Raw genomic sequence first — 55,611 nt, forward strand, 5'->3', positions numbered from 1 at the left:
CGCCGACGCCGATGATCTGTTCGCGCCCCGCACGCGACCGCGAGGCCAACCGTGATCGATGTCATGCGCGAGAGCGACGGCGACGTGCTGGGGCTGCGGGCGACGAACAAGCTGACGATGAGCGATTACCGCGACGTGCTCGTGCCCGCGGTGCAAGCCTTGCTCGATCGATTCGGCACGTTGAAGGTGCTGTTCTTGATCGACGAGCCATTCGATGGATGGACCCTGCGCGCGGCATGGGTCAACACCCTCTTCGATATCAGGCACCGCAACGACTTTGTCAAGGTGGCCATGGTCGGTGCGCCGCGGTGGGAGCGATCGTGTGTCAATGTCGCCGCGTTACTGATGAGCGGCGAGTTGCGCACCTTCGACCGCGAACGCCTAGACGCCGCATGGGGGTGGGTGCGAGCGTAGAGGCCATCATGAGAATCGCCATCAGCGGTGCCGGCGTGGCCGGGGCGGCGCTCGCCCACTGGCTGCATCGGACCGGCCACACACCGACGCTGATCGAGCAGGCGCCCCAATTCCGCACCGGCGGCTACATGATCGACTTCTGGGGCGTGGGCTACCAGGTGGCCAAGCGGATGGGCATCGAGGGGCCGATCCGCGCCGCCGGATACGGGATGGAACGGCTCCGTTCGGTCGGCTCGCGCGGCGAGATCAAGGCGGACGTGGACGTCGACGTCTTCCGCCGCCTGCTCGGCGCCGACTTCACCAGCCTGCCGCGCGGCGACCTGGCCGCGGCGATCTACGCGACCATCGAGGACAAGGTCGAAACGGTCTTCGGCGAGAGCATCGCCTCCGTCGACGAGCGCGACGACGGGGTACGCCTCGGCTTCGGGCGCGGCGCCGCGCGCGATTTCGACCTGGTGATCGGTGCCGACGGGTTGCACTCCAACGTGCGCCGCCTGGTCTTCGGGCCCGAGCGCGACTTCGAGCGCTACCTGGGCTGCAAGGTGGCGGCCTGCGTGGTCGACGGTTACCGGCCGCGCGACGAACTCGCCTACGTCACCTACGCGGCGCCCGGGCGGCAATTGGCGCGGTTCGCGCTGCGCGCCGATCGCACCACGTTCTTGTTCATCTTCCGCGCCGACCACGACGACACCAATACGCCGCCGAAAGACCAGCTGCGCAACACGTTTCGTGACTGCGGCTGGGAAGCCCACGATATGCTGGCCGCGCTCGACGACGTTGATGACCTCTATTTCGACGTCGTCAGCCAGATCCACATGAACCGCTGGTCGCGGGGGCGGGTGCTGCTCATCGGGGACGCGGCCGGGTGCATTTCGCTGCTCGGCGGTGAGGGCACCGGCCTGGCGATCACCGAGGCCTACGTCCTGGCCGGCGAACTCGCGCGCGCCGGAGGCGACCATCGCCGCGCGTTCGACGCCTACGAGACGCGCCTGCGTCCCTTCATCGAGAGCAAGCAGGCCGGCGCGGCGCGGTTCATCGGATTCTTCGCCACCCGGACCGGATTCGGGCTGTGGTTCCGCAACCTGGCCCTGCGCACCATGAATTTCGCCCCGATGACAAGGCTTCTCGCCCGCGACGTGCGCGACGACTTCGAAGTGCCCGACTACGGCATATAACTACCGCGCCGCCACAATCTTACGACCGCCTCGCGGATAAGCAGGATTGCTTCGCCGGGCGCCTAAATCACAAGGGCAGCCGGCTGGTCTCCGCATCGCGGCGATCGGTGGAGATGAAGTCCTCGATCAGCTCCACCACCTGGTTCGGCGCTTCCACCTGCGCGAAATGGCCTACGTCAGGCAGGATTTCGAGCCTGGCGTCGGTACGAGCCTTATGCGCGGCGTACGCGTGGTCGACGGGAATGATGCCGTCGCGCTCTCCCCAGATCGCCATGACCGGCAAGTCCTCCCGCAGCGAGAGCCTGTTGAGCGCACTGACCGCCTGGCCTCGGTAGTCGACTACCGACCTCAGCGTTCGCAGGAAAGACTGCCGCGTCTCACCATCGGACAACGACGAGTAGGCGCTCCACAGCTCCGCCCCGCGCGGCGACTGGATGCCGGCGCTTCTCAACCAGGACCTGAGCTTGTTGCCGGCGGACAGCACGGGCGTCGGCGCGATAATCGGCAGCACCAGCTCCGCTCCGGGGGCCGAAAGCAGCCGCAGCACCCATCCCACATCGGGACCAAGCCCCCCGCTGCTGATCAAGATCAACCGCTTGGCGTAGTCGGGGTGTTGATAGACGAACTGCATCGCGACCCCACCGCCGAGCGAGTGACCGACCACGGTGGCCTGGCTGACACCGAATTGGTCGAGCAAATCCCGCAGCCACACGGCGAACGCGCCCAGCGAGTAGTCCGTGCGTGGCTTCGCCGACTCGCCGTGACCGAGCAGGTCGGGCGCGATGACCCGGAATTTCTTCGACAACGCCGGTATGACCGACCGCCAGGTATCCGAACTGCCCGCCATGCCGTGGATGAGCAGCAGCACCTCGCCGTCACCCTCGTCGCGGTAGGCGATGCGATCGCCATGTAGCTCGAGAAACTTCACGTCACCCATGGGGGCTGTGTACCCGCTTTGGTGCTGCTCACGACGCGGGGTCGGGGCAAATGCCCGCCGGTTGAGCAATGATCTAGTGCATGACCGAACCGGTTGCCGCCCGCGTGGCCGTCTACCTCGACTTCGACAACATCGTGATCTCCCGCTACGACCAGATCCACGGGCGGAATTCGTTTCAGAAGGACAAGGCCAAGGGCCTCGAACAGTATTCCGAGCGGCTGGACCGGGCGACGGTCGACGTGGGCGCCATCCTCGACTTCGCGTCGTCGTTCGGGACCCTGGTCCTCACCCGCGCCTACGCGGACTGGTCGGCGGATATCAACGCCGGGTACCGCGGGCAGCTGGTGGCCCGCGCGGTCGACCTGGTGCAGTTGTTCCCCGCGGCGGCTTACGGCAAGAACGGCGCCGACATCCGGCTGGCCGTCGACGCCGTCGAGGACATGTTCCGGCTGCCCGACCTGACCCACGTGGTGATCGTCGCCGGCGACTCCGACTACATCCCGCTGGCCCAGCGCTGTAAGAGGCTGGGCCGGTACGTGGTGGGCATCGGGGTGGCCGGCGCGTCGAGCCGGGCGCTGGCGGCCGCGTGCGAGGAGTTCGTCGTGTACGACGCGCTGCCGGGGGTTCCTCCGCTCGACCGCGAGCCCGCGCCGGCCGGCACCGACCCACCGAAGCGGCGCGGCGGGCGCACCAAGGCGGCGCAGGCCGAGGAGCCGGAGCCGCCCGACGCGCAGGCCGCTGCCACCGCGCTGCTGACGCGCGCGCTGCAGATCGGCCTGGAGAAAGACGATGTCGACTGGCTGCACAACTCCGCGGTGAAGGCCCAGATGCGGCGCATGGATCCGTCGTTCAGCGAAAGGTCTTTGGGTTTCCGGTCATTCAGTGATTTCCTGCGGTCACGCTCCGACGTCGTCGAGCTGGACGAGACGTCCACGACGCGGATGGTGCGGCTGCGCGCGCAGGATTGAGCGGCGCGGCCGCGTCGCGGCAATGCATTTTCTCTTTGGCGTATGGCGTTTGCCCGGTGCACCGGGAGATATCGTTGACAGCCACCTGTGGTGGCCATACATTGTCTGAAAGTCGTCCGCAGCTGGTGGGGGATCGATGAGGAGACCGTCATGACCGTCGGTGCCGCTCCCCCAAGCGTTTTCGATGCCGACCTGCCCACCCTGACCTACCGCGACGACGAAACACCCGCGGAGATCTACCCGCGCCTGCGCGAGGCGCAACGGCACGCGCCCGTCGCGCTGGGACCGCACGGCCCCGAGGTGCTCGGGTACCACATGGTCCGGTCCGTGCTGCGGGATACGCGGTTCCAGATCCCGCCCGGCCTGAATCTCCTTGTGCAGGGCATCACTTCGGGCCCGCTGTGGGACAAGGTGGTCAACAGCCTGTTGTGCCTCGAGGGCGACGAGCACCACCGGCTGCGGAGTCTGACCGCCAAGGCGTTCACGCCGAAGGCCACCCTGCGCCTGCACCACACCATGGTCGATGTGTTGAACGACCTGGTCGATCAGATCGCCGACGCCGGTCGCTGTGACGTGGTCACCGACATCGCGCGCCCGTACCCCGTCCCGATCATCTGCGCGCTGCTCGGCGCGCCCCGCGAGGACTGGCAACAGTTCTCCCGATGGGCGGACGACGTTTTCAAGGCCTTCAGTTTCACCGTCGACCTGACCGAGGTCGAGCCCGTCGTGATGCGCGCGTGGCGCCAGCTCGACGCCTACGTCGACGAGATGGTCGCCCGGCGCCGGCACAGCCTCACCGATGATCTGCTGTCCGACCTGATTCGCGCCGAGGACGAGGGCGACCGGCTCAACGCGGCCGAACTGCGCATGCTCGCCGGGGGGCTGCTGCTGGCGGGGACGGACACGACCCGCAACCAGGTCGCCGCGTCGGTGCACCTGCTGTGCGAGCACCGGGAGCAGTGGGAGCTGCTGCGCGGGCGGCCCGAGTTGGCGATGCGTGCCGTCGAGGAGACCATGCGCCACTCGCCGATCGTGTGCGGGACGCTGCGACTGGTGGCCGAGGACGCCGAGGTCGACGGTTACGTGTTCCCCGCCGGCACGATGGTCCTGCTCAACACCGGGGCGGCAAACCGCGATCCCACCGTCTACGACGACCCCGACCGCGTCGACATCACCCGCGAGGGCGCCCCGCCCATCCTGACGTTCGGCGGCGGCGCGCATTACTGCCTCGGCGCCAACCTGGCCAGGCGCGAGATCGCCGAGGCGCTGACCGTCTTGACCGGCCGCCTGCGCAACCCGCGCATCATCGGCCCGGCGCCGTGGAAGCCGATGGGAACCCTCAGCGGACCGCTGAGCCTGCCCCTGGAGTTCGACCGCTAGGCATCCGCTGGGCTGAGGGATCGCTGAGGGGATTCGAGTGTGAATCCACGGCTTTCACGGTGCACCCAGGGCGGCGACACGCCGAGCACGACCGCCGTAGCCGCACACCGAACGCCAAGGCTTCACACCGTCCGCCACGGCGGTTGGCAATCCGCCGAGTCGCGGGCGACCCGGGGCGGCTTTACGCTCCTTTGGTTACACAAAATTCACGGGGGTTTTCAATGCGTACAGCCTGGCGCGCGGCGCTGGCCTGCCTCGCGCTGTCGTCCTGTTCGGAAACCGTGTCGGCGCCCCCGCTGACCGCCACGACGTCGGCGTCGGCGTCGGCGTCGAAAACGACCACCCACGCGGCCGCGGGCCCCGCCCCGATCACGGGCCCGCTCGAGAAGGACTGGAAAAGCTACGGCGGCACGGCGTATTTCGGGTGCCCGCAGACCTTTTCGGCCGGCAAATCCGCGCTCGAGGACATCCGGCCGAAAATCTTCGACCCGAAGACGGGGCAATACGTCGCGCCGGCCATCCCCACCCTCGGCGCCGGCGAGAACCTCACCGGCGCCGTATGCGCGCTGACCGGCGCCGCCGCCGACTTGAAGGTCGTCTACGTGGTCACCACCGTCAAGCCGGCCCAGGCCCCGGCGCCCGAAATCTCAAGGACCACCGCGTATTCCTACGACTGGGCATCCGGCCACCAGGTCGCCGCGAAAGAACTGCAGCCGCCGGCTCCCGGCCTGACGTTGACCGCGCCGAAGGAATGGGGACTGGCGCCGACCGCGGCGGGCGTGGCGTGGGTGAACGCATTCACCGACGGGCACGCCACCGCGTCGCCGCCCCGCACCGTGCTCCTGTCCGGCGCCGACCTGACGACCATGTGGGACGACCCCCAGCCCGCCCGGGCATGGCAGGACGTGCTCGCGTTTCAGCGCAACACCGGCCCCGGCACTGCCCCGGGAGCCGAGCTGCGCCGCCCGACCGGGGAGGCGATCTATCAGGACAACGACGCGCAGTCGGTGGACGCCGAATTGGCCGACGGCCCAGACAAATTGGTGCAGCTCACCCACCGCGAGCCGCACAACCCCCCGGCGGTGTCAACGATGTTCTATGACCTCAACGCGAAGACGATCATCCGGCTCGGCGATGCGGATCGGATTCCCGGCGGCGGGCTGACCGCGGCTTTGTCCGACGGAAAACTGTTTGTCGACGGGCATAATTCGGCCGACTCCTCATTCGGCTTCGGAGTGTGGAACCTGCGCAGCCAACAGTGGGACTTCCTCAAGAGCCGCGACGATGCCAAGAAGCTGTCGATCTCCAAGCTGGCGTTCTTCGAAGACCACCTCTACCTCACCGGCACCGGCGGCACGTTCTCGGTAATCGCGCTGCCCAAAACGGATCCCGTCGCGCCCGGCTGGTCGACGCGCCCGTTCGAGCGGATATCCGGATGGACGCTGGTGTGCCGCGGCGAGACCGCGCCGTCGTCCAACGGCGAATGCAAGGAGATCGTCATGGTGCAAGACCAGGACGGCCACTACCCCGGGCCCTGGTTCTGAGTTTCGGCCGCGCGCTCAGATCCAGCCGAGCGCCTGCGGAACCATGTACGCAACCCCCGCATGCGCCACTGCTCGGGCAGCGCCCTGGCTTCCAGCGCCAGCAGCAGGCCCAGCACGATGGGCAGCAACAACTCGTTCATGACTTCGACGTCCACGGCCAGATTGACCAAGTCGACGCTGGCCAGCACCAGCACCGCGCCCACGATGTGCGCCAGCGAATAGGTGCTGTAGAACTTCGCGCTGGCGCGGTTGGGCCGCTCGTTGACCGTGTGCTTCCAGCCGAAACCTCCGCGAGTCTCCACGCGCCCGCGAGGGAGGGTGTTTTGGCGGGAGAGTGGCATTGGCGAGAAATGTGCTGCCATTCTCGAAAATGCGATAGGCCTTCTCGAATTGCGAGAGTACGTTGCCCAAGTATGCAAACGGTGCGTAGCTTCTGCCGCGTCTGCACCTCCGTCTGCGGCATCCTCGTCGACGTCGACGGCGACGAGGTGGTCCGCGTTCGCGGCGATCAGGACCATCCCTTCTCGCGCGGCTACACCTGCCCAAAGGGCCGCGCCCTGCCGCTGCTGCACCACCACCCGGACCGGCTCGAACGCCCGAGGATGCGGGTGGACGGCCGGCTGCGGGACACTACGTGGGACGCGTGCCTGGACGACCTGGGCACGCGACTGAAGGACATCATCGACCGGCATGGGCCCGAATCGGTCGCGTTCTACTTCTCCACCATGGAAAGCGCGGGCTTCCGCATGGCCGAGGCCCTGCACGCCGCGATCGGCACGCCGGCCAAGTTCAGCCCGCTGACCATCGACGGCACCGCCAAGCCCCTGGTCTCGGATCTGGTCGGCGGATTCATGGGGCTGTCCGGGCGGACCGACCTGGACAACGCCGACTTCCTGATGCTCGTCGGCGTCAATCCCGTTGTGTCGCACGGGCACGCGATCTCGATGCCCAACCCGACCGGCACCGTGCGTGAGATCGCGCGGCGCGGGCAGGTGTGGGTGATCGATCCGCGCCGCACCGAGACCGCCCGGCTGGCCACCGGCCATCTGGCGCCGCGTCCCAGCACCGACCACGCGGTGCTCGCCTATCTGGTACGCGAAATCCTGCGCGACGGAATGAAATCCGACGTGCCCATGCAGGGCATCGAAGAGTTGACGCGTGCGGTCGAGCCGTTCACGCTCGAACACACCGCGCAGCTGGCCGATGTCTCCGAGGCCGACCTGACGCGGTTGTGTGCCGGGGTGCGCGCCGCCCGGTGCGTGGCTGTCGAAACCGGCACCGGCGTCACGATGACCGCCGAGCGTGCCAACGTCACGCAGTGGCTCGCGTGGGTGCTGATGATCCTCACCGGCGCGATGAACCGGCCCGGCGGGACGTGGTTTCACCCCGGATTCGCCTACCAGCTCGAAACTTTCGGTGAGTTCTTGCCCGTCACGCCGATCGAGGGATCGTTCGGTCCGGGACCCCGCAGCCGCCCCGAGGCGCAGGCGTTCATCAACGAGTGGCCCTGCGCGGTGTTGCCCGACGAAATCGCCGCGGGCAACATCCGCGCCCTGATCAACGTCGGCGGCAGCCTGGTCACCAGCTTCCCCGAAACCGGCAAGCTGGTGCCGGCCCTGCAGAGCCTCGAGCTGTTCGCCACCACCGAGATCATCAACAACGAGACCACGGAGCTGGCCACCCACGTCCTGCCCACCAAGGACCCGCTGGAACGGCCCGACATCACCATCCACGACATCCTGAGTTCCCATGTATCGGTGCAATACAGCCCGGCCGTCGTCGATCCGGTCGGCGAACGGCGCTCGATGTGGTGGGTGTTCGCCGAACTCGGCCGCCGGCTGGGCTATGAGCTCGGCAGTCTCGGCGACCCCGACAGCAGCACCGACGACGACGTGCTGGCCGTCCTATTAGCCGGCGCCCGAACGAGATTCGACGAGGTGGCGGCCGTGGGGTGGGCCGAAGCCCCGCGCGAGCTGCCGGCGCCGTGGGTGGACGAGCACGTCGCGCGGATGGGCGGCTGGCGACTGGCGCCGCCGCTGCTGGTGGACCAACTCGCGGACCTGGAACCGCCCGCGCCGCTGGTGATGGTGCCGCGCCGGCAGCGCCGAAAGCTCAACGGGCAGCTCGATTTCCTCGGGGAAGCCCCCGAGATCCTCATCCATCCGCAGGACGGTGCGGATGCGGGCGTCGCCGACGGACAGAAGGTGACGGTCCGCAGCGCGAACGGCGAACTGACCGGCATCGCCAAAGTCGACGACTCCATTCGCCGCGGGGCGGTATCGATCCCGCACGGCCACCACGTGGCCAACGTCAACCACCTGACCAACAAGGACGACATCGACGTGGTCACCGGCATGGTGCGCTACTCGGGGATACCCGTCAGCCTGCACCCGGCCTGAAACATGCTGTCGCGGTAGGCAAAAGACACCCTCCCGGCCGATGGGTTGGAGGAGTCGAACCGAGAGGGTGCCTGGATTGGCGTTGATGGCCGAACGTCACTGTCCGGCGCGTTCGTCGCATTGGACGACGAAGCACAGCCGGTCGGCGAAAGCGATGGCATCGGCGATCTTCTCGGCCAGCTCGGCGGCGCGGGCCTTGCGGACACCGGCCAGGCCGGTCTGCGCGGAGAGGGCCGATTCGCGCGCTCTGGTCAGTGCGGTGCGGCACTCGCGGAGTACTGAGATGGTGGCGGGACTGGACATGTCACCCCCTAGAAATCGCGCTTCCCCAGCAGTACCCGCCGGCGCGCCCGCCACACCGGTGCGGTGCAAATTTTTACAACTAGTTTGTAGAAATTGCGCACGTGTCTCACAACAAGCGTCGGCGGCGCTGGTCGGCGGGCCGTTCGGTCGGGAACGTCGCTCGGCGTCGCGACGAGGCAGCGCGCCATGGCGCGGCGCCCAGCAAACAAATGATCAGGAGTTGCGGACGGCTTGTGGGCCTGCAACCGTGGGGCGGGACGACGCGGCCAGCCGCGCGGGATCCTGCACCGAAACAACGACGCGCATTGACCTGCAAAAACTGTTGGTGGCAGGTACAGGATTCGAACCTGTGAAGCTTTCGCGACGGATTTACAGTCCGCTCCCATTGGCCGCTCGGGCAACCTGCCGCCAGACAGGTTACAACGAGCGAGTAGACAAAGCACAAACGCCTATCACCGGATGAAGGGACGGAATGCATGGCGGACTCATCGTTCGACATCGTCAGCAAAGTGGATCGCCAGGAGGTCGACAACGCGCTCAACCAGGCCGCTAAGGAGCTGGCCACCCGCTTCGACTTCCGCGGTACCGACACCACCATCGCCTGGAAGGGCGATGAGGCTATCGAGCTGACGTCGTCCACCGAGGAACGCGTCAAGGCGGCCGTCGACGTCTTCAAGGAGAAGCTGATCCGCCGCGACATCTCCATGAAGGCCTTCGACGCCGGCGAGCCCCAGGCCTCCGGCAAGTCCTACAAGGTCAGCGGGACCCTCAAGCAGGGCATCAGCAGCGAGAACGCCAAGAAGATCACCAAGCTGATCCGCGACGACGGCCCCAAGTCCGTCAAGTCCCAGATCCAGGGCGACGAAATCCGGGTCACCAGCAAAAAGCGCGACGATCTGCAGGCCGTCCAAGCGATGCTGAAGCAGGCCGACCTGGATGTGGCGTTGCAGTTCGTCAACTACCGGTGATCGGCGGGGCCCGCGAGCGTAACGACACTGCGACTTTTGACGCGTTATCTCGCCATGGGGTTACGCTCACGGTCCTCAACGAGCGCCGCGGTGCGACGCGGTTTCGCGAGTTCCTAGCCCGACCAACCGGTGGGTCTCTACGCTAGTGACGAGTCCCACAATTTGAGCGAGGTTCACGATGACCGTGACTCCCCAGGAGGCCGCCGGCCACGGCGCGACCGAGGCCGACTACTTCGACGTCCTCATCGTCGGCGCCGGCATCTCCGGCATCGACGCCGCCTACCGGATCACCGAACGCAACCCGCAGCTGACGTACACCATGCTGGAGCGGCGCGAGCAGATCGGCGGGACGTGGGACCTGTTCCGCTACCCCGGGGTGCGCTCCGACAGCAGCATCTTCACGCTGTCCTTCCCGTTCGAGCCGTGGACCCGCGAAGAGGGCGTGGCCGACGGCGTGCACATCCGCGAGTACCTGGCCGCCACCGCGCGCAAGTACGGCATCGACCGCCACATCCGGTTCAGCAGCCACGTGCGCTCGGCGGACTGGGACTCCGCGACCGACACCTGGACGGTCACCGTCGAGCAGGACGGGGCGCGCAAGCTCTACCGCGCCCGCTTCCTGTTCTTCGGCAGCGGCTACTACAACTACGACGAGGGCTACACCCCCGACTTCCCGGGCATCGAGGAGTTCACGGGCACGGTGGTGCACCCCCAGCACTGGCCGGAGGACCTGGACTACGACGGCAAGAAGGTCGTGGTGATCGGCAGCGGGGCGACCGCGGTGACGCTGCTTCCGTCGCTCTCGGACCGCGCCGCCCGGGTGACCATGCTGCAGCGCTCACCCACCTATCTCATCTCGGCGTCGAAGTACGGCACGGTCGCCGCCGTCTCTCGAAAGATGCTGCCCCGCAAGCCCGCTCATCTCGTCGTCCGCATGTACAGCGCGCTGACCGAGGCGGTGTTCTTCGCGTTGTCCCGCAAGGCCCCGGGGTTCGTGCGGTGGCTGTTGCGGCGCAAGGCGATCAACAGCCTGCCGGCCGGCTATGACGTCGACACCCACTTCAAACCGCGGTACAACCCGTGGGACCAGCGGATGTGCCTGATCCCCGACGCCGACCTGTACGAGGCCATCAGCTCCGGGCGCGCCGACGTGGTCACCGACCACATCGACCATTTCGACGCGACCGGTATCGCTCTCAAATCCGGCGGGCACCTCGACGCCGACGTCATCGTCACCGCCACCGGCCTGCAACTGCAGGCACTCGGTGGGGCCACGATCAGCCTGGACGGCAACGAGATCAAGACCAGCGACCGCTTCGTCTACAAGGCGCACATGCTCGAAGACGTGCCGAACCTGTTCTGGTGTGTGGGCTATACCAACGCGTCGTGGACGCTGCGGGCCGACATCACCGCCCGCGCGACGGCAAAACTCATGGAGCACATGACTTCTCACGGCTACACGCGCGCCGCCCCGCACCGCGGCAACGAGCCGATGACCGAGAAGCCGTCATGGGACATCAACGCCGGCTACGTGCTGCGGTCGGTGCACGCGCTGCCCAAGTCGGGCACCAAGCGGCCGTGGAACGTGCGGCAGAACTATCTCGCCGACGCCATCGACTACCGCTTCGACCGCATCGAAGAGGCGATGGTGTTCGGGCGGACCGCCGACCGCGCCGCGCTCGCCGGATAGGTGCGCACGGGAGTTCGTGAACTGCTCCCAAATCTCAGATGTCGGCAATACGCTGATCGCCATGGCATCTGAGAAGCGCGAACCCAAAGTCGTTGTCCTCGGTGGGGGTTCCTGGGGCACCACCGTGGCCTCAATCTGCGCGCGCCGCGGACCGACACTGCAGTGGGTGCGCTCCGAGGAGACCGCCGCCGACATCAACGACAACCACCGCAACAGCCGCTACCTCGGCAACGACGTCGTGCTGAGCGACACCCTGCGCGCCACCACGGACTTCGCCGAGGCGGCGAACTCGGCCGACGTGGTCGTCATGGGCGTGCCCTCGCACGGCTTCCGCGGGGTGCTCACCGAGCTGGCCAGGGAACTGCGGCCGTGGGTGCCGGTGGTGTCACTGGTCAAAGGGCTCGAGCAGGGCACCAACATGCGGATGTCCCAGATCGTCGAGGAGGTGCTGCCCGGGCACCCCGCGGGCATCCTGGCCGGGCCGAACATCGCGCGCGAGGTGGCCGAGGGTTACGCCGCCGCCGCGGTGCTGGCCATGCCCGACCAGCATCTGGCGACCCGGCTGTCCGGGCTGTTCCGCACCCGGCGCTTCCGCGTGTACACCACCGACGACGTCATCGGCGCGGAAATGGCCGGGGCTCTGAAGAACGTGTTCGCCATCGCCGTGGGCATGGGGTACTCGCTGGGCATCGGCGAAAACACCCGCGCTCTGGTGATCGCCCGCGCGCTGCGGGAAATGACGAAGCTGGGCGTCGCGGTCGGCGGGGACCCCGACACCTTCCCGGGACTGGCCGGGCTGGGCGACCTGATCGTCACGTGCACCAGCCAGCGCAGCCGCAACCGGCACGTCGGTGAACAACTAGGGGCGGGCAAGCCGATCGATGAGATCATCGCCTCGATGAACCAGGTCGCCGAGGGCGTCAAGGCGGCCAGCGTGATCATGGAGTTTGCCAACGAGTTCGGCCTCACCATGCCGATCGCCCGCGAGGTCGACGCCGTGATCAACCACGGCTCCTCCGTCGAGGAGGCCTACCGGGGCCTGATCGCCGAGGTGCCGGGTCACGAGGTGCACGGCGCGGGCTTCTGACCTGGGCGCCTTTCGCTGGCCAAATTCAAATCTTTGCGTTCTCTATGGGCCGCGCACGTCCGCTTGACCCCCGTTTGCCAGCAAAATACCGTCAGACCAGGTAGTCAGCGATTTTCCGGCTGCGCTCCTGCGGGCCACCCGGGTGTAATCCGCTGCACGCCAACCCGTTACGAAGATGTAACTGGCCGCAAGAAGGGCGGATATCGGAACATCCCCCGCAAACTCCCAACGAGGGACGGGACCGATGCAAGACATTGAACGGGCGGGCGATCGGCTTCCCACCGCGTCGCGCGCCGACCGGTTGCGCGGCATCATCCGGCACGACCTGCCCTCCTCGCTGGTGGTTTTTCTGGTCGCGCTCCCGCTGTCGCTGGGAATCGCGATCGCCTCGGGCGCCCCGGTGCTCGCCGGCCTGATCGCCGCGGTCGTCGGGGGCATCGTCGTCGGCGCTCTGGGTGGCTCCCCGCTGCAAGTCAGCGGCCCGGCGGCCGGGCTGACCGTCGTCGTCGCCGGCCTGGTTTCCGAGTTCGGTTGGGGCATCACGTGTTTGATCACCGTCGCCGCCGGAACCCTGCAAGTGCTGCTGGGGCTCAGCCGCGTGGCGCGCGCCGCCCTGGCAATTTCGCCGGTCGTCGTGCACGCCATGCTGGCCGGCATCGGCATCACGATCGCCCTGCAGCAGGCGCACGTGTTGCTGGGCGGAAAATCCAAGAGCACCGCCTGGCACAACCTGATCGGCCTGCCCGGGCAGATCATCGGCGCGCACCGGCCGGGAGTGATCCTGGGCGTACTGGTGATCGTCATCCTGGTCGCCTGGCGGTGGATGCCCGCCAAGGCCCGCCGCATTCCGGGTCCCCTGGTCGCCATCATGGCGGTCACGGTGATCTCGGTCGTCTTCGGATTCCACGTGCGCCGGATCGACCTCGAGGGGTCACCGCTGGACGCGCTGCGGCTACCCGACCTTCCCCACGGCAACTGGGGCGCGTTCACCGTCGGGGTGATCACCGTCGCGCTCATTGCCAGCGTCGAGAGCCTGCTGTCAGCGGTGTCGGTCGACAGGATGCACAACGGGCCACGCACCGACTTCAACCGCGAGCTCGTGGGACAGGGCGCCGCCAACATCATCTCCGGGACCGTCGGCGGGCTGCCGATCACCGGGGTCATCGTCCGCAGCTCCACGAATGTCATCGCGGGCGCCAGATCCCGGGCGTCCTCGATCATGCACGGCGTCTGGATCCTGCTGTTCACGATTCCGTTCGCCGGCCTGGTCGAAGAGATCCCCACCGCCGCCCTTGCCGGACTGCTGATCGTCATCGGCGTCCAGCTGCTCAAGCCGGCCCACATCGAAACCGCAATGAAGAACGGCGATCTCGCCGTGTACGTGGTGACGGCCGTCAGCGTCATCTTCCTCAACCTGTTGCACGGCGTGTTGATCGGGCTGGCGCTGGCCATCGCACTGACCGGGTGGCGGGTGATCCGGGCCAAGATCGAGGCGGAGCCGGTTGACGACGAATGGCGGGTATCCATCGAGGGTGCGGCCTGCACCTTCCTGGCGCTACCGCGGCTGACGCGGATCCTGACAGCGCTTCCGCAGGGCGCGACCGTGACGGTCGCCATTGCGGTGCACTACCTCGATCACGCTGCGCACCAAACGATTACCGACTGGCAGCGACAGCACGAGGCGACGGGCGGGACGGTCCACATCCGGGGCGTAGTCGAGACGGGTCACCGGGGCGCGGACGAACAGTTGGTCGAGGCGCAAAGACCCGGGGCCGCCGCGTAATTGCGCCGGACGGTCAGTCGACGTCGATCCTGATGTGCAGCCGCTTGCCGCAGACTTCCGCCAGGCGCTGCAGCACGTCGACGCGCGGCACCTCGTCCCCGCTCTCCCACGCGGCCACGGCCTCCCGGGTGGTGCCGAGGGCCTGGGCCAGTTGGTCCTGGTTCATCCCGGCACCGGCGCGGGTCTCGAAGATCAGATCGGGCAGATTCAGCGCCAGCCCGGCTTCGTGAATATCGATCGAGTTAGAGTCCGACATCGCAATCACCGCTTCCATCAACGGAAAGCCCAAGGACTACAGCTAACTCCGATGTTACGTGCGGTTCGGCCGGTGTGCACGTGCCGTTTTGGCGCCGTTTCCTACCGCCCGGCCATCTGCTCGAGTCGGCGGATGCGATCCTCGATCGGCGGGTGCGTGGAAAACAGCGACCCGATCCGCTCGCCGGCCCGGAACGGGCTGGCGATCATCAGGTGTGCCTGACTGGCCAGCTGGGGCTCGGGCGGAAGCGGGGCCGCCTGCACCCCACCGGAGATCTTGCGCAGCGCCGACGCCAGGGCCAGCGGGTCACCGGTCAACACCGCGCCCGATTCGTCCGCCTGATATTCCCGCGACCGCGATACCGCCAGGCGCACGACCGTCGCCGCGATCGGACCGAGCAACGAAACCAGCAGCAGCGCAAAGGGATTCTCGCCGTCGCGGTTGTTACCACCGAACATGCCGGCGAACATCGCCATGTTGGCCAGCGCGGTGATCACCGACGCCATCGCCCCGGCGATGCACGAGATCAGGATGTCGCGGTTGTAGACATGCGACAGCTCATGACCCAGCACAGCGCGCAGCTCGCGCTCGGTCAGGATGCCCAAAATGCCCGTGGTGCAACACACCGCGGCGTTGCGCGGATTGCGGCCGGTCGCGAACGCGTTGGGCGCGTTGGTGTCGCTGATGTAGAGCCGGGGCATCGGCTGGTGCGCGGCGGTGGCCAGCTCACGAACGATCCGGTACATCGCGGGCGCCTGGAGCTCGGAGACCGGCTGCGCGTGCATCGCCCGCAGTGCCAACTTGTCGCTGTTGTAGTACGTGTAGACGTTCATGCCGATGGCGAACAGCACCGCCAAAAACATCGCGGTCTTGCCGAACAGCGAGCCCACGAACACGATCAACGCGGACATGCCGACCAACAGGGCGAAGGTCTTGAGCCTGTTGGTATGCGGATGCCAGGTCATCGCTGTCCTCCTCGCAACACTGTCGAACGCTCGTTCATTGTCGACTATTGAACGCCCGAGACGGCCGAAGGAGTTCCGTGACCGGCTAGCCGTGCCGGCTGATGGTGTAGTCGACCAGCGTCTGCAGCGCGTGCCGGCCGGGGACGTCGGGCAGCAGGGCCAGCTCCGCATGCGCCTGCGCCGCGTACTCGCGCAGCGACTGCTTGGCCTTGGCCATGCCCGCCGACGCCCGCAGCAGCGTCAGCGCCTCGGCCACCGCCGCGTCGTCGTCGATCGGCCCGACCAGCAGCTCGCGCAGCCGCGCCGCTTCGGGACCGGGTTCGCGCATTGCGTAGACCATCGGCAAGGTGTGCACACCCTCGCGCACGTCGGTGCCGGGCAGTTTGCCGGACTCGTGGGAGTCGCTGTCGATGTCGATGATGTCGTCGGAAATCTGGAAAGCGGTGCCCACGATGCCGCCGAGGCGGCTCAGCCGCTCCACCTGCTCGGGGTCGGCGCCCGAGAACATCGCGCCGAAGCGGCCCGCCGCGGCGATCAGGCACGCGGTCTTCTCGTACACCACCTTCAGGTAGTGCTCGATCGGATCCGCCCCTTCGGCCGCCCCCGTCAGGCCGCGGGTCTCGCGCATCTGGCCGGTCACCAGCTGGGCGAACGTCTCGGCGATGAGCCGAACCGCCTCGGGCCCCAGCCTCGACACCAGCCGCGAGGCGGTGGCGAACAGATAGTCCCCGGCCAGGATCGCGACGTTGTTGCCCCAGCGCACGTTGGCGGTGGGCGTCCCGCGACGCACCTCGGCCTCGTCCATCACGTCGTCGTGATACAGCGTCGCCAGGTGCACCAGCTCGATCACGGCGCCGGCGATCGTCACGTCCGCGGCGTCGGGGTCCGGCCCCAGCTGCGCCGACAGCACCGTGAACAGCGGCCGGAACCGCTTGCCGCCGGCCTTGAACAGGTGGGTCAGCGACTCGGTCATGATCTCGTCGGCGCTGCGCAGTTCGGTGTCCATGAGCTGCTCGATCCGCCCGACACCGTCGCGCACCGTCGCCGCGAAGGCCGCGTCGCCGAGATCAACGCCCGCCACCACCGTCGCCGGAGTATTCACGGCACCAAACATACTGGTGTGCATGAAGACGGGAGCGACCCGAGCCCACGTGGTGGTCATCGGCGCCGGACCTGCCGGTTCGGCGGCGGCGGCCTGGGCCGCGCGCGCGGGCCACGACGTCGTGATCATCGATTCGGCGAGCTTTCCCCGCGACAAGGCCTGCGGCGACGGCCTGACCCCGCGGGCGGTCGCCGAGTGCGAACGCCTGGGCCTCGGGGACTGGCTGGACACCCGCATCCGGCACCGGGGGCTGCGGATGAGTGGGTTCGGCGGCGAGGTGGAGGTGGACTGGCCCGGCCCGTCCTTCCCGTCCACCGGCAGCGCGGTAGCCCGCGTCGAGCTGGACGACCGGATCCGCAAAGTCGCCGAGGATTCCGGGGCGGAGATGCTTCTGGGAACGAAAGCCGTTGGTGTGCAACATGACTCGATGGGACGGGTGACGTCGGTGACACTGGCCGACGGCACTGACGTCGGGTGCCGCCACCTGATCGTGGCCGACGGCGCCCGTTCATCGCTGGGGCGCAAGCTGGGCCGCCGGTGGCATCAGGAGACCGTGTACGGCGTCGCCGCCCGCGGCTATCTGAGCACCCCGCGCGCCGACGACCCGTGGCTGACCTCGCACCTGGAACTGCGCGGCCCCGACGGCGCGGTGTTGCCCGGCTACGGCTGGATTTTCCCGCTCGGCAACGGCGAGGTGAACATCGGCGTCGGGGCGTTGTCGACGTCGAAACGGTCCGCGGATCTGGCGCTGCGGCCGCTGATCGACCACTACGCCGACCTGCGCCGCGACGAGTGGGGCTTCACCGGCCCACCCCGGGCGGTGTCGTCGGCGCTGCTGCCGATGGGCGGCGCGGTGTCCGGCGTGGCCGGGGCCAACTGGATGCTGATCGGCGACGCCGCGGCGTGCGTGAACCCGCTCAACGGCGAAGGCATCGACTACGGGCTGGAGACGGGCCGGCTGGCCGCTGAAATGCTCGCGTTATTGGACGGCCGCGACCTGTCGCAAGTCTGGCCGTCGCTGCTGCGGCAGCACTACGGTCGCGGCTTCTCGGTGGCGCGTCGGCTGGCGCTGCTGCTGACCTTTCAGCGGTTCCTGCCCGCGACCGGGCCGATCGCGATGCGCTCGACGACGCTGATGACCATCGCGGTGCGGGTGATGGCCAACCTGGTCACCGACGAGGACGCGGACTGGGTGGCGCGCGCCTGGCGGGGCGGGGGCCGGCTGTCGCGACTGATCGACCGCCGCACACCGTTCAGCTGAGCGGCGGCCGCATCGCCGCTGGTCGGGGGGTACGGCGGCCCTGCCGGGGCGCTCCATCGGCGCTCCCCGTTTGTCGGCGCGCTTCCTACCGGGCGTGTATAGTCCAGCTAATGAAGGGAACGATGCTGGCTACTATCGGTGCCGCTGCCGCTGCCGTTGCTGCTTTCGCGCTGGGCGCGCCGGCGCAGCTCTCCGCGCCCGCGCAGGCGGATCCGCCGCCGACGGCGCCGTACCCGACCCCACGGACGCCGTCGCCCCCGAGCGACTACGACGCGCCGTTCAAGAACACCGTCAACGGCTTCGGCATCTACCAGCCGCAGGACCAACTGGCGTGGCTGGGCAAGATCACCTGCGACCGGATTGACCACGGCGTCGACCACGACGCCCACCAGTCCGCGACGTTCATCCAGCGCAACCTGCCGCGCGGCACCTCCGAGGGCCAGTCGCTGCAGTTCCTCGGCGCGGCGGTCGACCACTACTGCCCGGAGCACATCGACGTCGTCCAAGCGGCCGGCAATCACTAAAACCGCCTCAGCGCGGGGGCAGGTACCCCGCGTGTAGGGCGACGATGCCGCCCGTCAGGTTGCGCCACCGCACCCCCACCCAGCCGGCCTGGGTCAGCTGCTGCGCCAACCCCTCCTGATCGGGCCACGCCCTGATCGACTCCGCCAGGTACACGTAGGCCTCGGGGTTGCTCGACACCGCCCGCGCCACCCGCGGCAGCGCCCGCATCAGGTACTCCTTGTAGACGGTGGCGAACAGGCCGTTGGTGGGCGTGGAGAACTCGCACACCACCAGTCGGCCGCCCGGGCGGGTGACGCGCGCCATCTCACGCAGCGCGGCTTGGGTGTCGACGACGTTGCGCAACCCGAAACTGATTGTGACAGCATCGAATACGTCGTCGGCGAACGGCAGCCTGGTGGCGTCGCCGGCGACCTTCGGCACGTCGCGCGCCGCCCCCGCGGCCAGCATGCCGACCGAGAAATCGGCGGCCACACACCACGCCCCGGACTTCTTCAGCTCGGCGGTCGAGACCGCGGTGCCCGCGGCGAGGTCCAGCACCTGCTGGCCGGGCCCGATCTCCAGCGCCGCCCGGGTGGCCTTGCGCCAGGAGCGGTCCTGGCCCATCGACAGCACGGTGTTGGTCAGGTCGTAGCGCCGGGCGACGCCGTCGAACATCGACGCGACGTCGCGGGGGTCCTTGTCCAACTCGGCGCGGCTCACCACACGGACGCTACCCTTCGGGAATTCCGCGGCGGCAGCAGCGTTGCAACTCGGCGTGACTGACAAAGTGTGGTTTATCACCGGTACATCGCGCGGTTTCGGACGGGCCTGGGCGATCGCGGCGCTGGAGCGCGGCGACAGGGTCGCCGCCACCGCGCGCGATACGGCGTCGCTGGACGACTTGGCGCACAAGTACGGCGACGCGCTGTTGCCAATTCAATTGGACGTCACCGACCGCGACGCGGACTTCGCGGCGGTCACGCGGGCGCACGACCACTTCGGTCGGCTCGACATCGTGGTGAACAACGCCGGCTACGGGCAGTTCGGGTTCGTCGAGGAACTCTCCGAGCGAGACGCACGCGACCAGATCGAGACCAATGTCTTTGGGGCGCTGTGGATCACCCAGGCCGCGCTGCCGTACCTGCGCGAGCAGGGCAGCGGCCACATCATCCAGGTGTCCTCGATCGGGGGCATCACCGCGTTCCCGTTGGTCGGCATGTACCACGCGTCGAAGTGGGCGCTGGAAGGCTTTTCGCAGGCGCTGGCCCAGGAGGTCGCCCCGTTCGGTGTCCACGTCACGCTGATCGAGCCGGGCGGCTTCGACACCGACTGGGCCGGTCCGTCGGCCAGGCACGCCGAGCCATTGCCCGCCTACGACGACCTTCGCGCCGCCGTTGCGGCCGAACGCAGCCGGCGGTGGGCCAGCCCGGGTGACCCGACCGCCTCGGCGGCCGCACTCCTCAAGGTGGTCGACGCCGAAAAGCCGCCGCTGCGAGCGTTCTTCGGGTCGTCACCGTTGGAGACGGCCAAGGCCGACTACGAGAGCCGGATCCGCAACTGGGAGGAATGGCAGCCCGTCGCGGAGCTGGCGCAGGGCTGAGGGTGGGCCGTCACTGGCCCTGCGCGTACCGCCTGGCGAACAGGCGCCGCCGCTCGAACGGCGACAGCACCGCCTCGTAGTGGCCGAGCAGCTCGTCGCAGATGACCGGCCAGCTGCGGCCGACCACGCTGCGCCGCGCGGCCGGCGCGTAGCGCGCCCGTTCGGCGATCAGGTGCGCGACGGCCTCGGGCAGCCGGGCCTCGAACTCGTTGACCCCCAACAGCAGGCCGGTGCGCCACGGGGTGACGAGGTCGCGTGGGCCGCCGGCGTCGGGGGCGATCACCGGCAACCCCGACGCCAGCGCTTCCTGCACGACCTGACAGAACGTCTCGTGCTCACCGGGATGCACGAAAACGTCCATGCTGGCGTACGCCGCGGCGAGCTCGTCGCCGTAGAGCGCACCCGTGAAAACCGCTGTCGGCATTGCCGATTGCAGTTTGTCGCGGTCGACGCCGTCGCCCACGATGACGAGCTGGACCTCGCCGCCGGCGGCCAGCCCGGCGAGCCGCTCGACGTGTTTCTCGGGCGCGAGCCGGCCCACGAACCCGACGATGGGCTTGCCATCCGGCGACCATCGTCGCCGCAGCGCCTCGTCGCGCGCCGACGGCGCGAACCGCAGCACATCGACGCCGCGCGCCCACCGGTGTACCCGCGGGAAGCGCTGGGCGACAAGGGCTTCCATCGTCACACTCGACGGCGCCAGGGTACGGTCGGCGAGCCCGTGCAGGTGGCGGAACCAGGCCCACGCGGCCCGGGCCGTCATCGGGATGCCGTAGCTGGCCGCGAACCCCGGGACGTCGGTTTGATACACCGCGACCGTCGGCACCCCCAGCCACCGCGCCGCGCGCACCCCGCCATAGCCCAGCAGCGCCGGCGACGCCAGATGCACGACGTGCGGGTCGAATCCGCGCAACACGCTCACCAGCCGGGGCGTCGGCACCCCGAGCGGCAGTGTGGTCACCTTCGGGAACATGCGTGAGGGCACCCGGTGCACCCGGATGCCGTCGTGAATGCGCTCCGCCGGCGGTGCACCGGGCGGCGTGTCGGGGGCGATGACGAGGGCCTCGTGGCCGGTGCGGCGCAGGTGCTCGAGCACCCGGATCACCGAGTGGCTGACACCGTTGACTTCCGGCAGGAAAGATTCCGCGACGATGGCAACGCGCACCCCATCACCGTCTCAGCGCCGCCTGTCGACAAGGTTGCCTCCGGGCGTCCGTCACGCGAAATTTGCAGGTTCGGCGCTTGGGGCGCGGCGGTCCAGCCATTTGTCTCCCAGTGCCAGCGCTATCAGCAGGGCCGCGGCCCCCAGCCAGGCCACCACCGCGATGGATCCCGCCGGGATGATCGCCAGGCCGGCGTTGCGGTGCTGCACGCGGACCAGGTTCGGGTCGTTCTTGTTGTACTCCACGTAGATCCGCATCCCGGTCGCCAGATGCGACGGGTAGAGCACACCGAGTTCGGGGCGGTAGGTGGTCCGCTCGGGGGTGACGAATTCGATGGTGGAGCGGCGCGGCCCGGCGCTGAGCACCTCCGCCTGCGCGACGCCCATGTTGTGCGTGATCGCAAGGTCGTTGCGCCAGGCGCCGGCCACCAACAGCACCGACTGCAGCGTGACCAGGCCGGCGACGATCAACACCGCGATCCGGGCCCACCGCAACGCGATCCTGGCACGTGTTTTCGGAGGTTCGTCACTGCGTCCGTGAATCAGTATGTGCAGCAGAACCTTTGGAGATCTCGTCATCTATTCGCGCCTCACAGCGCCGCCTTGATGGCGGCGTGCAGCTGCCGCAGCGAGGAGCGGTCCGCCTTGACTTCCAGCACCCGCATCCCGGGGCCGGGTTCGTCGAGGGCGGCGTGCAATTCGCCGACCTCGATCTGGCGGCTTTCCACGTGATACGCGCGGCACAGTGCCCCCACGTCGACGTCGTGCGGGGTCCCGAAAATCCGCGACGACACGTCGGAGAAGCGCGGGTCGCCCTGCTCGAGCAGCTCGAAGATGCCGCCGCCGTTGTCGTTGGAGACCACGATGGTCAGGCCGCGGGGGGTGGGTTCGGTGGGGCCGATCAGCAGCCCGGAGCTGTCATGCACGAAGGTCAGATCGCCGATCAGCGCGACGGTGCGCGCCGGACCGCCCGCGTTCCCGTCCCGCTCGTGGGCAAGGGCCGCCCCGATCGCGGTGGACACCGTGCCGTCGATGCCGGCGACCCCGCGATTGGAGCGCACCCGGATGCCGTGGGTGTCCAGGCCGACCAGCGCCGCGTCGCGGACGGGGTTGGATGCCCCGAGCACCAGCTGGTCACCGGGCCGCAGCGCGTCGGCCACGGCCGCGGCGACGTGCAGGCCGGTGGTCAGCGGGTGCGCCGCGAGCTGGCCGCGCACCGCGTCGTTGGCGTGCCGGTTGGTCTCCGCGCAGCGGTGCAGCCACGCCGGGTTGGGCGCCCCGGTGGTGACCGCCCGCGTGCCGGTGGCCTGCGAGTTTCCCGAGACGTCGGGCCAGCGGGGGCCGGTGGTCAGTGCGAACACCGGCACGTGGGGGTCGGCCAGCAGCGTCGACACCGGACGGTGCAGCGTGGGGCGGCCGAGCATGATCACCTGCTTGGGCCGCAGCAGCGGCAGCGCCAGGGGGTGTAGCGGGTTCTCCGGGGCCGGAGCGGTCGGTTCGGCCACGGTGGGCAGCTGGGCGAGGGCGGGGTGGGTGCCGGCGCCGTGGCCCGCGATGACGACCGTGTCGGGCGTGAGGTCGATGTCCAGCGGCTGGTCGAAGGTCACCGGCGGGGTGTAGGTCCAGGGTCGGCCGCCCGGGCGGCCCTGCGGGATCACCGTGCCGTGGGGCTCGGGATCCGGCACCAGCGGCTCGCGCAGCGGGATGTCGAACTGGACGGGGCCGGCGTTGGCGGTGCGTGACCCGGTGGCGGCCACCAGGACCCGGCAGGTGGCCGAGCGCCAGGTGGCGTTGAGTGCGTCCAACCGCTCGGGGGCGTCCTCGGCGAGGCCCAGGCTGATGGTGGCGCGGACCTGGGTGCCGAAGTAGCCCAGCTGTTCCATGGTCTGGTTGGCCCCCGTGCCCAGCAGCTCGTAGGGGCGGTTGGCCGAGAGCACGATCAGCGGCACCCGGGCGTAGTTGGCCTCCACCACGGCGGGGCCCAGGTTGGCGACGGCGGTGCCCGACGTCATGGCGACGCACACCGGCGAGCCGGCGGCGATCGCCAGGCCGATGGCCAGATAGCCGGCCGTGCGCTCGTCGATGCGGACGTGCAGCCGGATCCGGCCAGAGCGGTCGGCGTCCTGCAGCGCGAAGGCGAGCGGGGCGTTCCGCGAACCCGGACACAGCACCACGTCGCGGACACCGCCGCGAATCAGCTCGTCGACGACGACGCGAGCCTGTGTCGTCGAGGGGTTCACTCCTACAGGGTGTCACAGCCCGCAGACGACGCCCGCCGCACAGCGACGGCAGGAGAAGGCGGGCAGTTCAACCCAGCCCCCCGGAACGCGCGCCGAACGTGGAGTTGCTGCGGCCTTCTCGGGGGATTTCGCCCCACAAGTCGACGTTGGGCGCCTAGCGCGGCTCGGCGAAGAACTTGAGCATGGCGGCGTTGACGGCGTCGGGCCGTTCGAAGAAGCCGAGGTGCCCGGTGTCGGGGATCTGCATGTAGCGGCCGTTGGGCAGCGCGTCGGCGACCTCCCGGCCCAGATACGGCGGCGTCAGGACGTCGTCGGAGAAGCCGAGCACCAGCACCGGCGTCGCGATGCTGCGGTAGGCCGACAGCCGGCTGGTGTAGGGCGCGACATCCAGCTGGGCGCGCATGCCCGGGGTGGGCTTGACAGGCCAGGTGGAAAACATGGCGATCCAGTCGGCGACCGCGGTGTCGTCGTTGAGGGTCTTGCGGGAAAAGTTCTCGAGCAGGCGGATTTTCGCCTCATAGGAGGCCGGCAGAGTGACGCCGGCGTCGGACAGTTCGGCCTCGGCGTCGCGGAAGAACTGCCGCGCGCGGTCCATGCGGCCGCGGGTGCCCATCAGGACCGCCGCGCTGACCAGATCGGGCCGGGCGAGCATGAGTTCCTGGGTGATGAAGGCGCCCATCGACATTCCGACGATGCGGGCGGGGGCGGCGTTCAGCCCTTCGATCAGCGCGACGGTGTCGGCGACCATGGTTTGCGTCGAGAAGCCCTCGGCGTTCTCCGTGGCGCCGATCCCGCGATTGTCGAAGGTGATGACGCGGTATCCGGCCGCCAGGAACGCGGGAACTTGATAGGGGTGCCAGGTCCGTCCGGCGCCGCCGTGGCCGGCGATAAAGACCACGGGCTCACCGGAGCCGCGGTCGTCGTAAGCCAGGTTGATCACCCGGACGACGGTACAAGCAACCGATGGCACGCCTTGACCCGGTCGATCCACCACTGCCGACGCTGCTGCGCTGCCGCGAGTGTGCGCAGCCGCGCCGGATCCGGCGTCACCGGCCCGACGGCCAGGCTCCCGCCGACGGGCGGTGCCGCCTCGGCGACGTCGTCCACGAACAGCCCGCCGGTGCCCAGCCCGCAGGCGTGCCGAAGCTGCGGCAGGGCGGCCGCGGCGGTCAGCCCGGCGCCGATCCCGACCGCCGAGTCCAGCGCGCTGGAGACCACGATGGGAACGTCGATTTGGTCGGCGATGGCGAGCATGGCCGAAATCCCGCCCAGCGGAGCGACTTTGAGTACCGCGACGTCGGCGGCGCCGGCGCGGACCACGGCCAGCGGGTCCTCGGCCTTGCGGATGCTCTCGTCGGCGGCGATCGGCACGTCGACCCGGAGACGCAACTCGGCTAGTTCACCGACCGTCGCGCAGGGTTGTTCGAGGTACTCCAGCGGGCCGTCGGCCGTCAACGCCGCGGCCGCATCGACCGCCTGCTCGACGCTCCAGCCGCCGTTGGCGTCCACCCGCACGGTCGGCACCAGCTCGCGCACGGCGTTGACCCGGGCGACGTCGTCGGCCAGCGTCTGGCCGGGCTCGGCGACCTTCACCTTGGCCGTCCCGGCGCCGGGAAAGCGGGCCAGCACCTCGCCCACCTGGGCGGCGGGCACGGCCGGCACCGTGGCGTTGATCGGGATGCGGTCCCGGCGCGCCGCCGGCGGCTGCCGGTAGGCGGCCTCGATGCCCGAGGCCAGCCAATGCGCGGCCTCGGGCGGCTCGTATTCGAGGAAAGCCCCGAACTCCCCCCAGCCGACCGGGCCCTCGATGAGCGCGACTTCGCGGGTGGTGATGCCGCGGAACCGCACCCGCATGGGCAGCGAGACCACGTGCAGGCGGTCCAGCAGGTCTTCCAGCCGGGGTGGGCGCGTCGGGGTCACGCGCCGTAGACCTGGTGGCCCGCCAGATACGTCGCCCGCACGTCGAGGTCGGCGATCTGCTCGGGCGGCACGGTGCGCGGGTCGGCCGAGAGCACGACCAGGTCGGCGTACTTGCCGACCTCCAGCGAGCCGATCACGTCGTCGGCGAACAGCTGCCAGGCGGCGTCGATGGTCTGCGCGCGGATGGCCTGCTCGACCGTGAGTCGCTCCTCGGGTCCGAGCACCCGGCCGCTGGGCGCCGTACGGGTCACCGCCACGCTGATGTTGCGCAGCGGCTCCTCGGGCGTGACCGGCGGGTCGTTGTGCAGCGAGATCCGCATGCCGGTGGCCACCGCGGATCCCGCTGGCATCCAACGGGTTCCGCGCTCCTCGCCGAACAACCCGTCGACAATGACGTCGCCCCAGTAGTGGATCTGGTCGACGAAGATGCTGCAGGTGACCCCGAGGTCGTGCGCGCGCCGCAGCTGTTCGGGACGGATGGCGCCGACATGCTCGAGCCGCAGTCGGTGGTCGTCGCGCGGATGGCGCCTGAGCACCTCCTCGTAGACGTCGAGGATGGTGTCGACGCCGGCGTCGCCCTGCACGTGGCAGGCCATCGGCCAGCCGAGCGGGAAGTAGGCACCGACGATCTCGTGCAGCTGCTCGGCGGTGTAGTTGGCGCAGCCGCACGACCCCGGCACGACGCCGATGGTGCGGGTGGCCTCGGTGTCCAGGTACGGGAACGAGAGGTCGATGTTGCCGATCCAGGGCGAGCCGTCGACCCAGATCTTGATGCCGACCTGGCGCAGGATGTCGTCGCCCTGCCCGGGCGTGGCGTCGGTGGACATCTGCGGGTTGGAGATCTCATAGGTGCGCAGCCGGACCGTCAGCTGGCCGCGCAGCTGTTCGACCATTGGCCGGAAGCCGGGGTCGAACGCCATCTCCGAGCAGGTGGTCAGCCCGGCGCGGTTGAGCCGAGCGCACTCGGCGAGCAGCATCCGTGGGTAGTCGGCGAAGTCGATGACCCCGCCCAGCAGCGGGAACACGGCGCCGGTCTCCTCGGCGGTGCCGTCGAGTTCGCCGTCGGCATCGCGGCCGTACTTGGCGCCCTTGGGGTCGGGGGTGTCGCGGTTCAGGCCGTGCAGCTGGGCGGCGGTCGTATTGAAATACGCCTTGTGCCCGGAGTTGTGCATGATCACCAGCGGGGTGTCGGGCGCGATGCCGTCGAGCCAGCCCAGCGTCGGCTCGGGAAGACCGTTCTGCAGCAGGGGATCCCAGCCGTTGAGGTAGGCGCCGTCGGATCCGCGTCGCGTGACCTCGGAGCGCACCGCGGAGACGACGTCGTCGGCGCTGCGCATGGTGACCGGGCGGATGTCGACGAGGCGGTCTGAGAGGGCGACGGCCTCCATCAGCGGATGGCCATGGGCCTCAACGAATCCCGGCATGACGCAGCCGTCACCGACGTCGACGCTCTGGGTGGCGGGGCCGATGAGCTCGGCGACCTCGGCACGGGTTCCAACGGCGACGATCTTGCCGTGGGCCACGGCGAGCGCCTCCGCGGTGGGCCGCGCCTCGTCGACGGTCAGGATGGTTCCGGTGACGACGAGATCTGCCTGCCCCATGGATAAGGATCCTAGTGACCGGGAGACATTTCATGCATGAGTTCTCCGGCGGCAGCCACGCGGCGGAGTTGTCCTGATGTTGCCAGTCGCTGTCGCAAAATTAGACGGCATTGCCGCCCAGAACTTACCTCGTTGTCAACGACACCAATCCCAGCAGGACCAGCGGAAACCGGCCGTAAGTGGAGACTCATGAGCATCATTCGCGTCAACTTCCTTCCTGAATTTTATTTCGGCGATGACGCAGTTTTATTGACTTTGGACGGCGGCGGGGTCGACAAGCTCAAAGCCGCACTCAGTGAGGCCAAGCAGCACGGGGCATCGCGACTGGAGCGTGACGGAGTGACGCACGAGTTCCATATTGAGTCCGAAACTGCCGATATAGAACTCGACCCCATCCACGTGGTGTGGCGGCTTGACGAAGCGAAGGCCGCCGAAATCATCGAAGACCTTGCTGTTCTCAGCGACGAGGGCAGCGTAGGTCGTCCAGCCAAGGGGCACTTCTACGTCGACATGTCCACGCCCACCAAAACGCTCGTCGTGTCCCGCGACGAATACGTCGACGTGGTCTATCCGTGGCAGTCACCGGCATAACTAACGGAGACTGGACGCGGCGATCGATCTGACCTTGTGTTGATGTGAGACAGCGAGTGGCAATCTCATTTCTTAATTTTGCGACCTTAGTTCGCGGCTGAATCATCGTCTGTCGGTGCGCTGCCAGACTTCAGGGCCGCGGTGGGACAAAACCGGTCTAATACGCGCCCTGTACGGACGAACTGCCGCGTGACGACGCCTGCCTAGTCGAATTGGGACGCCTCCGGGATAAGGATTGTCACGCGTGCCCGGATGATCCCGTCGTCGCTCTTCGCCCAGATCCTCGCCTCACCTGTCGCCAGACTGCCCAGCCGCGCGATGCGCAGGAGGCCATCGGTGTACGAGGCAGCAAGGTCAGCGGCAAGGTAACCGACGTGGTTTTGCCCGACCATCACAGCGACCGCATTCGGGTCGTGTTCATTCCATGGCTCAGGAACGAGGATGCAGCGGACTGACTTTAGGGTCACGCCACTTTCGGTGATCGGCATTCCGGCTTCCTGGAAAACCCGGCGAATGTCTTTGGCGCGGTACGTCTCGCCGACAACCTCGACCTGCTCTTCGAGGGGATAGCGGGGCTCTTCAAGTGTCGCCGCAGTGACGACATCGGCAAGTGGAGATGATTTTCGACCGTTCGCCCTTATCGGGGGCATTGCCCGGCGCGTGTAGCCAGTGACCAACGATGGTTTGCGCGTGGCAGGTAGAGCGGACACAGCCGCTACGGCGGGCTCTGGCGCGGGAACTCGCGCATAGTGATCGGTCCACTTGGAGCCGTCCCACCAGCGGAGCCGATTGGTGCCTGCGGGGTCCGGACACCACATAGGCGGAGGCAGCGACTGCGGGTACTGACTGGGCTTCACATCGCCTCCTAAGCGCTCGGCTAGCTAATGCTATGAGCAGCCAGGAAATTCCGTGGGCGGTATGGCGAACTGCCGGGAGTGCCTTCCCGCGTGGTCCGGAAAGGCTAAGGAAGGTGAGTTGAACCTCTGCCCATTATCGCCATTGTGACTTCGCCACTTGGCCGCGGCTTTTGAGAAAGCCACGACGTTGAGAACTGAGATTCCAGTTTCTTCATCCGGGAAGGATTAATCGCTCAAGTTGCCAGGAGCGATCCCAGGGCAGTTGGAAGCAGCGCATAGGCGAAGTCTTCGAGGGTGCGGCTGACCCAAATTGCAACACGTTCTAGTCTTGCCACATGACGGACGAGCTGTTGCGCAACCCGACCCATAACGGCCACCTGCTCGTGGGCGCCCTCAAGCGCCACAAGAACAAGCCGGTGCTGTTCCTCGGCGACACCACGCTGACCGGTGGTCAGATGGCCGAGCGGATCAGTCAGTACATCCAGGCGTTCGAGGCGCTCGGCGCGGGCACCGGTGTGGCCGTCGGCCTGCTGTCGCTCAACCGCCCCGAGGTGCTGCTGATCATCGGCGCCGGCCAGACCCGCGGCTACCGGCGCACCGCCCTGCACCCGCTGGGCTCGCTGGACGACCACGCATACGTGCTCAACGACGCCGGCATCAGCTCGCTGATCATCGACCCCAACCCGATGTTCGTCGAGCGCGCGCTGGCCCTGCTGGAGAAGGTGCCGGGGCTCAAGCAGATCTTGACCATCGGCCCGGTGCCCGAGGCGCTCAGCGGGGTGGCGGTCGACCTGGCGGCCGAGGCGGCCAAGTACGACCCGCAGCGGCTGGCCGCCGCGGACCTGCCGCCGGATCAGGTTATCGGCCTGACCTACACCGGGGGTACGACCGGCAAGCCCAAGGGCGTGATGGGCACCGCGCAGTCGATCTCCTCGATGACCTCGATCCAGCTCTCGGAGTGGGAGTGGCCGGAGGACCCGAGGTTCTTGATGATCACCCCGCTCTCGCACGCGGGCGCGGCGTATTTCCTGCCGACCCTGATCAAGGGTGGCGAAATGCACGTGCTGCCCAAGTTCGACCCGGCCGACGTGCTGAAAACCATTGAGGAGAAACGCATTACGGCCACCTTTCTGGTGCCGTCGATGCTGTACGCGCTGATGGACCACCCGGATTCGCACACCCGCGACCTGTCGTCGCTGCAGACCGTCTATTACGGTGCGTCGGCGATCAACCCGGTTCGGCTGGCCGAAGCGATCCGCCGCTTCGGCAAGATCTTCGCCCAGAACTACGGGCAGTCCGAGGCGCCGATGGCCATCACCTACCTGGCCAAGAACGAGCACGACGAGAAGCGGCTCACCTCCTGCGGGCGCCCGACACTGTTCGCGCGCGTGGCGCTGCTGGGTGAGGACGGCAAGCCCGTTCCCCAGGGTGAGCCGGGCGAAATCTGTGTCAGCGGACCGCTTTTGGCCGGCGGCTACTGGAACCTGCCGGAGGCGACCGCGGAGACCTTCAGGGACGGCTGGCTGCACACCGGCGACATGGCCCGCGAGGACGAGGACGGCTTCTACTTCATCGTCGACCGGGTCAAGGACATGATCGTCACCGGCGGCTTCAACGTGTTCCCCCGCGAGGTCGAGGACGTGGTCGCCGAGCACCCGGCGATCGCGCAGGTGTGCGTGGTCGGCGCGCCCGACGAGAAGTGGGGCGAAGCCGTCACCGCGGTGGTGGTGTTGCGCGCCGACGCGCCCCGCGACGACGCCGCGATCGAGAAAATGACCGCCGAGATCCAGGCCGCGGTCAAGGACCGCAAGGGCTCGGTGCAGTCGCCCAAGCGCGTGGTGCTCGCCGACTCGCTGCCGTTGACCGGGCTGGGCAAGCCGGACAAGAAGGCCGTGCGGGCACAGTTCTGGGAGGGCGCCGAGCGCTCCGTCGGCTGAGGCTTTGCCTCGAACGTGACGGCACAGTCACGCTCGCGACCGAGCGTGACTGTGCTGTCACGCTCGGCGGGGAGATCGGAGGCGGGGAGATCGGACGCGGAAAGGTTGGGCGTCTCGCGGGCTAGGCCGTCGCGCCGGCGACCAGCAGGTCGAGCATGCGGCCGGTCTGCTCCGGCGAACTGCTGGCTAAAAAGATGCCGATCAGGCTGGACACCACATCGTCGGCTTGCACGTCGGCGCGCAGGGTCGCGTCGTCCGCACCCGCCTGTAACAGCATCTCCACGGCGCCGACGATGCTGTCGCGCGTCTGGGTGGGCGCGAGGGCACCGGAAGCGAAGATGGCCTGCAGGGACTCGGCCATGCCGCGCTTGGCGGCGACGAAGCCCGCGTAGCGATCCATCCAGCGTCGTAGCGCGGTCTTGGCCGGATGCCGCTTCAGCAGCTGCTCGGCGGCCGCGGCCACCTCGGCGAGTTCGGCGCGGTAGACGGCCTCGACCAGGGCCTCCCGAGTGGGGAAATGGCGGTACAGCGTGCCGATCCCGACACCGGCGTCGCGGGCGATCGACTCGAGCGAGACCGAGCCGCCCCCTTCGGTGAATGCCGCGGTGGCCGCCTCGAGCAGCCGCTCGCGATTGCGGCGCGCATCCGATCTTCCCACCAAAGCGGAGGATCCTCCGTTTCTGCTACGCTGACGAAAGCGGAGGTCCCTCCGCATTTGTTTCAGTGTCTCACGATCAAGGGAGCACCATGACAGACCAACCCCAACCCGGCGGCATCGGCGCTCTCGGCACGCAATCCGTCGCCCGCATGGGCTACGGCGCCATGCAATTGTTCGAGGCACCAACCGTCGACGACGCGGCCGCCGTGCTGCGCCGCGCGATCGAACTCGGCGTCAACCACATCGACACCGCGTCGTTCTACGGCCCCGGCGAGGTGGACCGCCGGATCCGCGCGGCACTGGCCCCCTACCCGGACGACCTCGTCATCGTCAGCAAGGTCGGCGCCCGCTACACCGGCGCACAACCCATTCCGCTGGCTGCCGCCCAGAAGCCGGCCGAACTGCGCGCCGCCGTCGAAGACGATCTGCGCCAGCTCGGCCTGGACCAAATCCCGGTGGTGAACCTGCGCCGGCTCGACCTCGGCCCGGGGCTGGCCGCCGAGGGCGACCAGATCGTCGACCTCGACGACCAACTGGCCGAGATGATCGCCCTGCGCGACGAGGGCAAGATCGGCGGGATCGGCATCAGCGCCGTGCCGCTCGAGGTGCTGCGGCGCGCGCTGCCCGCGGGCATCGTCTGTGTGCAGAACGCCTACAGCCTGCTGGACCGCTCCCAGGAAGCGACGCTGCAGCTGTGCCAGGCCGAGGGCATCGCGTGGGTGCCGTACTTTCCGCTCGGCTCGGCGTTCCCGGGATTCCCGAAGGTCGCCGACGATCCGGTGGTGGCGGGTATCGCCGGGGAGTTGGGCGTCACCGGCGCCCAGGTCGGGCTGGCGTGGATCCTGGCGCACGCACCGAATACGTTGCTGATTCCGGGCACCCGCTCCGTCGCCCACCTCGAGGAGAACATCGCCGCGGCCGACGTGTCCCTGGACGCCGGGGCGCTGGCGCGGCTCGACGCCGTGGGTGCGACCGAGCCCCGGCCTCATGGCGTCGAGCCCTTTCAGAGGTAACGTCGCTGCCTATGGGAAGCGGCGCACCGATCAAGCCTCCGTGGTGGCTGAAGCCGGCCAACAAGGTCTTCATCCGGATGTCGCGGCTGGGCCTGAGCTTCGGCGGTGAGAGCCCGGTGGTGTTGACCGTGCCCGGCCGCAAGTCCGGAACACCGCGGTCGACACCGGTGACCCCGATGACGGTGGACGGCAAACGCTATGTGGTGGGCGGATTTCCGGGAGCGGATTGGATCCGCAACGTCCGCGCCGCCGAGTACGCGACGCTGGCCCGCGGCCGGCACTGCGAGCGGGTGCGGATGGTGGAGCTGTCGGCCGACGCGGCGCGCCCGTTCCTGCGCGCGTTTCCCACCGAGGTGCCCACCGGGGTGGGCTTCATGAAACGCTCGGGGTTGGTCACCGACGGTCGTCCCGAAGAGTTCGAGGCGCTGGCCGGCGTGTGTCCGGTATTTCGGCTGGACCCGGCATAGGAGTTCAAAAACGTTGAGTGACAACTCTTTTGATGCACAGTCGTGGCGTCCCGTCGACGGCTTCGGCGACCTGACCGACATCACCTATCACCGGCACGTCGACGACCCGACGGTGCGGGTGGCGTTCGACCGGCCCGAGGTGCGCAACGCGTTCCGGCCGCACACCGTCGACGAGCTCTACCGGGTGCTCGACCACGCGCGGATGTCCCCGGACGTCGGCGTGGTGTTGCTGACCGGCAACGGGCCCTCCCCCAAGGACGGCGGCTGGGCATTCTGCTCGGGCGGCGATCAGCGCATCCGGGGGCGCAGCGGCTACCAGTACGCCAGCGGCGAAACCGCCGAGACCGTCGACCCGGCCCGCGCCGGACGGCTGCACATCCTCGAGGTGCAGCGGCTGATCCGGTTCATGCCCAAGGTGGTCATCTGCCTGGTCAACGGGTGGGCGGCCGGCGGCGGGCACAGCCTGCACGTGGTCTGCGACCTCACCCTGGCCAGCCGCGAGCACGCCCGCTTCAAGCAGACCGACGCCGACGTCGGCAGCTTCGACGGCGGCTACGGCAGCGCGTACCTGGCCCGCCAGGTCGGCCAGAAGTTCGCCCGCGAGATCTTCTTTTTGGGCCGGCCCTACACCGCCGAGCAGATGCACCACATGGGTGCGGTCAACGCCGTCGTCGACCATGCCGAGCTGGAATCCGAGGCCATCCAGTGGGCGCGCGAGATCAACGCGAAATCGCCTCAGGCGCAACGCATGCTGAAGTTCGCGTTCAACCTGCTCGACGACGGTCTGGTGGGCCAGCAGCTGTTCGCGGGCGAGGCCACCCGGCTGGCGTACATGACCGACGAGGCCGTCGAGGGCCGTGACGCCTTCTTGGAGAAGCGGGACCCGGACTGGAGCCGGTTTCCCCGGTACTTCTGACGCCGCCCGCGCGCCTAGACTCGCGTCCCGTGAGCAAGAGTCCCTTTCGCCGGATCGCCGACCAGTTCGTGCTGGCCACCATGCGGCCACCGATGGCCCCGCAGGTGCTGGTCAACCGTCCCCTGATCAAGCCGATCGAGCTGGCGGGCAAACGCATCCTGCTCACCGGGGCGTCGTCGGGGATCGGCGAGGCCGCCGCCGAGCAGTTCGCCCGCGAGGGCGCCACGGTGGTCGTCGTCGCCCGCCGCCAGGAGCTGCTGGACGCGCTGGCCGAGCGGATCACCACGGCGGGCGGTGAGGCCACGGCGATCGCGTGCGACGTCTCGGACATGGACGCCGTCGACGCGCTGGTCGCCGACGTCGAGAAACGGCTCGGCGGCATCGACATTCTGATCAACAACGCCGGCCGGTCCATCCGCCGCCCGCTGGCCGAGTCGCTGGAGCGCTGGCACGACGTCGAACGGACCATCGTGCTCAACTACTACGCGCCGCTGCGCCTGATCCGCGGCCTGGCGCCGGGGATGATCGAACGTGGCGACGGCCACATCATCAACGTCTCGACGTGGGGGGTGCTCTCGGAGGCGTCGCCGCTGTTCTCGGTGTACAACGCGTCCAAGGCCGCGCTGTCGACGGTCAGCCGGGTCGTGGAAACCGAGTGGGGCGACCAGGGTGTGCACTCCACCACGCTGTACTACCCGCTGGTGGCCACCCCGATGATCGCACCCACGAAGGCCTACCAGGGCATGCCGGCGCTGACGTCGGAGGAGGCCGGTGAGTGGATGATCACCGCCGCCCGCACCCGCCCGGTGCGCATCGCGCCGCGGATGGCGATCGCCGCCAAGGCGCTGGACACCTTCGGTCCCCGCTGGGTGAACGCCGTCATGCAGCGCCAGAGCATCCAGCCCAACCGCAAGGGCGACACCTGAGCGCACCGGCTCGATCAGGGCCGTGTGATAGACACGAGTTATGGAGATCCTGGCCAGCCGGATGCTGCTGCGGCCTGCGGACTATCAGCAGTCGCTGGCCTTCTATCGCGACCAGATCGGCCTGGCGATAGCGCGTGAATACGGCGGCGGCACAGTGTTTTTCGCGGGGCAGTCGCTGCTGGAACTGGCCGGGTACGGCTCCCCGGACCACTCCCGCGGCCCGTTCCCGGGCGCACTGTGGTTGCAGGTGCGCGACCTCGAGGCGACCCAGGCCGAGCTGCGCGGCCGTGGCGTGCCGATCGCCCGCGAGGCGCGCCAGGAGCCGTGGGGCCTGCACGAGATGCACGTGCTCGATCCCGACGGAATCACGCTCATTTTCATTCAGATCCCCCCGGAGCACCCGTTACGCCGCGACACCCGAGGTGAACGGCAGGGAAATTCCGGTTAACTGAAAGGTAACATCTGGCGACGACTCCAAATACACCCGCGTTTCAGGTCACGCCGCATTCGACAATGGATTGCCCCTACCACCAGAATCAGGCCCTGTGAACATCCAGTTGTTCCTCTTGATCATTGTCGTAATCACGGCACTGGCTTTCGATTTCACCAACGGCTTTCACGACACGGGCAACGCGATGGCGACCTCTATCGCCAGTGGCGCACTCAAGCCCAAAACGGCGGTTCTGCTCTCGGCGGTCCTGAATCTGGTGGGCGCGTTCATGTCCACCGCCGTCGCCGCCACGATCGCCAAGGGCCTCATCGACTCCAACATCGTGACGCTGGAGCTGGTGTTCGCCGGCCTGGTCGGCGGCGTCGTCTGGAACCTGCTCACCTGGCTGCTGGGCATCCCGTCGAGTTCCTCGCACGCCCTGATCGGCGGCATCGTCGGCGCCACGATCGCCGCCGTCGGCGCGCACGGCGTGATCTGGAAGGGCGTCATCTCCAAGGCCATCATCCCGGCCGTCGTGTCGGCGATCCTGGCCATCGCGATCGGCGCGGTCGCCACGTGGCTGGTCTACCGGATCACCCGCGGCGTCCCGAAAGCCCGCACGGAGGCGGGATTCCGGCGTGGCCAGATCGGCTCGGCGTCGCTGGTCTCGCTCGCCCACGGCACCAACGACGCGCAGAAGACGATGGGCATCATCTTCCTGGCGCTGATCTCCTACGGCTCGGTCAGCAAGACCGCCACCATGCCGCCCCTGTGGGTCATCGTCAGCTGCGCGCTCGCGATGGCCACCGGCACCTACCTCGGCGGGTGGCGCATCATCCGCACCCTGGGCAAGGGCCTAGTCGAGATCCAGTCACCGCAGGGCATGGCCGCCGAGTCCTCCTCGGCCGCGGTGATCCTGCTCTCCGCCCACTTCGGCTACGCGCTGTCGACCACCCAGGTGTGCACCGGTTCGGTGCTGGGCAGCGGGCTGGGCAAGCCCGGCGGCGAGGTCCGCTGGGGTGTCGCCGGCCGCATGGGGGTGGCCTGGCTGGTCACCCTGCCGCTGGCCGGGTTGGTCGGCGCCTTCACGTACGGGGTCGTGCACCTGATCGGCGGCTACCCCGGGGCGATCGTCGGTTTCGCGCTGCTGGTCGCGGTCTCGGCCACCATCTACATCCGGTCGCGCAAGGTCAAGGTCGACCACCACAACGTCAACGCCGAATGGCAGGGCGATCTGACCAGCGGGCTGCAGGCCGCCGACCAACTGCCATCCCGCGATGACGGACCCCCGCTCGGTGGCATGCCTCCCCGGTACGACTCCGACGACCCGTCGCTGAAAGCGAACGCCTCATGAGCCACATCGGCGACTGGTTCAACTACCAGGCCAGCCTGAAGATTCTGGTCTTCGCCATGCTGGCCGGCGCCGCCCTGCCGGGGTTGTTCGCCCTCGGGATCCGGCTGCAGTCGGAGGGTGCGGGCGACATCACTGTGGACGGCGCCAGCAACGGCGGCGCCCCTCGGCGCAACCCGATGCTGACCGCGTTGGCGTGGACCATCTACGCGCTGGTCATCGCGGTCATCGCGCTGGCCCTGCTCTACATCGCCCGCGACTTCATCGCCCATCACACTGGCTATCCGCTGCTCGGAGCGAAACCCAAGTAGCATCGTTCAATGCCCACCGAGTTGCCCACCGAGTTGGCGAACCGGACGCCGGGGAGAGCTGTATCCGCGTGAACGGATTTCTCAATTCCATCGTTTCGTGGCTCCGCGCGGGCTACCCCGAGGGCGTGCCACCCACCGACACCTTCCCGGTGCTCGCGCTGCTGGCGCGCCGGTTGTCCAACGACGAAGCCAAGGCCGTCGCCTGCGAGCTGGTTCGACGCGGCGAGTTCGACGACGTCGACATCGGCGTGCTGATCACCCAGATCACCGACGAACTGCCGTCGCCGGAGGACGTCGAGCGGGTACGGGTGCGGCTGGCGGCCCAGGGCTGGCCGTTCGACGACGCCGACCAGGCCGGGGATCCCGCATAGCCGTACTGCGCGCGCTGCACGTCCCGCCCGGCGCGGCGGCCGCCACGCTGCTGCCCGCCTTGGACGGCGTGCTGCAGGGAAGCGACCCCGCCCTGGTGGCCATCGCCGACGATCGCGAATCGGAAGCGCTGCGGGCGGGCCTGCGGGTCGGGGAAGCCATCGACGACGACGTGGCCCTGGTGGCGGCGACGTCGGGAACCACGGGCATCCCCAAGGGCGCCCTGCTGACCGCCGCCGCCCTGCGGGCCAGCGCCACCGCGACCCATGACCGTCTCGGCGGGCCGGGCCGCTGGCTGCTCGCCTTGCCGCCCCACCACATCGCCGGGGTGCAGGTGCTGGTCCGCAGCCTGCTCGCCGGCACGTCGCCGGTCGAGATGGATGTCACCGGAGGCTTCGATGTCACCGAATTGCCCAGGGCCATCGGCGCTTTGGGATCCGGCCGGCGATACACCTCGCTGGTCGCCGCGCAGTTGACCAAGGCGCTCACCGACCCGGCGGCCGCGGCCGCCCTCGCCGAACTCGACGCCGTGCTGCTCGGCGGCGGGCCCGCCCCGCGGCCGGTCCTGGACGCCGCGGCCGGAGCCGGCGTCACCGTGGTGCGCACCTACGGCATGAGCGAGACCGCCGGGGGGTGCGTGTACGACGGCGTCCCGCTGGCCGGGGTGCGGCTGAAAGTGGCCGACGGGCGCATCGTCATCGGGGGCGCGACGGTGGCCAAGGGCTACCGCAACCCGATTGACCCGGACCCCTTCGCCGAGCCCGGCTGGTTCATCACCGACGACCTCGGCGCCATCGATGGCGCGGGCGTGCTGACGGTCCTGGGCCGCGCCGACGACGCGATCAGCACCGGCGGGCTGACCGTGCTGCCGCAACCGGTCGAGGCGGCGCTGTGCGGCCACCCCGCCGTGAGCGAGTGCGCCGTGTTCGGGGTGCCCGACGAACGCCTCGGGCAGCGGGTGATCGCCGCGATCGTGGTGCGCGACGGCTACGCGACGCCGGCGCTGGAGGCGCTGCGCGCGCAGGTGACGAGCGCCCTGGACGCCACCGCCGCGCCGCGCGAGGCGCACGTCGTCGACGCGCTGCCGCGCCGCGGCATCGGCAAGGTCGACCGCGCGGCGTTGGTGCGCCGCTTCGGCGGCGCGAGCGATCAATAGGCTGTGCGTCCGTGAGGCTCGCTCGACGGCAGGCAGTGCGCGACGCGGTCGCGGTCGTGGCCGGGGCGGTGCTGGTGGCGGCGGCGTTTCTGCTGCCCCGGATGCACCTGGGGGTGCGGCCCCGCCTCGACATCGGGCGAGAAGAGTTCGCCACCCACGCCGGCGCCGCGCCCATCTTCGGCGAGTGGCTGATCCACGCCGGCTGGGGTACCGGGCCCGCGATCGCCCTGGCCGTGGCCGCCGTCGGGTGGGGACCGATTCTGGCGCAACGACTTTCGTGGCGCGCGTTGACGCTGGGCAGCTGGGCCGTTGCCGCCGGGTGGGCGTTCGCGCTGGCGATGATCGACGGCTGGCAGCGCGGGTTCGCCGGGCGGCTGACCACCCGGGACGAATACCTGTCGCAGGTGCCGGGCATCACCGACATCCCGGGCACGCTGCGCACGTTCTCCAGCCGGATCGTGGACTACCAACCGCATTCGTGGACCACCCACGTGTCGGGGCATCCGCCCGGCGCGTTGCTGACCTTCGTCTGGCTGGACCGCATCGGTTTGCACGGCGGCGCCTGGGCCGGGCTGCTGTGCCTGCTGATCGGCTCGAGCGCGGCCGCCGCGGTGGTGATCGCCGTGCGCGCGCTGGCGGACGAGGCGACCGCGCGGCGGGTGGCCCCGTTCGTGGCCCTGGCGCCGACGGCGATCTGGGTGGCCGTGTCCGCCGACGGATACTTCGCCGGGGTGGCCGCGTGGGGAATCGCGCTGCTGGCAGTGGCGGTGCACCGCCCGGTGCGCTCGCCCGCCCTGACCGCCGCCGGCGCCGGGCTGCTGCTGGGCTGGGGCGTGTTCTGCAATTACGGCCTGATGCTGATGGGGTTGCCGGCGTTGGCGGTGCTGGTGTCGGCGCCGAGCCGGCGCGCGATGCTGCGGGCCCTGGGCCCGGCGGTGCTGGCCGCGATCGCGGTCGCGGCGGCGTTCGCCGTCGCGGGGTTCTCTTGGTTCGACGGCTATCACCTTGTGCAGCAACGCTATTGGCAGGGAATCGCCAAGGACCGGCCGTTTCAGTATTGGAGTTGGGCCAACCTGGCGTGCGTGGTGTGCGCAATCGGCCTGGGCGGCGTCGCCGGGGTCGCCCGGGTGTTCGACTGGGCCGCCATCCGCCGCCGCTCCGGTTTTCACCTGCTGTTGTGCGGCGTGCTGGTCGCCATCGCGTGTGCGGACCTGAGCATGCTGAGCAAGGCCGAGGTGGAACGCATCTGGTTGCCGTTCACCGTCTGGCTCACCGCCGCGGCAGCGCTGCTGCCGATGCGGTCGCACCGGATCTGGTTGGCGCTCAACGCCGTCGGTGCCCTGGCGCTCAACACGATCATCTTGACGAACTGGTAGCAACGGCTACAGGCCCGCGGCGCGGGTGATCCGCGCGAAGCGGCTGTCGGGCGCGCACGCCGCGCGCACCGCGGCGACGTCGCCGACGACGTCGACGTCGTCCAACGTCTGCACCGTCGCGACGTCAACACCCGTGTCGCGCAACGCCTTCAGGGTCAGTTCCCCGGTATCGGGCACCGACATCGGGACCGTGCGCAAGCACTGCGCCATCGCCGGTGCGCCGACGCCCAGCACCCACCAGCCGCCGTCGCGGGCTGGCCCGAGCACGGCCGGGGCCTCGAGCAGCCGGCGCGCGCAGCCGGTCAACAGCTCGGCGGTGACCTGGGGGGTGTCCATCCCGATCTGCAGCACCGGCAGCCCGTCCGACGAGGCGTCGGCGTGCGCGTTGACGAGCCTTGCGGCGAAATCGTCGCCGCGCTGGGCGATCACGGTGAAGGACGCCAGTCGCCGCCGGATGTCGTCGGCACTCGCGGCGCGGTCCAGGTCCCCGGTGAGAGCGACGACCCGCGCCGCCACCGGCGCGTCGGCCACGGCGTCCAGCGTGTCGAGCAGTGCGGCCGCGGCGATCTCGGCGGCGACGCGGTCGCCGACGCTCGCCGCGAGCCGCGTCTTGGCCCGCCCCGGCTCGGGCGCTTTGGCGACCACCAGCAGGGTCACCGGCAGGGCGGTCACGAGATCACCTTCCAGAAGTCGAGGATCGCGGTGATGCTGCCGCGCAGCGATCCACTGACCTTCGACTTGCCGCCGGTGCGCGGGCCGTAGCTGACGTCCAGTTCGACGACGCGCCAGCCGGCTGCCGCGGCGCGCACCAAAAGTTCCAGCGGATAACCCGATCGGCGATCGACGACGCCCAGCCCCACCAGCGCGTCGCGGCGAGCGACCCGCATGGGCGCGATGTCGTGCACCGGCAGGCCGTGGCGGGTGCGCAGCCGCCAGCTCATGACGACGGTGCCGACGCGGGCCACCCACGGCCAGTGCAGCCCGGGCACCGCCCGGCGCCGGCCGGTCACCAGGTCGGCGCCCTGCTCGAGCGCGGCGACCAGCCGTGGCAGGTCGCCGCCGTCCATCGAGCCGTCGGCGTCGATGACCGCCACGATCGGGGTGTCCGCGGCCATGACGCCCGCGTGCACGGCCGAGCCGTACCCGGCCCGAGGTTCGGTGACGACCCGGGCGCCGTGACGGGCCGCCACACCGGCGGTGTCGTCGGTGCTGTTGTTGTCGACCACCAACGCCCGGTAGCCGGCGGGGAGGGCGGCCAGCACGGCCGGCAGCGACTCCTCCTCGTTGAGGCACGGCAGGACCACGGTGACCAGGCCGTCGGTGTCGGGCACGCCTCAGAACCCGCGGTGGGTGCGGGGTTCCTGGGGGAACAGCGGTTGCTGCGAGTGCGTCGGCGGCGCGGTCTGCTGGGTGTGCGTCTGGGTCGGCGCCTGGGTGGTGGCCTTGGTGCTCGGCGGCGAATACGTCGTCGTCGGCGGCGAATACGTCGTCGTGGGCGGCGAATACGTGGTCGTCGGCGGCGAATATGTCGTGGTCGGGGGCGAGTACGTGGTGGTGGGCGGCTCGTGCGTGGTCGTCGTGGGCGGCGAATACGTCGTCGTCGGAGGCGAATACGTGGTCGTCGGCGGCGAATAGGTGGTCGTCGGAGGCTGGGACGGGGTGATGGTCGGCGGCGTGTAGGGCGTCGTCGGGTTGTACGGCGGGTTGTAGGGCGGTTGCCACCCCGGGATCGGAATGGGTATCGGAATGGGAACCGGCACAATCGGATTCGGGCGTGGCGCCCAGCCCGGCTCGGGGTTCGGCACGACACCGGGGTTGCTCGGCGCCGCGGGAACGGGCGCGATCTGCTGGCCCCCACCGGACGGGGGCGCCACGTGCTCGGGAGCCGGGACGGTGCCGCCCTGGAACCCGGCGTTGGGCGCCTCGGCCGGGGGTGGGGGCAGCGGCGCCTGCTGCTGGCTCGGCAAGATCGGCATGAACTTGCCCGGGGTGCCGTTCTGGACGCCCACCACCGGCTGCCGGCTGGCGGTCGGTTCAACGGCGACGGCGATCGCGGTGGCCAGCGACGCCAATCCGACGACCGCGAAGGCGATCACGGCGTTGCCGATCACCAACGATCGCCGCGACAGCTTCGTCGGTGCGGCCTCGTCGACATCGGCGTAGTCGCCGGAGTCCGGGCCGTAGTCGTAGTCGTCGAATTCCGGGTCGTACTCGTCCATCTCGCCCGGATAGACGCCTTCCTCGTCGGCCATCGAGTACGCCAGCTGCGGCTCCTCGGCGTCCGGCGCGGGCACGACCGTCGTCTCGTCCCCGGTAAGCCCCGGGGCGGGGGCCATGGCGGTCGCATCCCCGGCCGCGGGCGCCATGGCGGTGGCGTCACCGGTCAGGCCGACGGCCGGCGCCATGGCCGTCGCGTCCCCCGCGGACACCGCCGCCGCGGCGATCGCGGCGCCGCGCGCGAGCGCGAACGTGGGGTCCTCGGCGACCTGCACCCGCATGGTGGACGCGTCGCGCAATTCGTCGGCGACCCGGTTGAGGTCGGGCGAGGCGCCCAGCAGATACACCTCCCCGGGCGCATCCGGCTGCGCGCGCAGGTCCGCCATCATCGTCTGGAACGCGGCGGTGGCGTCCGGGGCACCGGCCAGCGGCTGGCTGGCCAACACGGTCGGCGGAGCGTCGGGATCGCCGGCGTCCGGGGCGACCACCGACAGGGTGGCCGTCGCGTCGTCCATCACGAGCGCGGCGCCGGGCCGCCCGGCCGCGCGCATCAGCGCGGCCACCGCCTGCGACTCCGAGAGCACCGCGACGTTGTGCACGCCGGAATCCTCCAGCGCACGCCGCAACTGGTCGGCCCGGGGCTCGTCGGACCAGCACAGTCGGGTGCCGACCAGCCGGTGGTTCTCGTCGGCCAGCAACCGATTGGTGCCGACCACGGTCTCGGTGAGCGTGCCGAGCGGGTTGTCAGCGAGATCGATGACGGATTGGTCGATCACGTCGGTGCCCCGGGCGCCCGACCCGAGGAGCGCCAAGCGGGCGACGGGACCGGTGACCGCGACCCCCAAAACGACGTCCATCCCGCTTCTCCTTCGGCCGGCTACCCCGCAACCAGCAATGTCCCGGCATCATTACACTTGCGATACCGTCGGCAGTATCAGTCATTCGGCGACAAGGTTCGCCTCCTAGCGCAGCGTAACCAGCTTTTCGAACGACAGGACGGTCGCCGCGGAATCGCCTCCGCCCAGCGGCCGGTCCCCGCCACTGCCACGGCAGCCGAACGGAGAATATGTTCGCAAGCGAGCAGTGCAGGTGGCTCGGCAGGGTATTCCCCCGCCGGACACCGGCAACTGCGCCGAAAGTAGTCGACCTTGAATCCCGGGGGGCATGGTGAGCCAGAGCAGCGACGACACGCCAACCGGCCCCATCGGCGGCGGGGGCCCGCAGGCGGCCGCGCCCCGCATCATCCGCCCGCACGCCACCGGCGGCACGTTGAACGCCGGGGGGACGGGACGGCGCTGGCCCCTCGTCAGCGACGCGACCGCGGTGGTGCTGCTGGTCGTCGCGGTGTTCCTGCCGTGGAATCTGTACTTCGGCGTCGGGATCCCCGACAGCAATCCGGTCCTGTTCGCGGTGCTGCTCGCGGTGACGGTGCTGGCCGTCGCCGCCGTCGCGGTGGCCGGTTCCTGGCGGTCGGGCGGAGCGCGGCTCAACCCGGCGTCCGCGGCGCGGCTTCGGTTGGGGCTCAACGCCCCCTATCTGCTGCTGGTGCTCGCCGTCGTCGTGTTCGACGTGTACGAGACCATCCGGTTCGGTGGCACGGTCACCGTGCCCGGCGGCGCGGGGCCCGGGGCGTGGGTCGGTGTGGCCGGCTCGCTGCTCAGCGCCCAAGCGGTGCCGGCCGGGCCGGTCCCGGCGGAGGACGAGCACACCGGCTGGCACCGCTGCGCCCGGATCATCGGCGCGGTGTCGATGCTCGCGGCGGTGCTCAGCTTCGGTTTCAACCTGTACTGGCGGGTGCGCTACGCGTTGCAAAGCACCGGCGGCGCGGCGGAATTCGGTAAGCAGAACATCGCGGTGATCGCCACCGCGGTGGTGTACGGGGTGGTGGCGCTGGTCGCGGTGCTGGTCGCCTCGAGATGGCTGCTGCAGCGCACCCGGGCGAGCCGGCTGTCCACCGTCGCGCTGGGGGCGTCGGCGTTGGTCGCCGGGATCCTGGTGTGGATCCTGCCCGTCGGGCGCGACCTCGATGCGTTCCACGGCATCGCGCAGAACACCTCGACCGCCGGGGTGGGGTTCGAGGGTTACCTGGCGTGGGCGGCCGGGGCGGCCATCTTCGCGCCGCGGGCGCTGTTCGGTCGCCGCAGCCCGTCGCCGGCGGAGGAATCCGCGTGGCGGTCCACGACCCGAAATGGCCTGCTGCTTATCGCCGTTTGGGCCGTCGGCTCGATCGCGATGCGGCTCACCGACCTAGTCGTCGGCATCACCTTGAACTATCCGTTCTCCCGGTACGACAGCGTCGTGTTGGCCGTATTCGATCTGGTGACCGCGGCCCTGGCGATCTGGCTGCGCCGTCGCCTGGCCGGCATCTCCGCGCGACTGGTCTCGTCGCTGTGCGGGCTGGTCGCCGCCCTCAGCGTCGCCCGCGTGGTCGTCGGCATCGCGCTGGCGCCGCGGTTCGCGGAATCGCCCAATTCGCCTGCGCAGCATCCGGTTTACGGCAACGATCTCGCCCAGCAGATCACCAGCACCTTCGACGTGACGCTGTGCGGGCTGGCGCTGGGCATCCTGGCGGCCGCCGTCGTGGCCGGACAACTCAGCGGGCGGCGCCTGGCTCGCCGGGCCGCCCGCAAGCGCGCGGCCGACGCCAATGCCGCGGCGCCGACCACCCGGGTCCGCGTGGGCCAGGCCGCCGGGCCGTCGGCCGCGGCCACCACCCGCATCCCCACCGGGGGCCCCGGCGCGGACAGCGACCCGCCCACCGCGGAGATCCCGCCACTGGCCGGCTCCCCCAGGATCTTTCGTGGCGACGACAGTGGAACGCGGCAGATACCTGTTCGGGGGCCCCAGATCTACCGCCCGCCGCAGGCGTAGCGGTTCACCGAAGCGGCGCGAACGCGAATTCGCGCAGCCCGTCGGCCGGCAACACGGCCGCGCGAAAGCCCAGCACCTCGGAGGCCCGCGACGGGTCGGCGACGATGTGGCGCACGTCGCCGCTGCGGTACTGGCCGGTGACCACCGGCGACAGCGAACCGCCCCGCGCGTCGCACAGCGCCGCGGCCACCTCCAAGATCGAAATGGGTTGCCCCGAGCAGACATTGGCCGCCAGGAAACCCTTGTCGTGCTGTAGCGCCGCGACGTTGGCGGCGGCCACGTCGTCGACGTGTACGAAGTCGCGCATCTGGCCGCCGTCCTCGAAAACCCTTGGCGGATCGCCCTTTTCCAGCGACGACCGGAAGATCGCCGCCACCCCCGAATAGGGGGTGTCGCGGGGCATGCCGGGGCCGTAGACGTTGTGGTAGCGCAGCGCCACCACCGAGCCCCCGCTGGCCTCCGACCAGGCCAGCGCGTAGTGCTCCTGCGCGGTCTTGCTGGCCGCATACAGGCTGCGCGGCCGCAGGCAGGCGTCCTCGCCGACGAGGCGCCAGGCCAGCTCCTCCCCGCCGACCGGGCAGCGGTGCTCGAAGGTCCCGGCGTCGAGGTCGGCGCGCCGGCGCGGCAGCGGGTCCACGGGTCCGTGCCGCCGACAGTGATAACTCCCCTGCCCGTACACCACCATCGACGACGCCAGCACCAGGCGCCGCACCCCGGCGGCGAACATCTGCGCCAGCAGCACCGTGGTGGCCAGGTCGTTGTGTCCGCCGTAGGCGGGCGCGTCGGCGGCGTCCACGCCCGCGCCCACCATCGCCGCCTGGTGACACACCACGTCCACGCCGTCCAGGAGCGGGGCCAGCGCGTCGGCGTCGCGCACATCGACCCGGTGACACCCCTTGGGCAACACTGGATTTGGGCCGTGCGCGGCGGGCAGCAAGATGTCGACGGCGACGACGTCGTGCCCCGCTGCCCGCAGCGCGGCGCCCACCCGCGAGCCGATGAACCCGGCCGCACCGGTCAACAGCACCCTCATGGCAGTTCGACGGGCAGCGTCACGCCGGTGTGCGGCAGGCAGTGCGTGCAGGTCCGGTCGGCGGCGACCCCGCCGATGGCCGCGCGTACCAGCGCCTTGAACGGTCCGATGTTGCGTTCGAATTCGGCGAACACGTCGACGGTCTTCACGCCCTCCCCCGCGCTCACACCGGCGTCCAGGTCGGTGACCAACGCTATTGCCGCATAACAGATTTCGAGCTCGCGGGCGAGCACCGCCTCCGGGTATCCGGTCATGTTCACCAGCGAAAACCCGGCCGCGGCGAACCACCGGCTCTCGGCGCGGGTGGAAAAGCGCGGCCCCTGGATCACCACCATGGTGCCGCCGTCAACCACGTCGGGCAGGTCGGTGACCGCGGCGCGCAGCGTCGGGCAGTACGGGTCGGCGAAGTCGACGTGGATCCCGCCGGAGTCGAAATAGGTGTCGGCGCGGCCGCGGGTGCGGTCGACCAGTTGGTCGGGCACCACCATGGCCCCGGGCCCGAGTTCGGGTGTGAGGCTGCCGACCGCGCACGGCGCGAGCACCCGCCGCACGCCGAGTTTGCGCAGCGCCCACATGTTGGCCCGGTACGGCACGGTGTGCGCGGAGAATTCGTGCTTGGCGCCGTGGCGGGGCAGGAACGCGACGTCGTGTCCGCCGATGGCGCCCACGGTGACCGGGGCGCTGGGCGGTCCGTAGGGGGTGTCGACCGTGACGTCGTCGGCGTCGGAACCGAAGAAGGTGTAAAAACCGCTGCCGCCGATGACTCCGAGCATCCGACCATTGTGGTGCATGACCCCGGCGTGACCGCGGCTGCGGGGCCCGCGGCCCCACGGGCCGCACCTGGCAGGATGACGTTGTGGCCAATCTCGGGCAATGGGTTTCCGGTGCGCGGCCGCGGACGTTGCCCAACGCGGTGGCGCCGGTTGTCGCCGGCACCGGCGCCGCGGCCTGGCTGGGATCCGCGGTGTGGTGGAAGGCGCTGCTGGCGCTGGCCGTGGCGCTCGCGCTGACGGTCGGCGTCAACTACGCCAACGACTACTCCGACGGCATCCGCGGCACCGACGACGACCGGGCCGGTCCGGTGCGCCTGGTCGGCTCGCGGCTGGCGGCCCCGCGGGCGGTGCTGGGCGCCGCGGTCGCGAGCCTGACCGTCGGGGCGCTGGCCGGGTTGGCGCTGGCGCTGTTCAGCGCGCCGTGGCTGATCGCGGTGGGCGCGGCCTGCATCGCCGGGGCGTGGTTGTACACCGGCGGCTCGAAACCCTACGGCTACGCCGGTTTTGGCGAGGTCGCGGTGTTCGTGTTCTTCGGCCTGGTCGCCGTGCTCGGCACCCAGTACACGCAGGCGTTGCGGTTTGACTGGGTGGGGCTGCTGCTGGCGGTGTCGGTCGGGGCGCTGTCGTCGTCGGTGCTGGTGGCCAACAACCTGCGCGACATCCCCACCGACGCGCGGTCGGGCAAGATCACCCTCGCGGTGCGGTTGGGCGATGCCCGCACCCGCATCCTGTATCAGGCGCTGCTGGGCACCGCCGGGGTGCTGACCCTGGTGCTCATGGCGGCCACACCGTGGTGCGCCGCCGGGCTGATGGCCACGCCCCTGGCCTTGCGCGCCATGGGCCCGGTGCGCTCCGGGCGCGGCGGCCCCGAGCTGATCCCCGTGCTGCGTGACACCGGTCTGGCGATGGTGGTGTGGGCGATTGCGGTGGCGGCGGCGCTGGCGATGGGTACCTAGAGTGCGAGCAGAGGCAAAGCTCCCCGAAGACCACGCTGGTGGGGTACTTTTGCGTCTGCTCGGGGATAGCGAAGGACCGCAATGAAGCAGATTTCCGCGACCAGCGGGCCCACCAACATCGGCTTGCTCAGCGTCGGGTCATACCGTCCCGAACGCGTGGTGACCAACGACGAGCTCTGCGAAAACATCGACTCCTCCGACGAGTGGATCTATTCGCGCACCGGGATCAAGACGCGCCGGTTCGCCGCGCGCGACGAATCCGTCACCTCGATGGCGACCGAAGCCGGGCGGGAGGCCATCGCCAAGGCGTCCCTCGAGCCGTCCGACGTCGATTGCGTCATCGTCGCCACCAGCACCCATTTCACCCAGACCCCCGCGTGCGCGCCGGCGGTCGCGACGGCGCTGGGCGCGGGCGGCGTGCCCGCTTTCGACGTCTCGGCCGGGTGCGCGGGCTTCGGCTACGCGCTCGGCGTCGCGGCCGACATGGTTCGCGGCGGGACGGCCGCCAAGGTGCTGGTCCTGGGCTCGGAGAAGCTGTCACCCACCGTCGACATGCAAGACCGCAGCAACTGCTTCATCTTCGCCGACGGCGCGGCCGGAGTCATGGTGGGCGAGACGCCGACGCAGGGCATCGGGCCGACCGTCTGGGGCAGCGACGGCAGCCAGGCCACGGCCATCCGTCAGGACATCGAGTGGATCGACTTCCTGGACAACCGCACCGGCGAGCGCCCGTACCTGCGGCTCGAGGGCAGCGCGGTGTTCCGGTGGGCGGCGTTCGAGATGGGCAAGGTCGGCCAGCAGGCCATGGACGCGGCGGGGATCCGGCCCGACGAGATCGACGTCTTCGTGCCGCACCAAGCCAACAGCCGAATCAACGAGATTTTGGCCAAGAGCCTCGAGCTGCGGCCGGACGCGGTGCTGGCCAACGACATCGAGCACACGGGAAACACCTCGGCGGCGTCCATCCCGTTGGCCATGGCGGAGGTGCTGGCGACCGGGGCCGCCAAGGCCGGCGACCTGGCCCTGCTGATCGGTTACGGCGCCGGCCTGAGCTATGCCGCCCAGGTCGTCCGGCTGCCCAACGGCTGAGCGCTTACCCGTCCTCGGGCGCCTCGTCGGGCGCCGCGTCCCCGTGCAGCCGGGCCTGCAGCAGCTCGCGCTCCCGTCGGCGCCGTTCGCCGGCGATCGCCAGCGCCGCGGTGGCGCGCCGGCGCAGCGGCCCGAACACCCAGATGCCCAGCGGCATCGCGATGATCAGCGCGAACAGCGCGGCCACCACCAGAGGGAACTGCGTGATGCCCGCGAGCCGCGCGACGCCGTAGATCACGGCGGTGAGCACGACCGCCAGCAGCAAGCGTGCCGTCATGTATGCCAAAACGGGGATGACGACGTGGTTTTCGGCGGGTTCGCCCTCCGCGCCGTTTGCCGGGCCCCCGCTGCTGTTGTCGCTACCTTCTTGTGACACAGCCAAAGCCTACGGCGCGGGTATATTCGCCCGAAGGAGGTGTTGTGTGGTCTACCTGCTGCTCGTCGTGATTTTGGGGACGCTGATCTATGTCGGCTGGCGTGCCGCGCGGTCCCAGGTCCACCGACCGAAGACGCGCGTGATCGGCCCCGACGACGATCCGGATTTCCTGCGGCGGTTAGGCCACGGCGACAACAACCCGCGCTAGCTAGCCCGATGGCGGCGGCCCGCTACGCCCGACTCGCCGCGCTTGCGACCGCCGCTAGTTTCATGGCGGCGGCCCGCTACGCCCGACTCGCCGCGCTTGCGACCGCCGCTAGTTTCATGGCGGCGGCCCGCTACGCCCGACTCGCCGCGCTTGCGACCGCCGCTAGCCCAGGACTCCCGGGTTGCGCTGGTCGCCGGGGAAACCGTCGGCGACGATGGCGGCCAGCTCGGTGAGCGCTTCGCGGGTCGGCCGCCGCAACCGCTCCAGGTCGATCTCGGCGCCCTCCTCCAGGTGCGGGTCGAACGGCACCAGCTGGACCGCGCGGCAGCGCCGGGAGAAGTGCTCGATCACCTTGTTCATGTCGATCTTGCCCGGGCGCGGGCGCACCCCGTTGATGACCGCGATCGAATTGCGGACCAGGTCCTCGTGGCCGTGGGCGTCCAGCCAGTCCAGCGTGGCCGACGCGCTGCGCGCGCCGTCGATCGACGCCGAGCTGACGACCACCAGGGCGTCAGCCTTGTCCAGCACCGACTTCATCACCGAGTGCAACAGGCCGGGGCCGCAGTCGGTGAGCACCAGGCCGTAGAACCGTTCCAAGATGTCCAGGATCCGCCCGTAGTCCTCGGCGCTGAATGCCTCCGAGATGGCGGGGTCGGTCTCCGACGCGAGCACCTCCAGGCCGCTGGGACCCTTCGAGGTGTAGCGGCGCACGTCGCTGTAGCGCTCGATGGTTCCGGCGTCGTGCAGCAGCTGACGCACGGTCGCGGAGGTCTCCAGCGGGATCTTCTGGCTCAGCGTGCCGCGGTCGGGGTTGGCGTCCACGGCCACCACCCGGTCACCGCGAATGGAGGCGAAGGTGGCGCCCAGCGTCGCGGCGATCGTCGTCTTGCCGACACCGCCCTTCAGCGACAGGAAAGCCACCCGGTACGAGCCCCGCAACGGCCGGTTCACCTGGGCGACCAGGTTGTTGTAGCGGCTGGCCCGCGGGCTTTCGCCCAGATTGATCAGCCCGCCGGAGGCCTTGTACAGCAGTAGACGCCAGCCGTCGGACGGCGGCGGCTGGACCGGTCGCAGCAGCATGCCGGTGGACAGCTCCGGGTACGGCGTGTGCGGCAGGTGCTCCGGGCGTTGCGGCGCCCCCTGAATCTGGGTGGGCGGGGCGTCCGGGCCGGCGTAGTAGGCGCCGTAGGCCGTCGGGTCGACGCGCGGTATGCCGGTGACCGGCGTGGAGTCCCACGGCGGCATGGCGCCGGGCCGCGGCGCGGTGGGCGGGGCGGCCTGCTGGTGCTCCGGGCCGGGGCCCCGGCGTTCGGTGCGGAATCCGGCGAAGGCGCGAGTCGGGGCTTCAGCACCCGAGCCGCCCGCCTCCGACTGCGGTTCGGCCGCGTCCTGCTGGCCGGGCGCCGATGACGTCTGTGGGGGAATTTGCGAGGTTGGTTGTTCGGGCGCCCCCACGCCCGCCGTTGGATGCTCGGACACTGCATTCCCCCTTGTTGTGCGCTAGATCGTGCGCTATTCCGTTGTGTGCATTATTCGGGGCGGTTGTTCGCTCTCACCCGACGCCCGCATAGGAATGCAGGCCGACAGTCACCAGATTAACGAAGAACAAATTGAAGACCATCGCCACAAAGCCCGCGACGTTGATCCAGGCGGCTTTGCGGTCCCGCCATCCGGCGGTCGACCTGGCGTGCAGGTAGGCGGCGTAAATCACCCACGCGACGAAGGACACGGTCTCTTTGGGGTCCCAGCCCCAATACCTGCCCCAGGCCTCTTCGGCCCAGATAGCCCCGAAAATGACCCCGAATCCGAAGACCGGGAACGCGAAGATCGTCGTGCGGTAGGCGATGCGGTCCAGGGTCTCCGCGTCGGGGAAGCGCCGCACCAGCCGGGCCGCGGCGGTATCGGTGCCGGCGTCGCCCAACCGCGAGGTGCGCAGCAGGAACAGGATGCTGGCGATCCCGGCGACCAGGAACACACCGGATCCCAGGCTGACGACCGACACGTGGATGGGCAGCCAGTAGGACTGCAGCGCGGGCATCACCGGCGCGGCGTTGGTGTAGAGCCAGCGTCCCGACACCGTGAGCAGGATCAGCACCGGCAGCAGCAGGAAGACCCACAGCGGGCGGTACTGGGGGCGGCGCAGCACCACGGCCCCGGCGATCAACCCGCACAGGCAGGTCAGGTTGATGAATTCGTACATGTTGCCCCACGGCACCCGCACGGTGGCCAGGCCGCGCAGCGCCAGGCAGGCGAACAGCAGGCCGATGCCCAGGTACACCACGGACAACCCGGCCCGCCCGACGCGCTCGTCGATCGGGCGCTGGGTGGACTGTTCGACCACGCCGGGGGTTGCGGAGTCGGCGCTCACCGCGCCGGCCAGGACCCGGGCGCGCTGGTCCGCGCGGCGCCCGGCGGCGTACGCCAGCTCGAAGGCCAGCAGCAGCAGCGCGATGACCAGCGCGACGACGGCCGACGTGAACGCCCAGTCCGAGTAGCGCGCCAGCTCGACGTTGACGTGCAGCGTGTTCATGTGACGTCCACCTGAGAACTCCTTTGGGACGCGGGGGGCGTCTCGGCGCGCCCGGCCTCGCCCAATCCGTCCAGCAATCGCTCGGTCAATCGCTCGAACTCGTCGCCCCAGCCGGAGTTGTCGGTGCGCGCCAGCCCGCCCAGCTCGACGTTCACGGTACCGGGTGCCCCACCGGCGTCAGGCGTCAGACGGACCCACACCCGGCGGCGGCGCACCAGCAGCGACACCAGCAGACCGCCCATCATCGTGATCGCGAAGACGAGCACCCAGGTCTGGCCGGGGTCGTGGGAGACCTGGAGATTGACGAACGGCACAGCGCCGACGAAGCGGATCACGGTGCCGGCCGCAGGCCCCTGGTCGATCCGGACCGCCTGGCCCGCGCGCAGGTTGACCCGCTTCTCCTTGGTCAACCGGCCCTGCTCGATGAGCCGGGGATCCAGGGTGAACAGCGACTGGGGCCGGCCGGTGTCCAGCCCGGTGTCGCCGCGATAAATGTCGACGGCCACCGCGGGGGCGTTCAGGGCCGGGAACCGCGACGACAGCAACGCGCCGTCCAGCTGCTCGGTCGGCGCCAGCAGGCCCTGGATCGCGATTTGATGCTGGCGGCGCTCCGCCGGGGTGGGATAGCTGCCGGCCGGCGGATCGATGCGGGCCACACCCGAGGAGAGGAGGGTCTGCGGATTGTCGGGCCGCCACTGCACGGTCGACGTGCGGATCTGCCCATCCGGGAACGTAACGCTGAAGGTGGGCGCGTAGCCGTGGCCCTGCAGGTACACCCGGTCGCCGCCGAGCCGCAGCGGGTGGTTGACCTCGAGCCGGTAGGGCCGCCAGGTGTTGGCGGTCAGGTCCTTGCCGGACTGGTAGGCGATGTTCGCCGCGAACGAGGTGGCTTGCCCGGACGGCAGGTAGTGCGCCTCGAAGTCGTCGACCCGGATGCACAGCGGGTGCAGCGAGGTGCCGTCGACGGTGTTGCCGGCCCGGAACGAGTCGAACGCGGCCGGCGACGCCGAACAGAAGCCGGGGCCGCCGTCGGCGATGACGATCACGTTGCCCTCGTAGCCGAACAGCTTGCCGACGGCCACCGCGGCCAGCAGGCCCAGCAGCGAGAAGTGGAAGACGATGTTGCCGAACTCGCGCAGGTAGCCCTTTTCGGCGGAGACCTCCACGACGTCCGGGGTGGCCGCGTCGGCGCCGTCGTCGTGGCGGATGGCGGTGCGCCAGCCGCGCAGCCGGTCGGTGATCGAGTTCGCCAGTGCGTTCAGCTCGGCGGCGCCGGCCTGGACCTGGTGGCTGGCGTGTTTGGGCAGCCGGGCCAGGTTGCGCGGGGCGGCGACCGGGGTGGACCGCAGGCTGCGAGCGTGCTCGATCATCCGGGGGGTGAGGCAGCCGACCAGGGACACGAACAGCAGCACGTAGATGGCGGTGAACCAGAAGCTGGAGAACACGTTGAAGGCCTGCAACCGGTCCAGCCAGGGCCCGATCACCGGGTGGGCCTTCAGGTAGTCGTCGACCTTGCCGGCGTTGAGGTTGCGCTGCGGCAACAGCGCGCCGGGGATCGCGCCGAGCGCGAGCAGGAACAGGAGCACCAGTGCGGTGCCCATCGAGGTGAGCGCGCGCCAGGTGTTGCGTGTCCAGGCGATCAATTGCCTCAAATCGGCAGCCTCACGTCGGACACGAACGCGTCGCGCAGCCAGGAGACGAAGTCGTTCCATACCCCGGTGACCAGCAGGGCGCCAACCGTGATCAGCAGGACGCCGCCGAACACCTGGATGGCCCGGGTGTGGCGGCGCAGCCAGCTCAGGCCCGCCACTGCGCCGGCCGAGCCGAACGCCAACAGGACGAACGGGATTCCCAGGCCCAGGCAGTACGCGATCACCAGCAGGATGCCGCGCGCCACGCTGGCGCCGTCGGTGGCCGAGGCGACGGTGATCACGCCGGCCAGCGTCGGCCCCAGGCACGGCGTCCAGCCCAGCGCGAACACCGCGCCCAGCACCGGGGCCCCGGCGACCGTGGTCAGCTGCCGCGGGCTGAACCGGGCCTGACGCTGCAGGGCCGGGATGAGCCCGACGAACACCAGCCCCATCACGATGGTCAGCACGCCACCGGCCCGCTGCAGCAGCAGCTGGTTGGTGATCAGCGCGGTCGTCATGCCGAGGACCGCGACGGTGCCCAGGATGAACACCGTGGTGAACCCGGCGACGAACAGTGCCGCCGATCCGGCGACCCGCCAGCGGGCACCCGGCGGGGACTTGACCGCTCCGGGGGACGGCTGTTCGTCCACGCCCACGACCGCGGCCAGGTAGGACAGGTAGCCGGGTACCAGCGGCACCACGCACGGCGACGCGAACGACACCAGCCCGGCCAAAAGGCACGCGCCGAGCGCCACCAAAAGCGGTCCGGCGGCGGCGATCTGGGTGAAGCCGGTCATTCCCGGGCCAATCGCTGCACCACGGGCTGCAGGTCGGTCGCCAGCATCTCGCGCAAAAAGACCGCCGCGACGCGGTGCTGGCGGTCCAGCACCAGCGTGGACGGGATCACGGTGGTGGGGTATTTGCCGCCGAACGCGATCAAAGTGCGCATGGCCGGGTCGTAGATCGACGGGAACGTGACGTGGCGGTCGTTGACGAAGTCCAGCGCGGCCTGCCGGTTGTTGTCGCGGACGTCGATGCCGAGAAAGGACACCCCGGCGCCGCGGGTGACGTCATACACCTGCTGCAGCTGGGTGACCTCGGCGCGGCACGGTCCGCACCACTGCCCCCAGATGTTGATGACCACCACCCGGCCGGCGAAGATCGGGTCGTCCAGCGACATCGTGTGCGCGGGGTCGGCGAGGTCGGGGCCCGACAGCGGGCCGGGGCGGCCGCGGCTCGACGGCGGGTCGTAGTAGATGTCGGTCTTGCCGCCGGGCGAGACGAATTCGAAGGTGCCGCCCTGGGCGACCGCGTCATGACCGGAGGAGCAGCCGGCGAGCAGGCTCGTCAGCAAGACCCCGGCCATCGCCTGTCGCCAGAAGGTCATGGGGCCGCCGGCTCGGAGTACTCGACGCCGGCCAGCCGGTCGCCGTCGTAGACCAGGGTGGTCACCGACGCGAGGCCGCATTGACGGCGCCGCGGGTCGTGCCACAGCCGCTGACCGGTCACGTGCAGGCGCAGCGTCCACACCGGCAGCTGGTGGCTGACGCACACCACCTCGTGACCGGCGCCGCGGGCGCGGGCCTTGTCCACCGCCGTCTCCATCCGCGCCGCGATCTCGGCGTAGGGCTCACCCCACGACGGCCGCAACGGGTTGCGCAGCTGCCACCACACCCTGGGGTCGCGCCAGGCGCCGTCGCCGGGGCTGACGCGGCGGCCCTGGAAGAAGTTGGCGGATTCGATCAGGTCCGGGTCGCTGTCGACGGGAAGGCCGTGTTTGGCGGCGATGGGCGCGGCGGTTTCCTGGGCGCGCTGCAGGGGCGAGGCGATCACCGCGACGATGTCGCGGTCCGCGAGCGCGTCGGCCACCGCGGCCGCCTGCGCCCGGCCCGCCTCGGACAGGTGAAACCCGGGCAGCCGCCCGTAAAGGACGCCGCTCGGGTTGTACACCTCGCCGTGCCGCACGACGTGCACCCGGGTTTGCTCGGCCATCTACGATTTCCCCTCGTCGGCTTCGGCGGCGGCCCGCGCCGCGCCCGGCAGCGCCCCGGCGATGCGGTCGAAGGCGCCGTCGTCCAGTGCGGTCGAAACGAACCACGCTTCGAAGGCACTGCACGGCGGGTAGACGCCCGCGTCCAGCAGCGCATGAAAGAACGGTGGGTAACGCCAGGTCTGGCTGGCCCGCGCGGAGGCGAAGTCCGTGATCGGCGTTTCCGAGAAGAACACGCTGAGCATGTTGCCGGCCCGCGGAATCTGGTGCGCTACACCGGCATTCGTCAACGCCTCGGAGAACAGCCCGGCCAGACGGTC

General features: G+C 69.6%; 57 protein-coding genes, 1 tRNA gene and 2 pseudogenes (2 of these 60 running past the window's edge). 30 read left to right on the top strand and 30 right to left on the bottom strand.

Annotation, left to right across the window (positions count from 1 at the left end):
- The 3 genes in view from G6N26_RS14095 to G6N26_RS14105 are tightly spaced (at most 8 nt apart) and all read left to right on the top strand, a layout consistent with a single transcriptional unit that may run on beyond the window.
- Positions 1-55 carry the 3' portion of a hypothetical protein gene (locus G6N26_RS14095; RefSeq protein ID WP_083018326.1) on the top strand. It extends 266 nt beyond the left edge of the window, so only the last 55 of its 321 coding nucleotides appear in the window; its start codon lies beyond the left edge, outside the window; its stop codon occupies positions 53-55.
- Positions 56-63: 8 nt separating this feature from the next.
- Complete coding sequence (locus G6N26_RS14100) at positions 64-414, top strand: SpoIIAA family protein (protein ID WP_232067456.1); 351 nt, start codon at positions 64-66, stop codon at positions 412-414.
- Positions 415-422: 8 nt separating this feature from the next.
- Positions 423-1,589, top strand: a complete 1,167-nt coding sequence (locus G6N26_RS14105; RefSeq protein ID WP_083018411.1) for an FAD-binding domain — start codon at positions 423-425, stop codon at positions 1,587-1,589.
- A gap of 67 nt (positions 1,590-1,656) precedes the next feature.
- On the opposite strand, the gene G6N26_RS14110 is transcribed toward G6N26_RS14105, so the two are convergent.
- The gene (locus tag G6N26_RS14110) at positions 1,657-2,526 is read right to left on the bottom strand and encodes an alpha/beta fold hydrolase (protein ID WP_067166973.1); all 870 of its coding nucleotides are present in this window, start codon (positions 2,524-2,526) and stop codon (positions 1,657-1,659) included.
- A gap of 80 nt (positions 2,527-2,606) precedes the next feature.
- Between G6N26_RS14110 and G6N26_RS14115 the strand changes: the two genes are divergently transcribed.
- The 3 genes from G6N26_RS14115 (at position 2,607) to G6N26_RS14125 (ending at position 6,418) form a co-directional block, all read left to right on the top strand.
- Entirely contained in the window at positions 2,607-3,494 is an 888-nt protein-coding gene (locus tag G6N26_RS14115) for an NYN domain-containing protein (protein ID WP_067166969.1), read from the top strand.
- Positions 3,495-3,644: 150 nt separating this feature from the next.
- Positions 3,645-4,874 carry a cytochrome P450 gene (locus tag G6N26_RS14120; protein WP_083018413.1) on the top strand — a complete coding sequence of 410 codons (1,230 nt, stop codon included), beginning with the start codon at positions 3,645-3,647 and terminating at the stop codon, positions 4,872-4,874.
- A gap of 221 nt (positions 4,875-5,095) precedes the next feature.
- The gene (locus G6N26_RS14125; protein ID WP_083018330.1) at positions 5,096-6,418 is read left to right on the top strand and encodes a hypothetical protein; all 1,323 of its coding nucleotides are present in this window, start codon (positions 5,096-5,098) and stop codon (positions 6,416-6,418) included.
- Between the two features lie 15 nt (positions 6,419-6,433).
- On the opposite strand, the pseudogene G6N26_RS14130 reads toward G6N26_RS14125, so the two are convergent.
- Positions 6,434-6,734, bottom strand: a pseudogene (locus G6N26_RS14130) (divalent metal cation transporter); the annotation flags it as partial.
- Between the two features lie 97 nt (positions 6,735-6,831).
- Between G6N26_RS14130 and G6N26_RS14135 the strand changes: the two are divergent.
- A complete protein-coding gene (locus G6N26_RS14135; protein WP_083018332.1) occupies positions 6,832-8,817 on the top strand; it encodes a molybdopterin-containing oxidoreductase family protein in 1,986 nt (661 codons plus the stop codon).
- Between the two features lie 96 nt (positions 8,818-8,913).
- Here the strand turns inward: G6N26_RS14135 and G6N26_RS14140 are convergent, their stop codons facing one another.
- Together G6N26_RS14140 and G6N26_RS14145 are read right to left on the bottom strand one after the other, a co-directional pair.
- Entirely contained in the window at positions 8,914-9,120 is a 207-nt protein-coding gene (locus tag G6N26_RS14140) for a hypothetical protein (RefSeq protein WP_067166954.1), read from the bottom strand.
- 323 nt (positions 9,121-9,443) lie between these two features.
- Positions 9,444-9,527, bottom strand: a tRNA-Tyr gene (locus G6N26_RS14145).
- 69 nt (positions 9,528-9,596) lie between these two features.
- On the opposite strand from G6N26_RS14145, the gene G6N26_RS14150 reads away from it, so the two are divergent.
- From G6N26_RS14150 to G6N26_RS14165, 4 genes are all read left to right on the top strand, one after another.
- Positions 9,597-10,088 carry a YajQ family cyclic di-GMP-binding protein gene (locus G6N26_RS14150; RefSeq protein WP_067166951.1) on the top strand — a complete coding sequence of 164 codons (492 nt, stop codon included), beginning with the start codon at positions 9,597-9,599 and terminating at the stop codon, positions 10,086-10,088.
- Between the two features lie 178 nt (positions 10,089-10,266).
- Entirely contained in the window at positions 10,267-11,778 is a 1,512-nt protein-coding gene (locus G6N26_RS14155) for a flavin-containing monooxygenase (protein WP_067166947.1), read from the top strand.
- Positions 11,779-11,839: 61 nt separating this feature from the next.
- Entirely contained in the window at positions 11,840-12,865 is a 1,026-nt protein-coding gene (locus tag G6N26_RS14160; RefSeq protein ID WP_067166944.1) for an NAD(P)H-dependent glycerol-3-phosphate dehydrogenase, read from the top strand.
- Between the two features lie 244 nt (positions 12,866-13,109).
- A complete protein-coding gene (locus G6N26_RS14165) occupies positions 13,110-14,648 on the top strand; it encodes a SulP family inorganic anion transporter (protein WP_083018334.1) in 1,539 nt (512 codons plus the stop codon).
- 13 nt (positions 14,649-14,661) lie between these two features.
- Here G6N26_RS14165 and G6N26_RS14170 read toward each other — a convergent pair whose 3' ends face one another.
- The 3 genes from G6N26_RS14170 to grcC1 all read right to left on the bottom strand — a co-directional run bounded on the left by G6N26_RS14170 (position 14,662) and on the right by grcC1 (position 16,971).
- A complete protein-coding gene (locus G6N26_RS14170) occupies positions 14,662-14,922 on the bottom strand; it encodes a helix-turn-helix transcriptional regulator (RefSeq protein ID WP_067166927.1) in 261 nt (86 codons plus the stop codon).
- 83 nt (positions 14,923-15,005) lie between these two features.
- The gene (htpX, locus tag G6N26_RS14175; protein ID WP_067166923.1) at positions 15,006-15,869 is read right to left on the bottom strand and encodes a zinc metalloprotease HtpX; all 864 of its coding nucleotides are present in this window, start codon (positions 15,867-15,869) and stop codon (positions 15,006-15,008) included.
- An 85-nt stretch (positions 15,870-15,954) separates the two neighbouring features.
- A complete protein-coding gene (gene grcC1 / locus G6N26_RS14180; RefSeq protein WP_067167021.1) occupies positions 15,955-16,971 on the bottom strand; it encodes a nonaprenyl/(2E,6E)-farnesyl/geranylgeranyl diphosphat synthase in 1,017 nt (338 codons plus the stop codon).
- A 22-nt stretch (positions 16,972-16,993) separates the two neighbouring features.
- Between grcC1 and menJ the strand changes: the two genes are divergently transcribed.
- Positions 16,994-18,232, top strand: a complete 1,239-nt coding sequence (gene menJ / locus G6N26_RS14185; RefSeq protein ID WP_083018336.1) for a menaquinone reductase — start codon at positions 16,994-16,996, stop codon at positions 18,230-18,232.
- A gap of 110 nt (positions 18,233-18,342) precedes the next feature.
- Positions 18,343-18,756, top strand: a complete 414-nt coding sequence (locus G6N26_RS14190) for a DUF732 domain-containing protein (protein WP_067166916.1) — start codon at positions 18,343-18,345, stop codon at positions 18,754-18,756.
- A gap of 7 nt (positions 18,757-18,763) precedes the next feature.
- Here the strand turns inward: G6N26_RS14190 and G6N26_RS14195 are convergent, their stop codons facing one another.
- Positions 18,764-19,456 carry a demethylmenaquinone methyltransferase gene (locus tag G6N26_RS14195; protein ID WP_083018415.1) on the bottom strand — a complete coding sequence of 231 codons (693 nt, stop codon included), beginning with the start codon at positions 19,454-19,456 and terminating at the stop codon, positions 18,764-18,766.
- A gap of 55 nt (positions 19,457-19,511) precedes the next feature.
- Between G6N26_RS14195 and G6N26_RS14200 the strand changes: the two genes are divergently transcribed.
- Positions 19,512-20,336 carry an SDR family oxidoreductase gene (locus G6N26_RS14200; RefSeq protein ID WP_067167018.1) on the top strand — a complete coding sequence of 275 codons (825 nt, stop codon included), beginning with the start codon at positions 19,512-19,514 and terminating at the stop codon, positions 20,334-20,336.
- Positions 20,337-20,346: 10 nt separating this feature from the next.
- Here the strand turns inward: G6N26_RS14200 and G6N26_RS14205 are convergent, their stop codons facing one another.
- The 6 genes from G6N26_RS14205 to G6N26_RS14230 all read right to left on the bottom strand — a co-directional run bounded on the left by G6N26_RS14205 (position 20,347) and on the right by G6N26_RS14230 (position 27,259).
- A complete protein-coding gene (locus tag G6N26_RS14205) occupies positions 20,347-21,501 on the bottom strand; it encodes a glycosyltransferase family 4 protein (RefSeq protein WP_067166911.1) in 1,155 nt (384 codons plus the stop codon).
- A gap of 51 nt (positions 21,502-21,552) precedes the next feature.
- Positions 21,553-22,077 carry a DUF3592 domain-containing protein gene (locus G6N26_RS14210; RefSeq protein ID WP_067166908.1) on the bottom strand — a complete coding sequence of 175 codons (525 nt, stop codon included), beginning with the start codon at positions 22,075-22,077 and terminating at the stop codon, positions 21,553-21,555.
- An 11-nt stretch (positions 22,078-22,088) separates the two neighbouring features.
- Positions 22,089-23,738, bottom strand: coding sequence for a 2-succinyl-5-enolpyruvyl-6-hydroxy-3-cyclohexene-1-carboxylic-acid synthase (gene menD, locus G6N26_RS14215; RefSeq protein ID WP_083018338.1), 1,650 nt, complete (start codon positions 23,736-23,738; stop codon positions 22,089-22,091).
- 154 nt (positions 23,739-23,892) lie between these two features.
- On the bottom strand, positions 23,893-24,678 hold the full coding sequence (locus G6N26_RS14220) for an alpha/beta fold hydrolase (protein ID WP_067166901.1): 786 nt from the start codon (positions 24,676-24,678) through the stop codon (positions 23,893-23,895).
- Positions 24,675-25,658 carry an o-succinylbenzoate synthase gene (locus G6N26_RS14225; RefSeq protein WP_083018340.1) on the bottom strand — a complete coding sequence of 328 codons (984 nt, stop codon included), beginning with the start codon at positions 25,656-25,658 and terminating at the stop codon, positions 24,675-24,677. The genes G6N26_RS14220 and G6N26_RS14225 overlap by 4 nt, the downstream gene beginning before the upstream one ends.
- Positions 25,655-27,259: an amidohydrolase gene (locus G6N26_RS14230; protein ID WP_083018342.1), complete on the bottom strand. Its 1,605-nt coding sequence runs from the start codon at positions 27,257-27,259 to the stop codon at positions 25,655-25,657. Before G6N26_RS14230 ends, G6N26_RS14225 begins: the two co-directional genes overlap by 4 nt.
- 189 nt (positions 27,260-27,448) lie before the next feature.
- Here G6N26_RS14230 and G6N26_RS14235 point away from each other — a divergent pair, with 189 nt between their 5' ends.
- Positions 27,449-27,850 carry a hypothetical protein gene (locus G6N26_RS14235; protein WP_232067457.1) on the top strand — a complete coding sequence of 134 codons (402 nt, stop codon included), beginning with the start codon at positions 27,449-27,451 and terminating at the stop codon, positions 27,848-27,850.
- A gap of 203 nt (positions 27,851-28,053) precedes the next feature.
- Here G6N26_RS14235 and G6N26_RS14240 read toward each other — a convergent pair whose 3' ends face one another.
- Positions 28,054-28,527, bottom strand: a complete 474-nt coding sequence (locus G6N26_RS14240) for an HIRAN domain-containing protein (RefSeq protein WP_232067458.1) — start codon at positions 28,525-28,527, stop codon at positions 28,054-28,056.
- Positions 28,528-28,614: 87 nt separating this feature from the next.
- Positions 28,615-28,668: pseudogene (locus G6N26_RS26565) on the bottom strand (DUF2510 domain-containing protein); the annotation flags it as partial.
- Between the two features lie 374 nt (positions 28,669-29,042).
- Here G6N26_RS26565 and fadD8 point away from each other — a divergent pair.
- Positions 29,043-30,644, top strand: a complete 1,602-nt coding sequence (fadD8, locus tag G6N26_RS14245; RefSeq protein ID WP_083018347.1) for a fatty-acid--CoA ligase FadD8 — start codon at positions 29,043-29,045, stop codon at positions 30,642-30,644.
- A gap of 121 nt (positions 30,645-30,765) precedes the next feature.
- Here fadD8 and G6N26_RS14250 read toward each other — a convergent pair whose 3' ends face one another.
- A complete protein-coding gene (locus tag G6N26_RS14250; RefSeq protein WP_067166885.1) occupies positions 30,766-31,305 on the bottom strand; it encodes a TetR/AcrR family transcriptional regulator in 540 nt (179 codons plus the stop codon).
- Between the two features lie 86 nt (positions 31,306-31,391).
- On the opposite strand from G6N26_RS14250, the gene G6N26_RS14255 reads away from it, so the two are divergent.
- The 10 genes from G6N26_RS14255 to G6N26_RS14300 all read left to right on the top strand — a co-directional run bounded on the left by G6N26_RS14255 (position 31,392) and on the right by G6N26_RS14300 (position 39,617).
- A complete protein-coding gene (locus G6N26_RS14255) occupies positions 31,392-32,315 on the top strand; it encodes an aldo/keto reductase (protein ID WP_083018349.1) in 924 nt (307 codons plus the stop codon).
- Positions 32,316-32,326: 11 nt separating this feature from the next.
- Complete coding sequence (locus G6N26_RS14260; protein ID WP_083018351.1) at positions 32,327-32,782, top strand: nitroreductase family deazaflavin-dependent oxidoreductase; 456 nt, start codon at positions 32,327-32,329, stop codon at positions 32,780-32,782.
- Between the two features lie 13 nt (positions 32,783-32,795).
- The gene (locus tag G6N26_RS14265; protein ID WP_067166875.1) at positions 32,796-33,698 is read left to right on the top strand and encodes a 1,4-dihydroxy-2-naphthoyl-CoA synthase; all 903 of its coding nucleotides are present in this window, start codon (positions 32,796-32,798) and stop codon (positions 33,696-33,698) included.
- Between the two features lie 29 nt (positions 33,699-33,727).
- Positions 33,728-34,624, top strand: coding sequence for an SDR family oxidoreductase (locus G6N26_RS14270; protein WP_067166872.1), 897 nt, complete (start codon positions 33,728-33,730; stop codon positions 34,622-34,624).
- Positions 34,625-34,664: 40 nt separating this feature from the next.
- On the top strand, positions 34,665-35,072 hold the full coding sequence (locus tag G6N26_RS14275; protein ID WP_067166868.1) for a VOC family protein: 408 nt from the start codon (positions 34,665-34,667) through the stop codon (positions 35,070-35,072).
- A 97-nt stretch (positions 35,073-35,169) separates the two neighbouring features.
- Entirely contained in the window at positions 35,170-36,408 is a 1,239-nt protein-coding gene (locus tag G6N26_RS14280) for an inorganic phosphate transporter (RefSeq protein WP_083018352.1), read from the top strand.
- Positions 36,405-36,716 carry a hypothetical protein gene (locus G6N26_RS14285; RefSeq protein ID WP_067166862.1) on the top strand — a complete coding sequence of 104 codons (312 nt, stop codon included), beginning with the start codon at positions 36,405-36,407 and terminating at the stop codon, positions 36,714-36,716. The genes G6N26_RS14280 and G6N26_RS14285 overlap by 4 nt, the downstream gene beginning before the upstream one ends.
- 68 nt (positions 36,717-36,784) lie before the next feature.
- Positions 36,785-37,087: a DUF3349 domain-containing protein gene (locus tag G6N26_RS14290; protein ID WP_067166858.1), complete on the top strand. Its 303-nt coding sequence runs from the start codon at positions 36,785-36,787 to the stop codon at positions 37,085-37,087.
- 68 nt (positions 37,088-37,155) lie between these two features.
- The gene (gene menE / locus G6N26_RS14295) at positions 37,156-38,241 is read left to right on the top strand and encodes an o-succinylbenzoate--CoA ligase (RefSeq protein ID WP_232067599.1); all 1,086 of its coding nucleotides are present in this window, start codon (positions 37,156-37,158) and stop codon (positions 38,239-38,241) included.
- Positions 38,242-38,276: 35 nt separating this feature from the next.
- Positions 38,277-39,617 (top strand): hypothetical protein, encoded by a 1,341-nt coding sequence (locus G6N26_RS14300; protein ID WP_083018354.1) that lies wholly within the window; start codon positions 38,277-38,279, stop codon positions 39,615-39,617.
- A gap of 6 nt (positions 39,618-39,623) precedes the next feature.
- Here G6N26_RS14300 and G6N26_RS14305 read toward each other — a convergent pair whose 3' ends face one another.
- The 3 genes from G6N26_RS14305 to G6N26_RS14315 are packed head-to-tail and all read right to left on the bottom strand — an operon-like array spanning position 39,624 to position 42,691.
- Positions 39,624-40,289 carry a TIGR04282 family arsenosugar biosynthesis glycosyltransferase gene (locus tag G6N26_RS14305; protein WP_067166849.1) on the bottom strand — a complete coding sequence of 222 codons (666 nt, stop codon included), beginning with the start codon at positions 40,287-40,289 and terminating at the stop codon, positions 39,624-39,626.
- A complete protein-coding gene (locus G6N26_RS14310; RefSeq protein ID WP_067166846.1) occupies positions 40,286-40,948 on the bottom strand; it encodes a glycosyltransferase family 2 protein in 663 nt (220 codons plus the stop codon). Before G6N26_RS14310 ends, G6N26_RS14305 begins: the two co-directional genes overlap by 4 nt.
- Before the next feature lie 3 nt (positions 40,949-40,951).
- A complete protein-coding gene (locus G6N26_RS14315) occupies positions 40,952-42,691 on the bottom strand; it encodes a hypothetical protein (protein WP_083018355.1) in 1,740 nt (579 codons plus the stop codon).
- A 307-nt stretch (positions 42,692-42,998) separates the two neighbouring features.
- On the opposite strand from G6N26_RS14315, the gene G6N26_RS14320 reads away from it, so the two are divergent.
- A complete protein-coding gene (locus G6N26_RS14320) occupies positions 42,999-44,705 on the top strand; it encodes a DUF7937 domain-containing protein (protein WP_083018357.1) in 1,707 nt (568 codons plus the stop codon).
- A 4-nt stretch (positions 44,706-44,709) separates the two neighbouring features.
- Here G6N26_RS14320 and G6N26_RS14325 read toward each other — a convergent pair whose 3' ends face one another.
- Both G6N26_RS14325 and G6N26_RS14330 read right to left on the bottom strand, forming a co-directional pair.
- Complete coding sequence (locus G6N26_RS14325) at positions 44,710-45,738, bottom strand: NAD-dependent epimerase/dehydratase family protein (RefSeq protein ID WP_067166836.1); 1,029 nt, start codon at positions 45,736-45,738, stop codon at positions 44,710-44,712.
- Positions 45,735-46,511 (bottom strand): S-methyl-5'-thioadenosine phosphorylase, encoded by a 777-nt coding sequence (locus tag G6N26_RS14330; RefSeq protein WP_067166833.1) that lies wholly within the window; start codon positions 46,509-46,511, stop codon positions 45,735-45,737. Before G6N26_RS14330 ends, G6N26_RS14325 begins: the two co-directional genes overlap by 4 nt.
- Positions 46,512-46,594: 83 nt before the next feature.
- Between G6N26_RS14330 and G6N26_RS14335 the strand changes: the two genes are divergently transcribed.
- Positions 46,595-47,467, top strand: a complete 873-nt coding sequence (locus G6N26_RS14335; RefSeq protein WP_067166830.1) for a 1,4-dihydroxy-2-naphthoate polyprenyltransferase — start codon at positions 46,595-46,597, stop codon at positions 47,465-47,467.
- Between the two features lie 81 nt (positions 47,468-47,548).
- On the top strand, positions 47,549-48,556 hold the full coding sequence (locus G6N26_RS14340) for a beta-ketoacyl-ACP synthase III (RefSeq protein WP_067166826.1): 1,008 nt from the start codon (positions 47,549-47,551) through the stop codon (positions 48,554-48,556).
- Between the two features lie 4 nt (positions 48,557-48,560).
- On the opposite strand, the gene G6N26_RS14345 is transcribed toward G6N26_RS14340, so the two are convergent.
- Positions 48,561-48,932 (bottom strand): DUF4229 domain-containing protein, encoded by a 372-nt coding sequence (locus G6N26_RS14345; RefSeq protein ID WP_067166822.1) that lies wholly within the window; start codon positions 48,930-48,932, stop codon positions 48,561-48,563.
- A gap of 46 nt (positions 48,933-48,978) precedes the next feature.
- Between G6N26_RS14345 and G6N26_RS14350 the strand changes: the two genes are divergently transcribed.
- A complete protein-coding gene (locus tag G6N26_RS14350; protein WP_008261085.1) occupies positions 48,979-49,140 on the top strand; it encodes a hypothetical protein in 162 nt (53 codons plus the stop codon).
- Positions 49,141-49,302: 162 nt separating this feature from the next.
- On the opposite strand, the gene G6N26_RS14355 is transcribed toward G6N26_RS14350, so the two are convergent.
- The 7 genes from G6N26_RS14355 to hemL all read right to left on the bottom strand — a co-directional run.
- The gene (locus G6N26_RS14355; RefSeq protein ID WP_083018359.1) at positions 49,303-50,619 is read right to left on the bottom strand and encodes a MinD/ParA family ATP-binding protein; all 1,317 of its coding nucleotides are present in this window, start codon (positions 50,617-50,619) and stop codon (positions 49,303-49,305) included.
- A 73-nt stretch (positions 50,620-50,692) separates the two neighbouring features.
- Positions 50,693-51,670: a c-type cytochrome biogenesis protein CcsB gene (gene ccsB, locus G6N26_RS14360; protein ID WP_067164913.1), complete on the bottom strand. Its 978-nt coding sequence runs from the start codon at positions 51,668-51,670 to the stop codon at positions 50,693-50,695.
- A complete protein-coding gene (resB, locus tag G6N26_RS14365) occupies positions 51,667-53,271 on the bottom strand; it encodes a cytochrome c biogenesis protein ResB (protein WP_083018419.1) in 1,605 nt (534 codons plus the stop codon). The genes ccsB and resB overlap by 4 nt, the downstream gene beginning before the upstream one ends.
- A gap of 47 nt (positions 53,272-53,318) precedes the next feature.
- Positions 53,319-54,098 carry a cytochrome c biogenesis CcdA family protein gene (locus G6N26_RS14370; RefSeq protein WP_067164911.1) on the bottom strand — a complete coding sequence of 260 codons (780 nt, stop codon included), beginning with the start codon at positions 54,096-54,098 and terminating at the stop codon, positions 53,319-53,321.
- Complete coding sequence (locus G6N26_RS14375; RefSeq protein ID WP_067164908.1) at positions 54,095-54,688, bottom strand: TlpA disulfide reductase family protein; 594 nt, start codon at positions 54,686-54,688, stop codon at positions 54,095-54,097. The genes G6N26_RS14370 and G6N26_RS14375 overlap by 4 nt, the downstream gene beginning before the upstream one ends.
- On the bottom strand, positions 54,685-55,293 hold the full coding sequence (locus G6N26_RS14380; RefSeq protein ID WP_083018361.1) for a histidine phosphatase family protein: 609 nt from the start codon (positions 55,291-55,293) through the stop codon (positions 54,685-54,687). Before G6N26_RS14380 ends, G6N26_RS14375 begins: the two co-directional genes overlap by 4 nt.
- Positions 55,294-55,611, bottom strand: partial view of a glutamate-1-semialdehyde 2,1-aminomutase gene (hemL, locus tag G6N26_RS14385; RefSeq protein WP_067164903.1) — the 3' end only. The gene runs 1,032 nt beyond the window's last position; only the last 318 of its 1,350 coding nucleotides appear in the window; its start codon lies off the right edge, out of view; the stop codon is at positions 55,294-55,296.

The organism is Mycobacterium marseillense (assembly GCF_010731675.1).
GTDB lineage: Bacteria > Actinomycetota > Actinomycetes > Mycobacteriales > Mycobacteriaceae > Mycobacterium > Mycobacterium marseillense.

Bases quoted from the DNA above. Each gene is read 5' to 3' on its own strand.
- G6N26_RS14100 (WP_232067456.1), top strand. From the start codon at position 64: ATGCGCGAGAGCGACGGCGACGTGCTGGGGCTGCGGGCGACGAACAAG.
- G6N26_RS14105 (WP_083018411.1), top strand. From the start codon at position 423: ATGAGAATCGCCATCAGCGGTGCCGGCGTGGCCGGGGCGGCGCTCGCC.
- G6N26_RS14115 (WP_067166969.1), top strand. From the start codon at position 2,607: ATGACCGAACCGGTTGCCGCCCGCGTGGCCGTCTACCTCGACTTCGAC.
- G6N26_RS14230 (WP_083018342.1), bottom strand. From the start codon at position 27,259: ATGGGGCAGGCAGATCTCGTCGTCACCGGAACCATCCTGACCGTCGAC.
- G6N26_RS14210 (WP_067166908.1), bottom strand. From the start codon at position 22,077: ATGACGAGATCTCCAAAGGTTCTGCTGCACATACTGATTCACGGACGC.
- G6N26_RS14275 (WP_067166868.1), top strand. From the start codon at position 34,665: ATGGAGATCCTGGCCAGCCGGATGCTGCTGCGGCCTGCGGACTATCAG.
- G6N26_RS14190 (WP_067166916.1), top strand. From the start codon at position 18,343: ATGAAGGGAACGATGCTGGCTACTATCGGTGCCGCTGCCGCTGCCGTT.
- G6N26_RS14330 (WP_067166833.1), bottom strand. From the start codon at position 46,511: ATGCTCGGAGTCATCGGCGGCAGCGGTTTTTACACCTTCTTCGGTTCC.
- G6N26_RS14380 (WP_083018361.1), bottom strand. From the start codon at position 55,293: ATGGCCGAGCAAACCCGGGTGCACGTCGTGCGGCACGGCGAGGTGTAC.
- G6N26_RS14165 (WP_083018334.1), top strand. From the start codon at position 13,110: ATGCAAGACATTGAACGGGCGGGCGATCGGCTTCCCACCGCGTCGCGC.
- G6N26_RS14325 (WP_067166836.1), bottom strand. From the start codon at position 45,738: ATGAGGGTGCTGTTGACCGGTGCGGCCGGGTTCATCGGCTCGCGGGTG.
- G6N26_RS14235 (WP_232067457.1), top strand. From the start codon at position 27,449: ATGAGCATCATTCGCGTCAACTTCCTTCCTGAATTTTATTTCGGCGAT.
- G6N26_RS14370 (WP_067164911.1), bottom strand. From the start codon at position 54,098: ATGACCGGCTTCACCCAGATCGCCGCCGCCGGACCGCTTTTGGTGGCG.
- menJ (WP_083018336.1), top strand. From the start codon at position 16,994: ATGAAGACGGGAGCGACCCGAGCCCACGTGGTGGTCATCGGCGCCGGA.
- ccsB (WP_067164913.1), bottom strand. From the start codon at position 51,670: ATGAACACGCTGCACGTCAACGTCGAGCTGGCGCGCTACTCGGACTGG.
- G6N26_RS14120 (WP_083018413.1), top strand. From the start codon at position 3,645: ATGACCGTCGGTGCCGCTCCCCCAAGCGTTTTCGATGCCGACCTGCCC.
- G6N26_RS14160 (WP_067166944.1), top strand. From the start codon at position 11,840: ATGGCATCTGAGAAGCGCGAACCCAAAGTCGTTGTCCTCGGTGGGGGT.
- G6N26_RS14125 (WP_083018330.1), top strand. From the start codon at position 5,096: ATGCGTACAGCCTGGCGCGCGGCGCTGGCCTGCCTCGCGCTGTCGTCC.
- G6N26_RS14255 (WP_083018349.1), top strand. From the start codon at position 31,392: ATGACAGACCAACCCCAACCCGGCGGCATCGGCGCTCTCGGCACGCAA.
- G6N26_RS14110 (WP_067166973.1), bottom strand. From the start codon at position 2,526: ATGGGTGACGTGAAGTTTCTCGAGCTACATGGCGATCGCATCGCCTAC.
- G6N26_RS14140 (WP_067166954.1), bottom strand. From the start codon at position 9,120: ATGTCCAGTCCCGCCACCATCTCAGTACTCCGCGAGTGCCGCACCGCA.
- G6N26_RS14155 (WP_067166947.1), top strand. From the start codon at position 10,267: ATGACCGTGACTCCCCAGGAGGCCGCCGGCCACGGCGCGACCGAGGCC.
- htpX (WP_067166923.1), bottom strand. From the start codon at position 15,869: ATGACCTGGCATCCGCATACCAACAGGCTCAAGACCTTCGCCCTGTTG.
- G6N26_RS14375 (WP_067164908.1), bottom strand. From the start codon at position 54,688: ATGACCTTCTGGCGACAGGCGATGGCCGGGGTCTTGCTGACGAGCCTG.
- G6N26_RS14340 (WP_067166826.1), top strand. From the start codon at position 47,549: ATGAAGCAGATTTCCGCGACCAGCGGGCCCACCAACATCGGCTTGCTC.
- G6N26_RS14135 (WP_083018332.1), top strand. From the start codon at position 6,832: ATGCAAACGGTGCGTAGCTTCTGCCGCGTCTGCACCTCCGTCTGCGGC.
- fadD8 (WP_083018347.1), top strand. From the start codon at position 29,043: ATGACGGACGAGCTGTTGCGCAACCCGACCCATAACGGCCACCTGCTC.
- G6N26_RS14170 (WP_067166927.1), bottom strand. From the start codon at position 14,922: ATGGAAGCGGTGATTGCGATGTCGGACTCTAACTCGATCGATATTCAC.
- resB (WP_083018419.1), bottom strand. From the start codon at position 53,271: ATGGGCACCGCACTGGTGCTCCTGTTCCTGCTCGCGCTCGGCGCGATC.
- G6N26_RS14150 (WP_067166951.1), top strand. From the start codon at position 9,597: ATGGCGGACTCATCGTTCGACATCGTCAGCAAAGTGGATCGCCAGGAG.
- G6N26_RS14315 (WP_083018355.1), bottom strand. From the start codon at position 42,691: ATGGACGTCGTTTTGGGGGTCGCGGTCACCGGTCCCGTCGCCCGCTTG.
- G6N26_RS14320 (WP_083018357.1), top strand. From the start codon at position 42,999: ATGGTGAGCCAGAGCAGCGACGACACGCCAACCGGCCCCATCGGCGGC.
- G6N26_RS14285 (WP_067166862.1), top strand. From the start codon at position 36,405: ATGAGCCACATCGGCGACTGGTTCAACTACCAGGCCAGCCTGAAGATT.
- G6N26_RS14260 (WP_083018351.1), top strand. From the start codon at position 32,327: ATGGGAAGCGGCGCACCGATCAAGCCTCCGTGGTGGCTGAAGCCGGCC.